43 protein-coding genes (2 of these 43 cut by a window edge) are annotated in these 57,671 nt (G+C 71.1%); 21 read left to right on the top strand and 22 right to left on the bottom strand.

From position 1 onward, the window contains the following. From ABZ855_RS28980 to rpmF, 4 genes are all read left to right on the top strand, one after another. Positions 1-7,432, top strand: the 3' portion of a protein-coding gene (locus ABZ855_RS28980) for an actin cross-linking domain-containing toxin (RefSeq protein ID WP_360811747.1). Its footprint begins 4,226 nt before the window's first position; 7,432 of the gene's 11,658 nt are visible here — the last part of the coding sequence; the start codon falls outside the window, past its left edge; the stop codon is at positions 7,430-7,432. Continuing rightward, positions 7,429-10,119 carry a right-handed parallel beta-helix repeat-containing protein gene (locus ABZ855_RS28975; protein ID WP_360811745.1) on the top strand — a complete coding sequence of 897 codons (2,691 nt, stop codon included), beginning with the start codon at positions 7,429-7,431 and terminating at the stop codon, positions 10,117-10,119. Before ABZ855_RS28980 ends, ABZ855_RS28975 begins: the two co-directional genes overlap by 4 nt. Before the next feature lie 49 nt (positions 10,120-10,168). Beyond that, complete coding sequence (locus ABZ855_RS28970; protein ID WP_360811743.1) at positions 10,169-11,059, top strand: hypothetical protein; 891 nt, start codon at positions 10,169-10,171, stop codon at positions 11,057-11,059. Between the two features lie 92 nt (positions 11,060-11,151). Further along, on the top strand, positions 11,152-11,316 hold the full coding sequence (rpmF, locus tag ABZ855_RS28965) for a 50S ribosomal protein L32 (protein WP_360811741.1): 165 nt from the start codon (positions 11,152-11,154) through the stop codon (positions 11,314-11,316). Positions 11,317-11,349: 33 nt separating this feature from the next. Here the strand turns inward: rpmF and ABZ855_RS28960 are convergent, their stop codons facing one another. After that, positions 11,350-12,129, bottom strand: a complete 780-nt coding sequence (locus ABZ855_RS28960) for a TIGR03943 family protein (protein WP_360811739.1) — start codon at positions 12,127-12,129, stop codon at positions 11,350-11,352. Further along, positions 12,126-13,208, bottom strand: a complete 1,083-nt coding sequence (locus ABZ855_RS28955) for a permease (protein WP_360811737.1) — start codon at positions 13,206-13,208, stop codon at positions 12,126-12,128. The genes ABZ855_RS28960 and ABZ855_RS28955 overlap by 4 nt, the downstream gene beginning before the upstream one ends. A 119-nt stretch (positions 13,209-13,327) precedes the next feature. On the opposite strand from ABZ855_RS28955, the gene ABZ855_RS28950 reads away from it, so the two are divergent. The 3 genes from ABZ855_RS28950 (at position 13,328) to ABZ855_RS28940 (ending at position 15,609) form a co-directional block, all read left to right on the top strand. Beyond that, positions 13,328-13,735: a helix-turn-helix transcriptional regulator gene (locus ABZ855_RS28950; RefSeq protein ID WP_360811842.1), complete on the top strand. Its 408-nt coding sequence runs from the start codon at positions 13,328-13,330 to the stop codon at positions 13,733-13,735. An 82-nt stretch (positions 13,736-13,817) separates the two neighbouring features. After that, complete coding sequence (locus tag ABZ855_RS28945) at positions 13,818-14,936, top strand: serine hydrolase domain-containing protein (protein ID WP_360811735.1); 1,119 nt, start codon at positions 13,818-13,820, stop codon at positions 14,934-14,936. A gap of 13 nt (positions 14,937-14,949) precedes the next feature. Further along, the gene (locus tag ABZ855_RS28940; protein WP_360811733.1) at positions 14,950-15,609 is read left to right on the top strand and encodes a nucleoside/nucleotide kinase family protein; all 660 of its coding nucleotides are present in this window, start codon (positions 14,950-14,952) and stop codon (positions 15,607-15,609) included. Between the two features lie 119 nt (positions 15,610-15,728). On the opposite strand, the gene ABZ855_RS28935 is transcribed toward ABZ855_RS28940, so the two are convergent. The 6 genes from ABZ855_RS28935 to ABZ855_RS28910 all read right to left on the bottom strand — a co-directional run bounded on the left by ABZ855_RS28935 (position 15,729) and on the right by ABZ855_RS28910 (position 23,964). Next, the gene (locus ABZ855_RS28935) at positions 15,729-17,567 is read right to left on the bottom strand and encodes a hypothetical protein (protein WP_360811731.1); all 1,839 of its coding nucleotides are present in this window, start codon (positions 17,565-17,567) and stop codon (positions 15,729-15,731) included. A 13-nt stretch (positions 17,568-17,580) separates the two neighbouring features. After that, complete coding sequence (locus ABZ855_RS28930; protein WP_360811729.1) at positions 17,581-19,290, bottom strand: hypothetical protein; 1,710 nt, start codon at positions 19,288-19,290, stop codon at positions 17,581-17,583. A 2-nt stretch (positions 19,291-19,292) separates the two neighbouring features. Then, positions 19,293-20,195, bottom strand: coding sequence for a carbohydrate ABC transporter permease (locus tag ABZ855_RS28925; RefSeq protein ID WP_360811727.1), 903 nt, complete (start codon positions 20,193-20,195; stop codon positions 19,293-19,295). Further along, the gene (locus ABZ855_RS28920) at positions 20,192-21,112 is read right to left on the bottom strand and encodes a sugar ABC transporter permease (protein WP_319210424.1); all 921 of its coding nucleotides are present in this window, start codon (positions 21,110-21,112) and stop codon (positions 20,192-20,194) included. Before ABZ855_RS28920 ends, ABZ855_RS28925 begins: the two co-directional genes overlap by 4 nt. 120 nt (positions 21,113-21,232) lie before the next feature. Then, the gene (locus tag ABZ855_RS28915; RefSeq protein WP_360811725.1) at positions 21,233-22,555 is read right to left on the bottom strand and encodes an extracellular solute-binding protein; all 1,323 of its coding nucleotides are present in this window, start codon (positions 22,553-22,555) and stop codon (positions 21,233-21,235) included. Between the two features lie 278 nt (positions 22,556-22,833). Continuing rightward, positions 22,834-23,964 carry an ROK family transcriptional regulator gene (locus tag ABZ855_RS28910; RefSeq protein WP_360811723.1) on the bottom strand — a complete coding sequence of 377 codons (1,131 nt, stop codon included), beginning with the start codon at positions 23,962-23,964 and terminating at the stop codon, positions 22,834-22,836. Positions 23,965-24,304: 340 nt separating this feature from the next. Between ABZ855_RS28910 and ABZ855_RS28905 the strand changes: the two genes are divergently transcribed. From ABZ855_RS28905 to ABZ855_RS28885, 5 genes are all read left to right on the top strand, one after another. Further along, on the top strand, positions 24,305-25,213 hold the full coding sequence (locus tag ABZ855_RS28905; protein ID WP_360811721.1) for a BadF/BadG/BcrA/BcrD ATPase family protein: 909 nt from the start codon (positions 24,305-24,307) through the stop codon (positions 25,211-25,213). A 169-nt stretch (positions 25,214-25,382) separates the two neighbouring features. Then, positions 25,383-27,350, top strand: coding sequence for a phosphatase PAP2 family protein (locus ABZ855_RS28900; protein ID WP_360811719.1), 1,968 nt, complete (start codon positions 25,383-25,385; stop codon positions 27,348-27,350). Positions 27,351-27,448: 98 nt separating this feature from the next. Beyond that, positions 27,449-29,224, top strand: coding sequence for a phospholipid carrier-dependent glycosyltransferase (locus ABZ855_RS28895; RefSeq protein ID WP_360811717.1), 1,776 nt, complete (start codon positions 27,449-27,451; stop codon positions 29,222-29,224). A gap of 47 nt (positions 29,225-29,271) precedes the next feature. Next, positions 29,272-30,195 (top strand): MurR/RpiR family transcriptional regulator, encoded by a 924-nt coding sequence (locus ABZ855_RS28890; RefSeq protein WP_360811715.1) that lies wholly within the window; start codon positions 29,272-29,274, stop codon positions 30,193-30,195. 283 nt (positions 30,196-30,478) lie between these two features. Next, a complete protein-coding gene (locus ABZ855_RS28885) occupies positions 30,479-30,853 on the top strand; it encodes a hypothetical protein (protein ID WP_319210645.1) in 375 nt (124 codons plus the stop codon). Positions 30,854-30,953: 100 nt separating this feature from the next. Here ABZ855_RS28885 and ABZ855_RS28880 read toward each other — a convergent pair whose 3' ends face one another. Together ABZ855_RS28880 and ABZ855_RS28875 are read right to left on the bottom strand one after the other, a co-directional pair. Next, the gene (locus tag ABZ855_RS28880) at positions 30,954-31,679 is read right to left on the bottom strand and encodes a peptidoglycan-binding domain-containing protein (RefSeq protein WP_360811713.1); all 726 of its coding nucleotides are present in this window, start codon (positions 31,677-31,679) and stop codon (positions 30,954-30,956) included. A gap of 108 nt (positions 31,680-31,787) precedes the next feature. Beyond that, positions 31,788-32,870 (bottom strand): LuxR C-terminal-related transcriptional regulator, encoded by a 1,083-nt coding sequence (locus tag ABZ855_RS28875; RefSeq protein ID WP_360811711.1) that lies wholly within the window; start codon positions 32,868-32,870, stop codon positions 31,788-31,790. Between the two features lie 407 nt (positions 32,871-33,277). On the opposite strand from ABZ855_RS28875, the gene ABZ855_RS28870 reads away from it, so the two are divergent. The 4 genes from ABZ855_RS28870 to ABZ855_RS28855 all read left to right on the top strand — a co-directional run bounded on the left by ABZ855_RS28870 (position 33,278) and on the right by ABZ855_RS28855 (position 39,332). Further along, positions 33,278-34,312, top strand: a complete 1,035-nt coding sequence (locus ABZ855_RS28870; protein ID WP_360811709.1) for a sugar ABC transporter substrate-binding protein — start codon at positions 33,278-33,280, stop codon at positions 34,310-34,312. A gap of 10 nt (positions 34,313-34,322) precedes the next feature. After that, entirely contained in the window at positions 34,323-36,293 is a 1,971-nt protein-coding gene (locus ABZ855_RS28865) for a sugar ABC transporter ATP-binding protein (protein ID WP_360811707.1), read from the top strand. Next, complete coding sequence (locus ABZ855_RS28860) at positions 36,290-37,279, top strand: ABC transporter permease (RefSeq protein ID WP_360811705.1); 990 nt, start codon at positions 36,290-36,292, stop codon at positions 37,277-37,279. Before ABZ855_RS28865 ends, ABZ855_RS28860 begins: the two co-directional genes overlap by 4 nt. 352 nt (positions 37,280-37,631) lie before the next feature. Further along, positions 37,632-39,332, top strand: a complete 1,701-nt coding sequence (locus ABZ855_RS28855) for an amidohydrolase (RefSeq protein ID WP_360811703.1) — start codon at positions 37,632-37,634, stop codon at positions 39,330-39,332. Between the two features lie 114 nt (positions 39,333-39,446). Here ABZ855_RS28855 and ABZ855_RS28850 read toward each other — a convergent pair whose 3' ends face one another. The 12 genes from ABZ855_RS28850 to ABZ855_RS28795 form a co-directional block, all read right to left on the bottom strand. Further along, positions 39,447-40,139, bottom strand: coding sequence for a hypothetical protein (locus ABZ855_RS28850; protein ID WP_360811701.1), 693 nt, complete (start codon positions 40,137-40,139; stop codon positions 39,447-39,449). Between the two features lie 33 nt (positions 40,140-40,172). Next, positions 40,173-41,330, bottom strand: a complete 1,158-nt coding sequence (locus ABZ855_RS28845; RefSeq protein ID WP_360811699.1) for a hypothetical protein — start codon at positions 41,328-41,330, stop codon at positions 40,173-40,175. 430 nt (positions 41,331-41,760) lie between these two features. Then, positions 41,761-42,480, bottom strand: coding sequence for a gamma-glutamyl-gamma-aminobutyrate hydrolase family protein (locus ABZ855_RS28840; RefSeq protein WP_360811697.1), 720 nt, complete (start codon positions 42,478-42,480; stop codon positions 41,761-41,763). Then, positions 42,477-43,967: an aldehyde dehydrogenase gene (locus ABZ855_RS28835; RefSeq protein ID WP_360811695.1), complete on the bottom strand. Its 1,491-nt coding sequence runs from the start codon at positions 43,965-43,967 to the stop codon at positions 42,477-42,479. Before ABZ855_RS28835 ends, ABZ855_RS28840 begins: the two co-directional genes overlap by 4 nt. A 244-nt stretch (positions 43,968-44,211) precedes the next feature. Next, a complete protein-coding gene (locus ABZ855_RS28830; protein ID WP_360811693.1) occupies positions 44,212-45,672 on the bottom strand; it encodes an APC family permease in 1,461 nt (486 codons plus the stop codon). A 180-nt stretch (positions 45,673-45,852) separates the two neighbouring features. Further along, complete coding sequence (locus ABZ855_RS28825) at positions 45,853-46,461, bottom strand: TetR family transcriptional regulator (protein WP_360811691.1); 609 nt, start codon at positions 46,459-46,461, stop codon at positions 45,853-45,855. A gap of 26 nt (positions 46,462-46,487) precedes the next feature. Then, positions 46,488-47,333, bottom strand: coding sequence for a fumarylacetoacetate hydrolase family protein (locus ABZ855_RS28820; protein ID WP_360811689.1), 846 nt, complete (start codon positions 47,331-47,333; stop codon positions 46,488-46,490). A 1-nt stretch (position 47,334) separates the two neighbouring features. Further along, entirely contained in the window at positions 47,335-48,255 is a 921-nt protein-coding gene (locus tag ABZ855_RS28815; RefSeq protein WP_360811687.1) for a 3,4-dihydroxyphenylacetate 2,3-dioxygenase, read from the bottom strand. Continuing rightward, a complete protein-coding gene (locus ABZ855_RS28810) occupies positions 48,248-49,714 on the bottom strand; it encodes an aldehyde dehydrogenase (RefSeq protein ID WP_360811685.1) in 1,467 nt (488 codons plus the stop codon). The genes ABZ855_RS28815 and ABZ855_RS28810 overlap by 8 nt, the downstream gene beginning before the upstream one ends. A 103-nt stretch (positions 49,715-49,817) precedes the next feature. Continuing rightward, positions 49,818-50,630 carry an acetoacetate decarboxylase family protein gene (locus ABZ855_RS28805; protein ID WP_360811683.1) on the bottom strand — a complete coding sequence of 271 codons (813 nt, stop codon included), beginning with the start codon at positions 50,628-50,630 and terminating at the stop codon, positions 49,818-49,820. Beyond that, positions 50,627-51,871, bottom strand: coding sequence for an FAD-dependent oxidoreductase (locus tag ABZ855_RS28800; protein ID WP_360811681.1), 1,245 nt, complete (start codon positions 51,869-51,871; stop codon positions 50,627-50,629). The genes ABZ855_RS28805 and ABZ855_RS28800 overlap by 4 nt, the downstream gene beginning before the upstream one ends. 1 nt (position 51,872) lies before the next feature. Beyond that, positions 51,873-52,061 carry a ferredoxin gene (locus ABZ855_RS28795; protein ID WP_360811679.1) on the bottom strand — a complete coding sequence of 63 codons (189 nt, stop codon included), beginning with the start codon at positions 52,059-52,061 and terminating at the stop codon, positions 51,873-51,875. A 277-nt stretch (positions 52,062-52,338) separates the two neighbouring features. On the opposite strand from ABZ855_RS28795, the gene ABZ855_RS28790 reads away from it, so the two are divergent. The 5 genes from ABZ855_RS28790 to ABZ855_RS28770 form a co-directional block, all read left to right on the top strand. Continuing rightward, positions 52,339-53,709: a glutamine synthetase family protein gene (locus tag ABZ855_RS28790; protein WP_360811677.1), complete on the top strand. Its 1,371-nt coding sequence runs from the start codon at positions 52,339-52,341 to the stop codon at positions 53,707-53,709. A 74-nt stretch (positions 53,710-53,783) separates the two neighbouring features. Then, complete coding sequence (locus ABZ855_RS28785; RefSeq protein ID WP_360811675.1) at positions 53,784-55,070, top strand: cytochrome P450; 1,287 nt, start codon at positions 53,784-53,786, stop codon at positions 55,068-55,070. Between the two features lie 103 nt (positions 55,071-55,173). Then, complete coding sequence (locus ABZ855_RS28780) at positions 55,174-55,881, top strand: TetR family transcriptional regulator (RefSeq protein ID WP_360811840.1); 708 nt, start codon at positions 55,174-55,176, stop codon at positions 55,879-55,881. A gap of 140 nt (positions 55,882-56,021) precedes the next feature. After that, the gene (locus ABZ855_RS28775) at positions 56,022-56,402 is read left to right on the top strand and encodes a zinc ribbon domain-containing protein (protein ID WP_360811838.1); all 381 of its coding nucleotides are present in this window, start codon (positions 56,022-56,024) and stop codon (positions 56,400-56,402) included. 156 nt (positions 56,403-56,558) lie between these two features. Beyond that, a protein-coding gene (locus ABZ855_RS28770; RefSeq protein WP_360811673.1) for a hypothetical protein crosses the window boundary here: on the top strand, positions 56,559-57,671 show its 5' end (the start). It continues 1,680 nt past the right edge of the window; the window shows 1,113 of its 2,793 coding nt (coding positions 1-1,113); the start codon lies at positions 56,559-56,561; its stop codon lies off the right edge, out of view.

Genomic DNA, 57,671 nt, shown 5'->3' with positions numbered 1-57,671 from the left:
CGTCCCCGACGTCCGGGTCGACCTGGCCGACGGCGTCTTCACCCTCACCACGCCCGACGGGATCGGGGCCAGGTTCGGCGGGGACGGCCGGCCGACGGGCCTCGGCGACCAGGGACCGGTCTCCGTCCCGGGCGTCGACGCCAACTCCCTCCGGCTGGACCGCTTCGACACTCCCGCGCCCCGCGTCGAGACCGTGCTGCTGGATCCTCAGCAGGTCACGGGCCTACCGAGCCTACGGATGGAATGGCAGCGGACCCCGCTGGACGACGGCGCGTTCGCGTTCACCGACCGGGCCGGGGGCATGCGCCTGGTCTTCGACGCGGACGAGGTCCTTCAGTTCCGTGACATCCGGTTCCCCGGTGCGGACGGCTTCCTCCGCTTCGAGGCCGAACCAGGGCCGGGCGCGCTTCCCCGGGTGGTCGGCACGGACGGACTGCCGGTGCCCGACGGCGTGGTGATCGAGCCGGTCAGGGGCGCGCTGAACGTGGTCACCGGTGTGCGGGTCCAGTCACTGGAGGGGGCCTGGACCGGCCGCTTCGACCTGGACGGTACGCGGCTGTCCGAACAGTTGACGCTGTCCGGCCCCGTCGGCGGCCCGCTGACCGGGGCCCGGCTGACCACGACCTTCACCCGGCTGCCGGGCGGCGGAACGACACCGGCGTACCGGCTGGCAGTGCCGGGGCCGGGCGAGGGCGCCTTCTCCGTCGTACGGCTGGACGGGGAGTTGGCGCAGCGGCTGCCGGGCGGGTTCGCGATGACCGACCCGACCGGCGCTCGGCTCGTCTTCGACCGGGACGGCCATTTCGTGGACCTTCCGGCGGACGAGGCCGCGTCCACCCGGCTGGATGTGTCCGGGTCGGTGGTGCCGGAGACGAGCGTGGGCCCGGTGACAGCCCTCGACGGTCTCGGCGGCCCTGTGCCGGAGCGGCTCCCGCTCACCGACGTCCCCGGGAACAGCGTTCTGGACGACGTCGCCGGCGATCTCACCGGAACGGTTCCGGCCGGCGAGCACATGCCCCTGGAAGGCCCGGCGGTCCCGGCTCCGCCGCCGGTCGCTCCCCCGCCGGCTCCTGCCCCGCCCCGCGTACCCCCGCCCCCGGTTTCCACCGCCGCTCCCACCGTGAACCTGCCCCGGACGCCCGTGCCCGCGCGGCCCGCGCGGGCCGTGGCGCCGGGATTCGAGTCGTCCTTCCCGGCCCCTTCCATCGGCACCGAGAGCGAACTCGGCGGGTTCGTCGTCGCCCTCCCGGGGAGCGCGGACAGAACCTTCGCCTTCGTGTCGAAGGTCGACACCGACGAACCCCTGCTCATGGTCACGAAGGACATGGGTACGGGCGGATACACCAACCCCGCGCGCCTCCCGATGGCCCAGCACGGGAACTGGCAGACGCACACCGTGGAGCTGATCACCTATCCCTCACGGCTGGGCGACCAGGTGGCGATCGGTGCCCGCAACGACGCCACCCAATGGCTGCTCGACGTCTTCAAGGACCGGCTCGGCGTCCACAACCACCAGCCGCTCGAGTCGATGATCAGCCCCGACGGCCTCTACAGGTTGCAGGTGACGAGCGACCGGCACGTCATCGCGGCCGGGAACGGACTGGAACTCGAGGGACTGCCCTCGGTCTCCATGCCGACGACCCAGCAGCAGGCGACGATCGGTATCAGGGCCGTGGACTTCGGCACCCGTGCCACGCCCGAGCTGAGACTGCTGGCGGACCACGCCCACTGGTACAAGCCCGCTTTCCGCGATGACGACGCCCTGCGGACGGCGCTCGTGCGGGAGACGCTCGACGCGCCCGAGCGGGTGGAGCACGCGTACACGTACACGAAGTCCGTCATCGAGTTCACCTCCGGCCTGGTGAACAGACACGGCATCCCCATCGAGGACTGGGCCGGCGCGCCGCCGTACCACGGGCTGACCCATCCGGCGGTGAAGAACGAGTGGAAGGTGCTGCCCCGGACCAGGCCGAGCCTCGTCCTCGACTCCCTGTCCCCCGGTGACCGCGCCGTGACGCTGAGGCTCCTCCGTGAGACCCCCGCCATCGGTGACGAGTCCATCTGGACGGCCGCCAGACAGTACATCCTGAACGGCAACGAGGTGGCCGGACGTGGTATCAACAACGCCACTGTCGGCGGGGAGCGAGCCCTGCTGTTCGAGTTCCGGACCCTCCCGGACGAGCTGAAGGGCTTCGTACCGCAGGAGAAGGCCCCTGTCTCCCTGGTGACCGACCCCTTGGCGGAGCTGGGCGGGAACCGGGCGATCGCGGTCAGGAAGATCAACGCTTTCGTCTCCGGGCCGGAGAACAGGGATGCCTTCGCCGACTGGTACCGCGCGGAGTTCCCCCGGGACCCCGACGCCGGGCGGACCTACCGGAACAGGACCACCGACGAGATCCTCAGGATGGCGGCGGCCCGCCACAAGGCCGAGTGGATCGCCGCCCGGCATCCGCAGACGTGGGAGGACATCACCGCGAGGACCCCCCTCGCCGTCAGGCCACCCGCTTCAGCCGTCCCCGCCGCCCCACCGGTGGCGCCGCATGTCGCAGCAGGACCGCTGCCCGGGGAACTGGGGCGGCCGGTGGCCGGCGCGCTGGTCGGCGGCCCGGACGTGCCCGTCGTCGACCTGCCGCGGATCACACAGGGGCCGGTCTCGGACCTGAGTGGCCCCGGCGTCCCGGGGCAGTTCCTCGACTCCCCGGTCCCGCCGGTCTCCTCGGTGCGGGAGATACCCCTGTCCGGGCCGGCCGATGTGACGGGGCTGCGGCTGCGCGTCACGGAGGTCGCGGCGACCGACACCGTCCCGGCTTCGGTCCGGATCGAGATGGTGGACCTCACCGCACAGGGGGGCCCGGTGCGCCTGCCGGACGTCCCGGTCACCGTGCGCGAGGGCGGCGGCTTCACCGCGACCGGTCCGCAGGGCGGTGTGCGCTGGCAGTTCGACTCCCTGGGCCGGCTGGAGCACCGGGAAGTACCGCTGTCCGGCACCGACTTCGCCCTGCGGTTCACCGACGAAGCGCTCAACCCGATGACGGTGGTCGGCCGGGACGGGGTGCCCGTACCGGGTGCGGCGGCCACGCCGGTCCGGAACACGACCGGTGCGCTGAGCGAACTGACCGTGCGGGTGCCCCTGCCGGGCACAGACGGTCTCACGGCGGTGTGGCGGTTCGAACCCGGTGGTCTGCTGCGTCAGCAGGAGCTGCCGATCGCACTGCCCGGCCTCGACGGGCCGGGCGGCCTGGGGATCAAGGTGACGGTCACACCGGGCGCGGGCGGCGCCACGACCAGGGTGGTCGAACTGACCGGCCCGCAGCATCTCACCGGCGCCCTCCGGCTCACCCCGGTGGACAGCGCGCTCGCCGGACGCCTGCCGAACGGCTTCACGGTGACCGACACGATCACCCACAGCCGCTTCCACTTCGACGCGGACCACCGCCTCGTCCTCCGTGACCTTCCGGACCCGGACGGCCCCGGATTCCTGCGCTTCACCGAGGACGCCGCACCCGGCACCGCACCGGTCCGCCTCGACGACCTCGGCGACCTCGGCGACCTCCCCGAGGGCAGCGCCCTGGACAACGCGGCCCAGATCGTCATCCGTACGCTCGACGACGCGACCGCGCCGCCGAACAGGTTCAGCCTGCGCCCGGAGTCGCTGGACGACCAGGTGCGGCAGCTGACCGGACAGACCTGGCACACGCTGCGGCAGCACGCCGTCACCGTACTCGGCGACTATCTCGACCGGCCGCCGGCAACCCGCCTCGACGACCTCCGGTCCCTGACCGTGGCCCGGGGCGTCGACGCCCGGCCGATCGGCGACCTCACCGTCACGCCGACGCCGCACGGCGGGCCCGGCGGCAGCCGCTTCACCGTGCACCACACCCCGTCGGACGTGACGCTGGGCTTCGACGCGAACCGCCGACTGGTCTACCAGGAGGTGTTCCTGCGAGGTGGACCGAGCGATCTGGACGGGCTGAAGCTGGGGGTCACCGGCCGGTCGGCGGACGGCGGTCCGTGGACGCCCGCCTCGGTCGACTTCGTCGGCACCCGTCCGGCCGACGACCTCTTCACGGTCGCCCCGAGCACCGACCTGCCCGGCGGCCTCACCCTCACCGACGCGGCCGGCACCACGCACTGGCACTACGGCCCCGACGGCGTGCACGCGCTCCGGGACGTCCAACTCCCCGGGGGCCGGGGCATTCTCCGCGTCGACGCCGACGGCGTACCCCAACTGCGGGACCCGGCGGGCGGTCGACGTCCGGATTTCCGTGCCGAGTTCCTCGACGACGGCCGGACCGCCCTGGTCCCCACCGGCAAGGGCGCCCAGCCGCTGGAGCGGATGGTGTTCGACCGGGCGGGCAGCCTGGTGGAGGAGAACATCGCCGTACGGGTCAAGGGCGGCAAGGTCAACGGGCAGTACTGGAAGATCGACCACGCCGCCGGCAAGGCCGTACGGCTCGACTCCTCGGGCAATCCACTCACCGGACGCTTCGACACGGCCAAGGTGGAGAAGTCGGCCACCGGTCAGTTCAAGCTGACCGGCGAGGGCAAGGTGAACCTGTTCGAGCGGGAGGTCCTCGGCAACGGCCATGTCCTCCACCTCGACCTCGACCGGTTCGGCCGGGCCCGCTGGACCGAGTTCGACAAGGCCGGGAACAGGCTGCGGGCCGGGGAGCGGATCTTCGACAGCGACCGCAGAACCTTCCACGACACTCTCCCGTACCGCTGGGCGCCGGTGGACATCCTCGACGTCCGCACGTACACCAAAGCCCTCGACGGCGGGATGATCCGCGCCGAGAAGAACGTGAAGGGCGACTGGGTCTGGACGCGTTTCGACAAGGACGGCACCGAGGCGCTGCACGGCACCCGCGACTGGACCTGGACCCGCATCGGCTACAAGGACAGGTATCTCGATCCGGCCACCGGGCAGCGGGTTGTCGCCCAACGGCGTGGTGACGTATGGCCGTTGAACGGCTATCACGGATCCCGTCAGTACCTGGAGCACCCGATGCTGTCCGGGCCCGCCCCCGCCGGGATGCGGACCAACCCCGTGGTGCACACCGCGGTCGGCCCGAACAACAAGCCGATCGACTTCGTCGACGAACTCACCGACGAGGTCGCCCAGCTCGCCGACGGCGGCAGCCTGCACGTCGTCCGGATCTCCGACCAGCGCATCCCGGCGGCGTTCTGGCACCCGCGCGCGGGTCAGGGCCGGTTCGACGGGTTCTTCCGGAACTTCATCACCGGCGACTCCATGTTCCAGGTGTCCAAGTGGACGGAGACCGCCGCCGACGGCACCACACTGCGCGGTGTGCGCCTGGTCTCGCACGCCGGCCGCAACTGGCAGGACATCGACCGGTACGGCCGTGTCGTCCGCGAGGTGCGCACGCTGGAGAACGGCAACGTCATCGAGGTGGGCCGCAGCGCCGTCGACCCCAAGCAGTGGGCCCCGGCCCCGAAGTGGAACGGCACGGCTGACTCGTACGAACTGCCCTGGCGGGACACCAGGACCGGTACGACCGGCATCCGGCATGTCTCCCCCGACGGCGATTTCGTGGACGTGTTCAAGAACGCGGACGGCGACGAGCTGCTGTCCATGCGCTCCCAGGGCACCGGTGTACGCGAGTACCTCGCCGAGAACCCGGCGCGCGGTATCGGCGCCGACGACATGTCCGGGGTGTGGGTGGACAAGAACACCCAGCTCCAGATCACCGGCCGGCGCGACCACTGGGGCGAGCTGTACGTCGAGGCGCACGGCGACCCCCGCAAGGACCACTGGACCTGGAAGGCCACCGGCCCCGACGGCGAGGCCACCGAGGGCATCCGTGTCCAGAACCGCGGCTCGCTGGTGCACACCCGTACCTGGGACGACTCGTTCATCGACTTCGAGAGGTCGGCCGGCGGCAAGCGGGGCGACGCGATCCGGGAGCGCAACGCCACCGGCGACGGCTCCGTCTGGGTCGACGCCACCCGCAGGTCAGACGGCACCTGGTCCTGGCAGAAGATCCACGCCGACGGCACGGTCGAGTCCAAGGGCGTGCGCACCTACCAGGACCTGGCCAAGGGCCGCTGGTCCGACCACATCGGTACCGACGTCGTACGGTTCCGCGACGGCGGCCGGGTCCGCGAGTACGCGTACACCGTGAACGAGCCGGCCGTCGCACCGCCCGTGGACACCGGCCGCGTCACCCTGTCCGATCTCCTCGCCCGGTCCGCGCGCCACTTCGAGCCTGATGTGTCGGCCACCGTGAACCGTGAGGTCTGGCAGGAGTTCGACATGGGCAAGGTGGTCCACCGCCGGGATCCGGTGGAGGGTGTCGAGGGCCGCTTCCGGGAGTCGGAGTCGCTGTGGAACCAGTGGCGCGAGTACCAGGACGGCCGGCTGGTGGCCCAGCGCACCATCACCGGTCGGGTCTGGGGCACCGACGCCTTCGGCCGCTGGTCGAACTTCGACATCGCCAAGCTGCCCGAGATCAGCAGCCTGCCCAGGATCGGCGGCGAGGTGGGCCTGGACGGGCACCGCACCTGGCGGCTCCTCGGACGCGAGGTCGACTTCCGCGGCTACACCACCGAACTGCGTGGCTACAACCGTGAGTTCCGCGATGTGTTCCAGGAGATCTGGACCGGCGTCGAGGACGGCTCCTCGGCGGCCATGCCCATGTGGCGGCACCAGATCCGCAAGGCCGTCACCGACTTCACCATGGGCTATCTGATCGAGTTCGGCACCAGTTTCGCCGTGTCCGCCATCACCGCGGACATCGGCAACACCAAGTTCGACCTGACGACGGCCCTGCAACGGGCCGCTCTCAACGGCGCCATCGGCGGCGGCATCCGCGTCGGCGTCAACGTCGCCTACGACACCACACGCCTCGGCTACCTCAAGTACGGGCTGACCAACCTCGACCAGGGCCAGGACTGGCACCGCCACCCGCTCGCCTCGAACGACGACTGGGACGGCGAGTGGACCGTGTTCGAGAATCCCACCCGCTGGCGCTCCGGCTCGTACGACTTCTTCAGCAACCTGGGCGTCGGTGTGCTCACCGGTTTCGTCAACGGCGCGGTCAACGCGGCCGTGTTCGGGGTGAACGGGCAGAAACTCACCGGCGCCGATGCCCTCGAGGCCGGTGCCTGGGGCGCGGCGAGCTCGGCCTTCGCGGGCATCACCAGCGGACTGCTGCGCTACACCGTGCACGCCACCGCGGGCTCGCGGCTCTTCCACCGAGGCGGCCCCGGCGAGCTGATCTGGCAGGCCGCCGAGGCACTGGGCGCCGGCACCCTCAACTACAAGCTCAACAACCAGGGTGCCGACATCCAGCCGACCCGTGCCTTCCCGCCCCCGGACAGCAAGCCCGCCACGCCGGCCTCGGCGTCCTCGCCACCGCAGCGGTTGACCATCGACCCGGTCTCCCTCCCCGACGGAACGGAACTCCTGTGACCCCCACTTCCACCGTGCACCGGGTCGCTCCCAAGGGACGCGGCGCCCACCGCAGCATCACATCGGCCGTGCGCGCCGCCCGCGACGGCGACGAGATCCGTATCGCCCCCGGCGAGTACGTCGAGCAACTGGTCCTCGACCGTACGGTGCGCCTGCTGCCGGAGGGGGGCCCGGAGCACTCCGTACGGGTGCTGGCCGCGTCCCCCGGGCGGCCCGTGCTGGAGATCGCCGCCCGGGACGTTCGGGTCGAGGGCCTCGCCCTGATCGGGCAGGACCCTGGGATGCCCGCCGTGCTGGTGGACTCCGGGGGTCTGGAGCTGGACGCCTGTGACGTCTCCCGAGGGCGCGTCGAGGTGGGCGGGGACGCGTCGCTGACGCTGACGCACTGCCGGGTCTTCGACGCGCGGCTGGCCGGGGTGCACGTCAACACCACGGGCTCGGCGCGGCTGACGCGGGTCGTGGTCGAGGACGTCGACGGGACCGGTGTCGTCGTCGGCTCCCGAGGGGAGGCCGAGGCGACCGAGCTGACGATACGGCGGGTCACCGGGTCGGGGCTCCGCGTCCGGGGAGGCGCCAGGGCGCTCCTGCGCGAGTGCCGGATCTCCGCTCCCGGCCGCAGCGGGCTGCTGGTGGAGGACGCGGCGACTCTCACCGCGCTGGACTGCCGGGTGGAGGAGACGGCCGGCGAGGGCATACGGGTACTCGGCAGTTCACGGCGTCCGGAGAACCGGGCGAGTGAGGACCGGGAGAACGCGTACGGCGGAGTCCTGCTCACCCGCTGCGAGGTCCTGCGCACCGGCACGGACGGGGTCGCCGTCTCCGGCACCGGGGACGTTCTGCTGGTCAACTGCCGTCTGCGGGACGGCTCGGGGCCCGGGGTGAGCGCGGACGGCGAGAGCCGCGTGGAGCTGGTGGACTGCCAGGTCGACCGGGCGCACGGTTCGGGTCTGGTGGCCCGGGGCACCGCCCGGCTCACCGCCGAGGGCACGTCGGTGACCGGCAGCCGGGCCAACGGTCTGCTGGCGGGCGACCGTTCCGAGGTCCGCATGGCCGCCGGCGACGTGACGGAGTGCTCGTTCAGCGCGGTGCACGCCTGCGACGACTCCCGGGTGACGCTCACGTCGTGCCGTATCGCGTCCACGGCGGAGCACGGCATCCGGGCCACCGACCGCGCCGGCCTCACGGTCGAGGGCGGCCGCATCACGGACTGCGGACTGACCGGGGTGCGGATCGACAACGCGGCCGACGCCCGGATGCGCGGGCTTTCCGTGCTGCGCGGCCTGGCCGGCATCACCACCGAGTCGACCGGGACGGTAATCCTGGAGGAGTGCGACGTCACGGGCGCCGAGCGGGCCGGGATCTCCTGCGGCACCGGGACGGCCCCGGTGCTGCGGGACTGCCGGATCAGCGGTACGGGCACCGCCGGTCTGGTGATCGGGGAGCGCGCCACACCCAGCGTCGACGGCTGCACGGTGCGGGACGCCGCGGGCTCCGGCCTGGTGGTGGGCCCGGGGGCCGAACCCCGGGTCAGGTCCGTCACGGTGGCCCGGACCGGCAAGAACAGCCTGTTCGTGGGTGAGAAGGCCCGCGGCACCTTCGAGGACTGTGTCTTCGCCGGGGCGGGCAGCGACGGCGCGGCCTTCCCCGCGCTGCATGTGTCGGCCGGCGGCGCACCCGCCCTGCGCGGGTGTCTGGTCCGGGACTCCGAGGAGGACGTGGCCCTGGAGAGGGGCGCCCGGCCGGTGTTCGACGACTGCGTCTCACGGGACGTGAAGAACCCGTACCTGCCCACCGGCGCGGAGCAGTCCCTGGGGGCCGCGGGCAGCCCGGGACCGGACCCGCAGACCACCGCGCGGGAGACCGAGGCGCCCCCCGAGGACACCCTCGAGGACCTGCTCGCCGAACTCGACGGCCTCGCCGGACTGGACCGCGTCAAGCAGGACGTCTCGTCCCTGGTGAAGCTGATGCGGATGGTGCGCCGCCGCGAGGAGATGGGCCTGGCCCCGCCCCCGCTCAGCCGCCACCTCGTCTTCACCGGCAACCCGGGCACCGGAAAGACCACCGTCGCCCGGCTGTACGGCCGCATCCTGGCCGCCGTCGGCCTGCTGGAGCGCGGCCATCTGGTCGAGGCCGACCGCTCCGCCCTGGTCGGCGAGTACGTCGGCCACACCGGCCCGAAGACCGCACGGGTCTTCCAGCAGGCCCGGGGCGGGGTGCTGTTCATCGACGAGGCGTACTCCCTCACCCAGTACGCCGGTTCGAACGACTTCGGCCAGGAGGCGATCGCCACCCTGCTGAAGCTGATGGAGGACCATCGCGACGACGTGGTGGTGATCGTCGCCGGATACCTCAAGGAGATGGAGGCGTTCGTCCGCTCCAACCCCGGTCTGGCCTCGCGCTTCAACCGCACCCTGCTCTTCGAGGACTACGGCAGCGCCGAGCTGGTCAGCATCGTGGAGCACCAGGCCGCACAGCACCAGTACGAACTCGGCCCCGAGGCCCGTGAGGTGCTGACCGCGCGCTTCGACGCGATGCCCCGGGACCGCGGGTTCGGCAACGGCCGTACCGCGCGCCAGCTGTTCCAGGCCATGACGGAACGTCAGGCGTACCGCGTCGCCGAGCTGCCGGACGTCTCGGAGTCCGACGTGATGACGCTGATGCCACAGGACATCCCGCAGACGCCGTGAGCGCGACCCCCAGCACCCACAGCACCCGACCCTTTAAGGACCGACGTTCATGCCGCACACGCCCGACCTTCAGCAAGGTGACCGCCAGGAAGGCGAGTTCGCCGATCTGTTCGCCCGCAGGGCCCGCACGCCGATCCGCGGCTTCCTGCCCGGCCGCCGGGTCTGGAAGACGGTCGGCGGCTCCGCGGCCGCGGTCCTGGTGATCGCCGCGTCCGCCTGGGGCGTCTCAGCCGTCGACTGGAGCGCCGGCGACTCCGACCAGGTGACCGCTGCGGCCGACAAGAAGGCGCCACGGGAGAAGGAGCGCGCCGACACCGCCAGGAAGCCGACGAGCACCCCGTCCAAGAAGAACGAGAAGGAGGAGGACAGCGGCGGGAAGAACCCCGAGGTGGTCTATGTGCCCGTGTCGGGCGGCGCGGGTGGGGGTGCCGGTCCGGGTGGGCACACGCCGGCGTCGAAGCCCTCCCCGAACCGCAGCACCGAAGGCTCCTCCGGCTCGACCGGCGGCACCGGGGAACAGAGCTCCTCGCCGACGGATCCGAAGAGCACGTCGAGCACGACGACCAGCTATCTGTGGTCGGACGGAAGCGTGGACACCACCGAGGCCAACGCCTACTGGGACCAGAGCATCGTCACCGTGAAGTCCACCAAGCCCCTCAGCAGCCTCAAGGTGGTCGTCAAGATCATTCAGACCGGAGGGGTCTCCAGCACCGGGACCTGGAGCGACCTCGGGGACAAGGTGGCGGTGGCCACGGGAGGGAGCAGCAGCGAACTGGACTACGTGGTGACGCTGAAGCCGGGGAACACGCTGGACGCCGGTACCTACGTCTTCAAGTTCCAGTACAACCACGACCAGGGCAACCGTGGCGCGGGCGGCGACCGCTACAACGTCACCGCCGTGGCCGGCTCCGACGACGAGTTCCGCTCCGGCGGCTTCTGACCCAGCCAGGGCACGGCCCGCACACCTCAACTGTTAATGGGATCCATTTTCATGTAGCGTCCTGTCTCGCTTGCCAACCGAGGAGGATTCCCATGGCCGTTCCCAAGCGGAAGATGTCCCGCAGCAACACCCGTCACCGCCGCGCCCAGTGGAAGGCGACCACGACTCAGCTGGTGCCCGTCACCGTCGACGGGGTCGCGCACATGGTTCCGCAGCGGCTGGTCAAGGCGTACGAGCGCGGGCTGATCCGGCCCTGAGACGGCGCCCCGAGCCGAGGCCCGACCCGGGCCTCAGTTGTTCCAGCTCTCGTCGTAGGGGTCGCGCGGAGTCGCCACCGGCTTGGCCTCGGTGATGTCGAGGAACGGGATGATGCCGTTGTTCACCGGGTCCTTGGTCCGCCGCGCGGTGTAGGTGCCGGTGAGTTCGAGCCAGGTGTCCGGCTGGAGCACCGGGGGGATCCGGCCGGTCAGGCCGACCTTGACGGGCTGGGCGTCCGCCGCACAGCAGTTGAGGGCCATCCGGACGAGATACGGGGTGCCCTTGCCGTCGAGCGCGAGGAACCCGGTGATGGTGATCCGCCGGTCGCCCAGTGAACGTCCGTGGTCGTAGGCCGCCCGGCCGGCGTAGTCGACCAGGCTGAGGCGTACGGGGTCGCCGGAGGGCAGGGGCGCGTACGCCAGCGGCGCCTGGAGGGCCGTGCCCGTGCGCAGGGCGCTGTAGGAGCCCAGGGCTGGCGGGGCGACCAGGATCAGCGCGAACAGGGGCAGGACCAGGAGCCAGGAGACGCGCGGTTCACGGTGGACGTGGACGTCTTTGCCGTGAACGTCGGGGTCGTCGTGAACGCCGGGGTCCCTGTCATGGGTGTGAACTCGGTTGTCAGGACCGGTCTTGGTGAGTTTCCGCTCGTACCAGACCGTCGCCAGCGCGGCCACGATCAGGATCACGCCCGCGCCGATGACCATCGGCTGGAGCCCCGCCTTGACGTACCGCAGATACAGGTCGGTGGACCCGGCGTGCACCATCGCTCCGCCGACCAGGAACAGGACGACCGCCTGTGCCTGCCGGTTCACAGGAGCACCGCCCCGACGAGGACCGCAGACGCCACGCCCATGACGAAGGTGGCCGGTGCGAAGCGGAGGGCGAACCCGCGGCCGAAGGTCGCCGTCTGCATGGCGAACAGTTTCAGGTCGATCATCGGCCCGACCACGAGGAACGCCAGCCTGGCCGTGAGCGAGAACTGGGTCAGCGAGGCGGCGACGAACGCGTCCGCCTCCGAGCAGATCGACAGCAGCACCGCGAGGACGGCGAGCGCGAGGACCGACACCACGGGGTTGTCCGCCGCGAGTCCCAGCCAGCTCGCCGGCACCACGGCCTTCAGCGTGGCGGCGGCCATCGCGCCGACGACCAGGAAACCGCCCGCGTGCACCACGTCGTGCCGTACGGAGTTCCAGAACGCGGCGCCCCTGCCGAGGCCCTCGTCGGAGGGATGGGCCGGCGGGCGCAGCCAGTCGGTGCGGCCGAGGCGCTGCCAGAGCCAGCCCATCGCGCAGGCCACGAGCAGGCTCGCGACGAACCGCGCGACGACCATCTCGGGCCTGCCGGGGAACGCGATGGCGGTCGCGGTCAGCACGATCGGGTTGATCGCCGGGGCGGAGAGCAGGAACGCCAGTGCCGCCGCCGGGGCGACCCCCCGCCGCACCAGCGCGCCGGCCACCGGCACCGAAGCGCACTCGCAGCCGGGCAGGATCGCTCCGGCCATCCCCGCGACCGGCACCGCGAGGGCGGGCCGGCCGGGCAGGGCGCGGACGAAGAACGACGGCGGTACGAACACCGCGAGCATCGCCGACAGCAGCACCCCGAGGACGAGGAAGGGCAGGGCCTGGACGACGACGGCGACGAACACCGTCATCCAGCTCTGCATCACCGGCGCGGCCACCGCCCGCCGGATCGGCCCCTGCAGGGCCACCACCAGGATCAGCACCATGGTCAGGACCAGCGGCGAACTGAACTGCCAGCCCTGCGGCTCACCCTGCGCCTGGCCCGGCGCATTGTCCGGCACCTTGTCCAGCGCCTTGTCCAGCGCCTTGTCCGGCGGAGCCTCCGTGTCGCGGTGGCCGGCCCCGGGCGGGGCCGCTCTGGTGATGCTCACGGGTGAGGTACCTCCGGGCGTGGCGGTGCTGCGTGCGTGCGTTCCCTGCCACTTCAGTACGCCAAGACGGGCGCGGTTGCTCATTTTGCGAGATCAAGGAAGGAGCTAGGTTGGCGCGTATGCAGTCCTACACCATTGGTCAGGCCGCCCGTCTGCTGGGCGTGAGCCCCGACACCGCGAGGCGGTGGGCGGACGCGGGCCGGGTGAAGACCCACCGCGACGAGGGGGGACGCCGTCTGATCGACGGGCGGGATCTGGCCGCCTTCTCGATCGAGCTGGCCAACTCCGGCGCGGGCACCGGCACCGGCGAGGAGGAGCCGTCGTACACCTCCGCCCGTAACGCCTTCGCCGGCATCGTCACGGCGGTGAAGCTCGGCGATGTCGCCGCCCAGGTGGAGATCCAGGCGGGACCGCACCGGCTGGTGTCGCTGCTCACCCGGGAGGCCGTGGAGGAGCTGGGCCTCGAGGTGGGTATGGAGGCGACGGCCCGGGTGAAGTCGACGAACGTGCACATCGACCGGACCTGAACCGGGCGCGGCGCGGGGGCGAACGGGGTGGCCGGAATTAATCGGTGGCCGTCCTCGCGGGGCCCTGGCTACGGTCGCCCGCATGGTGGAGACCTTCGGCACGTGCACGGACCAGTTCGCCCCGGTACGCGAGGCGTTGACGGCCTCGCTCGACGACAAGGACGTGGGCGCGTCCGTGGCCGTGTTCCTCGACGGCGAGCCGGTGGTCGACCTGTGGGGCGGCCACCTCGACGAGGCGCGTACCACCGCGTGGGAGCGCGACACGATCACCAACACGTGGTCCACGACGAAGACGATGACGGCGCTGTGCGCGCTGGTCCTCGCCGACCGGGGTGAACTCGACCTGGACGCGCCGGTGGCCCGTTACTGGCCGGAGTTCGCCGCGAACGGCAAGGACGACGTCCTGGTGCGGCAGCTGCTGGGTCACACGGCGGGCCTGCCCACCTGGGACGAGCCGATGACGCTCGAGAACCTCTACGACTGGCCCACCGCCACCGCCCGCCTCGCCGCCCAGGCCCCGGCCTGGAAGCCCGGCACGGAGGGCGGCTATCACTCGGTGACCTTCGGGCATCTCGTGGGCGAGGTGATCCATCGGGTCACCGGCCGCACCCCGGGTGTCTTCTTCGCCGAGGAGATCGCCGGGCCGCTGGACGCCGACTTCCACATCGGGCTGCCCGCCGAGCACGACCACCGGGTGGCGCCGGTGATCCCCCCGGCGGAGCGGGTGCTCGACCCGGACGCCGCCCTGCCGCGCGACCGTCCCGGCAACCCGCACATCCCGCCCGTCACCGCCAACACCGAGGCCTGGCGACGCGCCGAGATCCCCGCGGGGAACGGCCACGGCAACGCCCGCTCGGTCGCCGCCGTCCAGTCGCTCCTGGCTTGCGGGGGCACCGCACGGGGCGTACGGCTGCTGTCGGAGGCGGGCTGCGAACGCGCCTTGGAGGAACAGTTCCGCGGCATGGACTCGGAACTGGGCGTGCCCATGCGCTGGGGCATGGGGTACGGCCTGCACAGCGGTCAGATGCCCAACCCGCGCACGTGCTTCTGGGGTGGCTGGGGCGGTTCGATGGTCCTGGTCGACATGGACGCGCGGATGACGATGGCGTACGTCATGAACCGCATGATCGACGCGGGCGGGCTCGGCGACGACCGGGGCTTTTTGATGCTGGCGGCGGCCTACGAGGGGCTGTCCGGGTGAGAGACTCGGCCGCGTGGCACACCCCCTCTCCTCCCCCGCACCCACCTTCGACGACCTTCTCGGCCGGGCCAGGGCGCTGGTCCGGGGCGACCGGCGTGCCGTGCTCGGTATCGCCGGGAGCCCCGGTTCGGGCAAGACGACGCTCGCCGAACGGCTCGTCCGGGCGCTGAACGGCGACGGCTCGCCCTGGGTCGCCCATGTGCCGATGGACGGCTTCCATCTCGCCGACGTCGAGTTGGAGCGGCTGGGCCTGCGGGACCGCAAGGGCGCGCCGGACACGTTCGACGCGGCGGGGTACGCGGCGCTGCTGAGGCGACTGCGTGAGAGCGGCGACGCGGAGATCGTCTACGCGCCGGGGTTCGAGCGGGTGCTGGAGCAGCCGGTCGCGGGTGCCATCCCGGTGTTCCCCTCGGCACGGCTTGTCGTCACCGAGGGCAACTACCTTCTGCTGACGGAGGGGTCGTGGGCGCGGGTGCGGGCCCAGCTCGACGAGGTGTGGTTCTGCGCGCTGGACGAGGACGAGCGGGTGCGTCGGCTGGTCGCCCGGCACGAGGAGTTCGGCAAGGACCCCGACACGGCTCTCGCGTGGGTGCGGGGGACGGACCAGCGCAACGCCGATCTGGTCGCCGCGACCCGGGACCGGGCGGACCTGGTCGTGGACGGGCAGAGCTGAACGACGCGGCAGGGCGCAACGTGATGCGACGAGGCCGAGCAGCGCGCGGGTGAGCTGCTCGGCCTCGTACGTCTTGTCGGTCCGCCTCGGTCTGTCTCGGTCCGCCTCGTTCCGCCTTCTCAGTCGAGAAGCGTCAGCTCCGGTTCGCCGTGGGCGTCCCCCGCGACATCGCCGATCACGGCGGTGAACACCTCGGTGCGCACGAGCAGGCCTTCCGCCGTCGCCTCGAACACCGGCGCGAATTCGGCGTCGCCGTCGCCGCCGTACCGTACGGCGAACACGCTCAGGCCCTCTGGCGCCCCGGGGGCCGGGTCGGCCTCCAGTGCCGTGGAGCTGACCAGGTGACGCCAGCCCTCGTCGGGGTTGCCGTAGCCGCGCGGGTCCGCCGCGAGAGCGAAGGCCGCCTGCTCCTGGGTCGTGTCCGAGCGGGCGTCGAAGTGGTCCGCGCCCTCTGCCTGCGGGTGCGTCAGACGCAGGGGGCCCGCGGAGGTCACGGCGCCGGCTTCGGCGGTCCGGCGGACCCGGTCGCCGTCGTCGGTGGCGTAGGGCAGGCCGGCGAGCAGGTACGGGGTGCCGTCGAGGTGTTCGACGGCGACCGTGACCCACAGGGTGGTGCCGTCGGTGACGTACAGGGATCGGAGGTGACGCAGGACGTGGTCGCGGCCGACGACCGGCGTGCTGACCAGCTTGGCCGTGAGAGCGGCGGTGCGCAGGTCACGTACGCGGACCTCGCCCATCGGGCGGCAGAGCAGGAAGCCGTCCGTCACCGGGCCGAAGCCGTGCTGGCGGTTCACCGCCGCCGGGAGGTAGTAGGTGCCCGCCGCCTCGACCAGCGACGGCGTCATCTTGTCGTCGAAGGCCACCGAGACCGTGCCGGCACGGAGTTGGTGGCGCAGCGGCCGGGTCGAGGGCGTGCGGTGCCAGGGGGTGGTGTCCTGGATCTGCCAGACCAGCATCCACGCGAAGTGGCCGTCGATGCCGCCGTCCGGCTTGACCGCGCCGCGGGCCCAGCGGCTGTCGCCCCGGTAGCGGCCGAGGTCGGAGCCGATGCGTTGGCCGAAGTAGCGCAGGCCGAGGACCGATTCGAAGGCGGAGTGCTGTTCGCTGTAGCGGGGGCCGCCGTTGTCGTAGCCCCCGTTGGTCAGGCGGGCGTCGAGGTAGTGGGCCAGCGCCTCGCCGTCCTCGGCGAAGATCTCCTCGCCGCTGATCCGGTGGGCCTGGGCGAGGAAGGAGAGGGAGATCGGGCCGTAGTTGTTGTCGTAGGCGCCGCCGTGCTCGGGCGGCAGGGCCGCGCCCCGGTCGCTCACCCGGTGTGCGCGGATCTTGTCGACGTACAACGAGATCGCACGGGAACGGATCAAGTTCCCCTCGTCCGGAGGGAGATGGGGGGCGAGCATCAGGCCGCCGACGACGCAGCCGATGGCTTGGTTGCCGGCTTCCTGCGGGTTGAAGAAGGTGGCCTCGGTCAGCCAGCGCCAGTAACCGCGCGCCAACTCGACGAGTTCCGCGCGCTGTTCGTCGGCGACGAGCCCCTCGGCCGCGTCCAGGACGTTGACCGCGTGGAGCAGCGCCCAGACCGTGCTGGGCCAGTCGCCGATCGGGTGGGCGCCGGACTCCAGTACGTAACGGGCGTACGGCAGACCGGAGTTGCGTACCTTCAGGTTGGGGTAGCCGGGGTTGTCGTCGACGTAGACACGCTCGCGCAGGTGGAAGGCGAGGCTGCGGTGCACCGCCTCCGGCAGCCGGGGGTCCTTGCCGCGCTGCCAGGCGAGCGCGAGGAGCGAGGTGATGCCGAGTGAGGTGTCGCCGATGTCGTCGACGCAGTCGGGGTGTTCGAGGTTGCCCTCGGGCGTCAGCCGGGCGAGGGCCTGCTCGGTGACGTCGGCGAGGACGGCGTCGTACGCCTCCGGAGTGTCCGGCAGGTCGTGCAGCGGCCCGAGCTGGCGTGGGAGGTGCAAGGAGATCAGCCCTTCATGCCTGAGAGGTGGCGCGCAGTGTGAGGGTCAGTGTCTGCGGTCCGTGCCCACCGAGGTAGACGCGGTTGCCGGTCGTCGCGTCGGTGCCGCCGACGACGGTGTAGTCCTGTCCCGGGTCGTAGCGCAGTACGTCGCTCCGGTCGGGTCCGGCGAGCGGTTCGCCCGTCTCGACGGTGGCCTCGACCCGGATCTCGTCGTCGCCGACGCGGTAGGTCAACGGCTCGGTCGTCAGACACCAGCTTCCGTCGCCGAGCGGTACGGCGCCCCGCACCTCGCCGCCCGGCCGGAAGGTCAGTTCGAGGGCCCAGGGCACCGAGGGGCCGCTGATGTCGATCCGCAGGTCGGCCCCGTCCTCCCGCAGGTCGACCTCGACCCGGGTCGTGTGGGAGACCTCGTCCTGAGGGCGGTCGGGGAAGGCCATCGACGCGGAGAAGCGGCCCTCGTCCACCAGGCGGTAGGCGCCGTCGTCGTGCCTGCGGTCCTTCGGGAGCGGCTGGTAGTAGGCGGTGGTGAGGGTCTGGGTGAGCCGGTAGCGGTTGTCCGCGAGCTGTTCCATGTCGGCGGCGCGGAACGGGCCCAGGTCGAAGAACGCCCGCGAGAGGCGGACCGCGTCGAGGACGGCGGCACCGGCGAACACGCGCAGGAAGGTGGGGTTGCAGGCTAGGCCCGAGCGGATGCGCCGGTGCTCGGGCACGTCGGAGCCGCCGTACACCACGGTGTGCGCGGTGGTCGAGACGCGGGTGGCGAGGCGTGCCGTCGTGAGGTACCGGTGGCGCGGGAGCTTCTCCGTGTCCGGGGCCGGCAGGGCGCGGCACAGCTCCGGGGTGAGGAGGGTCTGGGCGAGCAGGTCGGCGTCGTCGATGCCGTCGGCGGCCGCCAGGCGGGCCGCGCGGGCGAAGTCGCCCCGGCCGGTGCGGATCGCGAGCAGCCGGTAGTGCGGCAGGTAGGGCCACAGCGGGAACGACAGCTTCTGGTCCTGGCGGCGCGAGTGGAGGGTCTCCACCGTGCCGTCCGGCCTGATCAGGTCCAGGGTCGTGGCGAGGTTGCGTTCGACGGCGTCCAGCAGGTCGGTACGCCCGAGCACCTCGGCCAGCAGCAGCAGGGAGGGGTTGGTCACGAGGGCCGCGTAGACGGCGCTGCGTTCCGAGTACAGGCCCTCCGTGTCGATGTCGACGCCCTCGGCGAGCCACTCCTCGGCGCGGGCGAGGAGCCGGTCGTCGGGGAACGACCGGTGCAGACGGGCGAGCGCCGCGCTCAGCTCCCAGCGGTGGTTCGGGGTGTGCACGCCACCGGTCAGGAGACCCGCGGTGGCGGCGCCGGCGATCTCGGCCAGCGCCGCCGTGATGTCCTGCAGTTGTGGCCCGCCGCCCGCCGCCAGGACGTACGCGTCGCACACGTCGTTGACGGTGAAGGCGGAGTCCGGCGGTGACTGCACGTTGTCGCCACCGGCGAACAGGCCGGAGGCGGTCTGCGCGGCCCGCAGGGCGCGGAGCTGTGTCGCCGCGGCGGCGACGGCCGGCTCACCGCCGTGCAGTTCCGAGTCAGGGCAACGGTATGCAGCGACCAGGGTCTTCACCCGCCGCGCCAGACCACGGTGCGGCACACCGGCGGGTTCCTCGTCGGGGCCGGCCGCCAGGGGGACGGCCGTCCGGTCGGCGGCACGGGCCACCGACCGGACGAACTCGTGGTCGAGCGGGGAGAGCAAGATCAGTCCTTCAGTCCGGCGTTGATGTCGGCGCCCATGACGTAACGCTGGAAGACCAGGAAGATGACGATCAGCGGGATCATCGAGATGACCGACGCGCCCAGCAGGACCGACCAGTTGATGTTCTGTGCGCCGACGATGCTCTGGATGCCGATCTGCACGGTGAACTTGTCGGGGTCGTTGAGCATCAGCAGCGGCCAGATGTAGTCGTTCCACCGCCACTGGAAGGACAGGATGGCGAGGGTCAGCATGATGGGCCGGGAGAGCGGCACCATGATGCGCGCGAAGATCGCCAGCTCACGGGCGCCGTCGATGCGTGCGGCCTCCACGAGCTCGTCGGGAACCGTCAGGAAGAACTGGCGGAACATGAAGCAGCCGGTCGCGGTGAGCACGGCCGGGAGGATGATGCCGGCGAACGAGTTGTAGAGGCCGAGGTTGCGGACCACCAGGAACTCGGGGGCGAGCATGACCTCGGACGGCAGCATCGTGGTGGCCAGGATGCAGATGAAGAACGCCTTGAGCCATTTGTTGTCGTACTTGGCCAGCGCGTACCCGGTGCAGCAGCTGATTCCCACCGTGAGGATCGTCGTGATCACACACACGATGGCCGTGTTGATGAAGTACTGCGAGAAGTTCGCGCTGTCCCACGCCGCCTCGAAGCCCGACAGGGTGGGGTTGTGCGGAACCAGTGTCAGCGGGTAGGAGAACAGGTCGCTGGACGGCTTGAGAGAGCTGAGGACGAACCACAGCACCGGAAAGCCGTACAGGCACGCCATGATCCACAGCAGTGTCGTCGCGGACACCGCCTGCCTGAGTCCACCGGTGGCCGTCTTGCGGGGCCGCTTCTTGGCGACTCTCCGTCCGGAGCCGGCGTCGGTCGGGCGCGGGATGTCTGTGGTTGTCATCGGTTCTCCACCCGCCGGTTGACGATCAGCTGGATGACCGCCACGGCCATCAGGATGAGCATGAGCACGAACGACGCGGCGCTCGCGTAGCCGATCTGTCCCCGCTTGAAGCCGGTCTCGTAGATGTACTGGACGAGCAGGTTGTTCGACGTTCCGGGCCCTCCGTTGTTGAGGGCGACGAACACCGGGTACTCCTTCATCGCGTTGATCGTGTTGAGCAGGATGACGATGAACGAGGTGGGCGCGATGCTCGGCAGCGTGATGCTGAAGAACTGGCGCCAGGGGCCGGCACCGTCGAGCGAGGCCGCCTCGTAGTAGGACACCGGTACGTTCTTGATCGCCGCGATGAACAGCAGCATCGTGAAACCGGTCCAGGCCCAGGATGCCGCCATCACCACCACGAGCAACGAGAGGTCCGCGTTCGACTGCCACGGAACGGCGTCCGCGCCGAACTTCTCGATGACGTAGTTGACCAGTCCGAAGTTCTCACCGAACATCCACCGCCACAGGACACCCACGACGATGGGCGACAGCAGCCACGGGATGAAGAAGACGACGCGGGCGACCGACCCGCCCTTCGCGTGCTTGCTCACCACCAGGTTGGCGGCGAGCAGCGAGACCACGAAGTTCAGCGGTACGAAGAGGACGGCGTACAGCAGCGTCCGGGTCAGCGCGTCGTAGAAGGTGGAGTCCCCGAACAGGTTGTGGTAGTTGTCCAGTCCGATGTACTGGAACGCCCCCACTCCCGTGTAGTTCGTGAAGGAGTAGACGAGCCCGATCACCGCCGGCCAGACGAAGAACAGCGCGAAGAGCACGACGTTGGCCGAGATGAGGACGAGCGGCGCAAGGGTGTACTTGCTGCGTCTCCTGGGCGAGCTCGGCGGGCTCGCGGTCACGGCCGAGGCGCGTTTTGTCATCTTCCTGACTCCGTGCTGGTGGTTTCGATTGCTGCGGGCTCCGGTCATGAGCCCGCCATCACGCGGGCGTCCGGGGACGGGCGGCGGTGTCTCGGCGCCGCCCGTCCCCCGGGCCCACGATCAGCCGCCGACCTGCTGGTTGTAGCCGGCCACGATGTTCTCCAGGGCCTTGTCGGCCGTCTGCTGGCCGTTGATCGCCTTGCCGAGCTCCGTCTTGGTCGGGTCCTCGGTGAGGCTCTTGCCCTTCAGCACCCAGTTCGTCTGCGCGCTGCTGAAGTAGCCGGAGATCGGGGCGTAGAGCGGGATCGACTCGTTGTAGAGCTTGAACGCCGCCTGCGCCGCCTCGGAGGTGAAGGGGTACTTCGGGGTCAGACCGCTCTCGACCGGCAGGAAGCCGGACGCCTCGCACAGCGCCTGGTAGTGGGCCGGCTCGTACAGCCAGGACAGGAACTTCGTCGCGGCCTTGGCGGCGTCACCGTTGTTGTTGAAGCCCACCGTCATGCCACCGCTGTTGACGTCGCTGGCCTGCACCGGCTGGGCGGGGGTCGGGACGCTCGCCCACTCGAACTTCTTGATGCTCTCCGCGAAGGCGGGCACCTGCCACACACCGGACCAGTAGGCGACGACGTCACCGCTCTGGAACATGGCGGACGGGTCGGCGCCGCTGGTCCACACCGACTTCGGCATGGTCTTGTCGTCGTTCCAGCCGACGAAGGTGTTCACGGCCTTCTTGGTCGCCTCGTCCACCGAGAACTTGCCGGAGTCGTCCGCGTGGACGTACTGCCCGCCCATCTCGTACACCATGGCGCGCAGCCGCGACGGCGACTGGTCGAAGGTCAGGGAGTACTTGGCCTTGGTCTTCTCGCGGACCTCGTCCGCCGCCTTGATGAAGTCGGTCCAGGTCCAGGTCTTCGACGGCTCGGTCGGGAAGGAGACGCCGGCCTTCTCGAAGAGCGACTTGTTGATGAACAGACCCGACGCGGTGACGTCCGAGGGGATGGACAGCACCTTCCCGGACGAGTCCTTCGCCAGGAAGTTGGCGTTGATGTTGTTGCTCTTGTTGTTGGCGATGGAGCTGAGGTCGATCAGCTTGTTCGACCAGATCGGGTCCAGCGCCGGCACGGCGGCCACGTCGGGCAGGGAGTTCGCCTGCGCGGCGTTGTGCAGCTTCGTCGTGTAGCCGTCGTAGGGAATGTTGACGAGCTTGACGTCGACGCCGGCTTCCTTCTTGTACTGCGCCACCATCTTCTTCCAGCCCGCGTCCTGCCCCGGAACCGTCGAGATCCAGAACGTCAGCGACTTCGAGGTACCGCCCGAGTCGCCTCCCCCTCCGCAGGCGGTGAGCAGCAGGGCTCCTGCCGAGGCAACGGCAGCGAGGGGAACCAGGCGGCGCATACCGCCGCGGCCGAGTCGGCTTGAGCGCCGCACACCCACAGTGGTCATCTTCGATCCCTTTTTTTCGTCGTAGGGGACAGAGCACGGCGCCGATCCAGGCGGCACGGGTGCATTTTGCAGGAAGGGCTGCTTTCGGGGGGCGCAGCCTCGCCCGGCCGCGTCGTCCACGCGGGGCGGGATCCCCGGCCGTCCTGGCCGTCACCGCACGGGCACGCCCTCGTGCGGTTGCCGTACGTCGTGTACGGGCGGGAGGCTCGCCCCAAGCCGGCGTCCCGGCCGACTTAGAAAGCGCTTGTCCGGACATTGGCAGACCGAGTCCGAACCCGTCAATCCTTGGACCGCCCGGGCTGGGTCACGGTTTGGACTCCTCTGGCGACGGCGAGCCGTGCCGCACCCACGACGGTGCCGAGATCACCGACCTGGCTGCTGACCACCTCGGTGGGCCAGCTCAGCCGCTCCAGCTCGGCCCGCACACCGGGCAGGAGCTGCGGAAACGCTCCGGTGCTGCCGCCCAGGACGAGCAGCCCCGGGTCCAGCACGGCGGTCACCGCGGCGGCCAGCCGGCCCACGTCCACCGCGTGCCGGTCGACGATCGCACGGGCCGTGGCGCCGCCGTCTCCGGCCAGCGAGAAGAGCTGGTCGGCGGTACGGGGGCACGCGCCCTCGGATTCCGGCCACGCCTCGGCGGCCCTGCGCAGCAGCGAGCGGGCGCCGATGTACTCCTCCAGGGCCTCCTGGCGGGGCTCCAGGCCGTCGTCCCAGGGGTAGGGCAGCCGGGCGAGCTCTCCGGCCGCCCCGTTGGCGCCGGCCAGCACATGGCCCCCCACGACGATGCCGAGACCGATACCGACACCGATCCGCAGATAGCCGAAGGTGTGCCGGCCGCGCGCCGCGCCCTCGTGCAGCTCGGCGAGCGCGGCGCAGTTGACGTTGTTCTCGAGGTGGACGGGCACGCCGGGCGGCAGTGCCACGGCGACCGCGTCGAAGACGGGTCCCGCCTTGGCGGTCGCCGGCCGCACGGTGCCCTCCTCGGCGCGCGCGGTGACATCACCGACGGCCACGACGATGGTGCGCAGCGGAGCGCCGGCGGGCAGCGCGGACAGCGCTTCGCGCACCACGTCGGCGCCCTCCTCGCGGGGGCCGGTGGCCTCGGCGAGCAGGGTGCCGTCCAGGGCGCAGCCGCGCACCCGGGTCAGGGCGGGGCCGAGATCGACGGCGAGTACGGCGCCGGCCGCGGGGCCGAGTCCGTATACGGCGGCGGAACGGCCCGTACCGCCGGAGGCGATGCCCGAGTGGGCGGCGAGCCGGGCGTTCTCCAGTTCCGCCACGGCGGAGGAGACGGTCGGCTTCGACAGGCCCGCGAGACTCGCGAGCTGCGGCCGGGTGGCCGTACCCGCCCCGGCCAGCACGGCGAACACGGCGCTCGCGCTCTCGGTCAGACGGGGGGCCTTCGCCACGTCGTGTTCCACAGTCTCCCCAAGGTCGAGGGCCGCGCTCCCCGGAAGCTCGAAGTCGTGGGATGCGGCGACGGGATGCCCTGGTATCGCGGGTTTCCCGCCGCGTCTCCGGCCCGGTCGGGGCGCCGTCGCGGTCGGGTGCGCGATACCTCTTGACACGCACTGTACTTCGTTAGTTAACTTCCTAACGAATGTCACGGTACTCGCCTGCCGTGCCCGCTCAGAGGCCCGTCCCGGGGCTTCCCTAGCTCTTCCGTACATCAGCTCTTCCCCAGGTTTTCCCTGCTCCAGGCACGGTTCGCCCACCGTCGCAGCCAAGCGCAACGACGAAAGAGGATCCGTGCAGGACTCCCCCTTCCCGCGCCCGCTCGTCGTGGGCATCGACGTGGGCGGCACCAAGACGCACCTGCGCGCCCGCGCCGGGGACGAGTCGATCGCCGATCACGTCCGCCCGAGCAGCGGCTGGCGGCCGCACGACCCCGTGGCCGCCGCCGGCTGGCTGGCCGCGCTGGTCACCGACACCCTGCCCGCGGGCTCGCGCCCGGCCGCCGTCGCCATGGGCGGACACGGCTGTGAGACACCCCGTCAGTGCGAGGAGATCCGCTCCGCGCTCGAGGCGTGTCTCGGTGTTCCGTGCCGGATCGTCGGCGACGCCGAACTGCTCGTACCCGCCGTCGGTCTGGACCGGGGCGCCGGCCTTGTCGCCGGCACCGGTTCCGTCGCGGTCGGCCGCCTCGAGGACGGCAGTCCCGTCCAGGTCGGCGGCTGGGGCGCGCTCCTCGGCGACGAGGGCGGCTCCGCCGGTCTCGTCCGCGAGGCCGTCCGCGCGGTGTGGGCCGCACACGACCGGGGAGAAGAACCCGACGAACTCACCAAGGAACTTCTCGTCGCGTTCCAGGTTCCCGAAGTGCCCGCGCTGGGCGGGGCGTTGGAGAGCGCCACTGCTCCGTCCGCCGACTGGGGCCGGCACGCGCCGGCCGTGTTCGCCGCCGCCGAGGCGGGCTCGTCGCTCGCCGGCACGGTGATCGCCGAAGGCGGCCGGTCGCTCGCCGCGCTCGTCGCCCGGCTCGCCGCGCGCGGTGTCCCGGTCGACGACGTCGTGGTGGCGGGCAGTACCGTTCTCGCCCAACCCGTCCTGTACGACGCCTTCGTGGCGTCCCTGGCCGAACGCGTGCCCCACGCCCGGCCGAGGCACCTCGACGTCGCGCCGGTCGAAGGGGCACTGGCGATGGCCCGTTCACTCGTCTGACATGTGCCGGTCGCCGGACCAACTCCGACCGGACACAACTCGCCCGTAGATCTTCGCTCGTATGCTCGGGAAAGCGCGTTCACCGCTCGCGTCACGAGCGCACCACGAGCCGCAGTCACTCGCATCCCTCCTTGGCCGTACGGCCGTAGAACTCCAGAGAGGCAGCCACATGCCGTCATCAGCCGGGCAGCACTCCCCCGCGTCGGTCCGTGAACACGCCCCGAACCGCCGTGGGTTCCTCAGGATGTCCCTGGGGGCGTCGGCCGGAGTGCTGGGCGCGCCGACCTTTGTGTCATGGCTGGCCGCGGCGGACGCGAAGGCGGCCACGAGCCCCGCCGCGGACGCGACGACGGCCACGGCCCCCCTCGCGTTCGTCGACGACTACAAGACCAACGTCGTGGCGAACCAGACGGCCGAGACCAACGCGGTGCTCCGGGTCCTCGACGGCTTCGCCAAGGTGTGGAAGACCGGCGACGCCTGGAACACCGGCATAGCGCTGCAGCCCGAGGTGCTGCGCGCCAACGTGCGTTACTGCGCCCGCGTCACCGGCGCCCGCACCGAGGCCCAGGCCAAGGAGGCGTTCGTCTACGACCGTCAGCACCAGAGCTACGCGATGATCGCCGCGCTGGGTCCGCTGGCCGACCTGTACAAGGCGGGTGCCAAGGCGGTCACGTCGATCACGACGGCGCCGGACACCACGCCCCCGACCACGATCAGCGACTCCGTCCCGGCGGGCGCCCCGGCCGGCTCCGCCCTCGGCGCGGGGTCGTACACCTCGGACCTCGGTCAGGTGGCGAAGCTGGTCGACACCGTGCGCGGCCCGTTCGCCTCCGGCAACCCCGCCAAGTTCGCCTTCCAGTACCCGCGTCCGTGGCGCCTGAACCCGGACAGCGAGGTCGTCCCCACGGGCGCGACCGACTCCCTCGGCTTCCCGGTGTACGAGTCGGACGTCGTCGTCGTGACGCAGCTGCTGCGTCAGCGCGGTACGAACGCGGCCGAGGACGGCGGCTTCCCCAGCGGCCACACCAACGCCTTCCACCTGGCGGCACTGGCGTTCGCGTACGCGGTACCGGAGCGCTTCCAGGAGATCGTGACGCGCGCCTTCGAGCTGAGCCACACCCGGATCATGTCGGGCATGCACTCCCCCACGGACGTGCTGGGCGGGCGCATCATGGCCACCGCCCTGGCCGCCGCCGCCCTCTCCGACCCGGCCAACGCCGACCTCAAGGCGGCGGCGCGCGCCCAGGCCCTCGCCTACTTCCAGGCGCAGACGGGCACGACGGCGGACACCCTCTACGACTACGCGCACTCGGCCCCCGCCGGCACCGACCCGTACGCCGACCGGGCCGCGAACGCGTGCGCGGTCGAGCCGCGTCTCACCTACATCCTCAACCGCCGTGGCCGCGACCAGGCGCTGACCGTGCCCAAGGGCGCGGAGGTGCTGCTGGAGACGCGTCAGCCCTACCTCGACGCGGCACAGCGGCGCGCGGTGCTGCGCACGACCGCGCTGCCCGCCGGGTACGTCCTGCTCGACGGCTTCGAGCAGTGGGGCCGGCTCAACCTGTTCGCCGCGGCGGACGGTTACGGCTCCTTCGAGTCCGACGTGACCGTCTCGCTCGACGCCGCGGCCGGGGGCTTCGGCGCTGCCGACAGCTGGCGCAACGACATCGACGGCCGGGGCGGACTGACCAAGACCGGCACCGGCACGCTCACCCTGACCGGGCACAACAGCTACACGGGCGGCACGGACCTCGAGGCGGGCACGCTGGTCTCCGCCTCCGCCCACGCGCTGGGCCACGGCGACGTCCGGGTGCTGGGCGGGACGCTGCGGGTGACCGAGCCGGTCCAGCTGCACGGCACGTACGCGCAGCAGTCCGGAACGCTGGCGGTCACGCTGCGCAGGGGCCGCCGCAAGGAGGTCGTGACGGTGACCCGGCGCGCGCTCCTGGCGAAGGGCAGCGTACTGTCGCTGACCCTCGACGCCGACAACCCGCCGGCCGTGGGCAGCGTCGTCGAGGTCATCGGGGCCGCGTCGCTGCGCGGCCGGTTCGACCGTGTCGAGGTGAACTCGGACACGATCCGCGCCGTGCCCGTGTACTCGGCGAACGGTCTGTCGGTGCGACTCGTGAAGCGGTAATGCACGGGGCGGGGCGGGAGCCGATGCGAGAGTAGGGCCATGGCCCGGCTCCGGATCACTCCCGCCACCGCGCGGTCGACGTCGCCCCGGGGCGGACGATGACACGCGACCGGCACACGCTTGTCGAACCCGCGCCTTCCCCCGACGCGGGGAGCCCGCCCGGCGCCGAGGCTCCGGAGCAGGTGCTCACTCAGGCGCGCACGACCGTACGTGCGCGGCAGTTCGCCCGTCTCGGACACCACCGACGCCTGCTGGTCCCGCTCGCGGTGGCCGTGCTGCTCCTCCAGATGGCCGTCGCGATGATCACGACGGCGGTGGAGCAGACGCCCACCATCGACGAGCCCGTGTACGTCGGCACGGCGGCCGTCTATCTCCACGAGCACAGCCTGCGGCTCAACCCCGAGCACCCTCCGCTGGGCAAGCTGATCATCGCCGCCGGAGTGGCCGTGGCCGGCCCGCACTTCGACCGGGGCTACGACGGCGACCAGAGCCATGTGGGCCGGCATCTGCTCTACGAGTCCGGCAACGACCCCTGGCGTCTGATGCTGTGGGCGCGTCTGCCGGTGATCGCGCTGACCTTGCTGTTCGGGCTGGTGGTGTTCGTCTTCGGCCGCGAACTCGCGGGTGTGGTGGGCGGGTTGGGGGCGCTGGCCCTGTACGCGTTCTCGCCCGACGTCGTCGCGCACGGATCGCTGGCCACGCTCGACGTACCGGCGGCCGGGTTCGTGCTGACGTCGGTGTGGCTGCTGTGGCGGGCCCGGTGGCGGCCCCGGCTCTGCCTTCCGCTCGCCGGAGCGGCCCTCGGGGCGGCCCTGGCCACGAAGATGAACACCCTCGCCGCCGTTCCGGTACTGCTCCTGTTGGCGGGCCTTTCGGTGTGGCGCCCTGGGCGCGCGGCGGCTTCGGGTACCCACCACGCGGCTGCTTCGGGTACCCGCCCCAGGTTGCTCGCGCGGGCCGTCGCCGGCTCGGCGTTGGTGGCGGTGGTCGCGGTGGCCGTCGTATGGGCCACCTATCTTGCCGTCGATCCCCAACTGCGCTGGACACCGTCTCCCGGCGAGGTACCGGCCGTGCACGGGCCACGGGGGTTGCTGGCCGGTCTGCTGCCCTTCCCGGAGGCCTACCGGGACGGTGTACGGCTGCAGTTCGGCCTGGAGAACGCGCACTGGGAGGGCTTCCTCTTCGGGCGGCGCTACGAGGGTTCCCTCTGGTACTACCTGCCCGCCGCCCTCCTGGTGAAGACCCCGCTCGGCATGCTGGTGCTGTGGATGGCGGGTACGGCAGCGTTTTTGACGATTCGTCAACTCAGGTCCGCCGCGCCTTACTTGCTGCTTCCGACGGCCGTGCTGCTGGCGGCGGCGATGGACGGGCAGCGGGACCTGGGAGTGCGGTACGCCATCTTCGTGCCGATGTTCGGGGCGGTGGCCGCGGTCGGTGTGCTCGCGCTGCGGCGACGGTGGGTGCCGGTCGTGGCGGCGGGGCTGTTGGCGTTCGTGGCCGTCAGTTCACTGCGGGCCTTCCCCTTCTATCTCCCTTACTCCAACGAGGCGTTCGGCGGACCGACGAAGACGCACGAGTGGCTGCACGACTCCAACGTGGACTGGGGCCAGGACCTGGGGCGGCTCGCGGACCGGCTGCACGACCGGTACGCGGGGCAGCGGGTCTGGCTGGTCTACAAGGGCAGCGGAGTGCCGTCGTACTACGGGATCCACGCGTCCGATCCGCGCCACCGGCCCGAACGGAAGGTGCACGGACTACTGGTGGTGTCGGACTCGTCGATCGTCAAGGCACGGGGGGGGCGGCTGGCGCGGCTGATCCACAGCAGCCGGGAGGTCGACGAGGTCGGCCACTCGATCACGATCTTCCGCCGGTGAAGGGTGAGCTATGTTGAGTCGCTGTGGGAGACGAACGAGGCACATCGGTGCCATCGCCGCAGCAGGCTCGCGCCCAGGCGTCCGCGATCACTTCGGGGAAGACCGCCCCTGAGGTCGAAGCCGCGCCGGCCTCCCGGCTGCGGGAACTGTTCGACGGGCCCCGGCTCTCCCCCGGGCAGCGGCGCATCGCGCAGTATCTGATCGAACACATCACCGAGGCCGCGTTCCTGTCGATCACCGATCTGGCCGACCGGGTGGGAGTGAGCCAGCCGTCCGTGACCCGGTTCGCGGCGGCCGTCGGTTTCAGCGGCTACCCGGCCCTGCGTGAGCGGCTCCAGGCCATCGCGCTCAGCACCCTCGCGAGCGCCCCGGGCGCGGCGGAGGAGAACCGGAGCAACGAACTCCAGGCGGCGGTGGACGCCGAGATCGCGAACCTGGAGAACCTGCGGCGGGACTTCGCCGACCCCGACCGGGTGATCGAGGTCGGCCGGAGCCTGTCGCGCTCGACCCCGCTGACCGTGCTCGGCCTGCGGATCTCCGGGTCGCTGGCCGAGTACTTCGCCTACGCCGCCCGCCGCATCCACCCCGACGTCCGGCTGGTGACCCGGGGCGGCAGTGTCGCCTACGACGCGCTCCTCCAGTCGCGGGAGGCCGGGGGCACCTGGGTACTGGCGTTCTCGATGCCCCGGCACGCGCAGGAGACGCTCACGGCGGTGCGGGTCGCCCGGCGGGCCGGACTGCGGGTGGCCCTGATCACCGACCTGGCCCTCGGTCCCCTGGCCGACGAGGCCGACATCATCTTCGCCGTCGGTACCGGTTCCCGCCTGGTGTTCGACTCGTACGCCGGGCCCGCCGTGCTGTCGGCGGCGCTGCTCCAGGCCATGACGGACGCGGATCCGGAGCGTACGCAGGGGCGTCTGGAGGAGTACGAGCAGAGCGCCGACCTGCATCAGTTCTTCCTAAGGGACTGAATATCCCGTTTTGTGCATGAATTTTTTCATACTTCTTGCAAACCGGACGGCATATATAAATACTGCTCACGGATCGCGTCCCGACGGGACTCCGGGACTCGTTCCACACGCCCCGCGCATCCGCTGCCGCCGTCTCCTACCCGCGTCGGCGCTCGGGTGTCCGGACGGGTGTCGCCTGCGCGAACGCCCGTTGCGGCCCCGGCCATCCCCTAGGCCGGGGCCGCTGAATCCTGTCGCACCACCCTGTCGACGCCGCACTCCCGGAGCGATGACCATGAGCACGATGACCACGACGACCACCCGGACCGGCCCGGACTGGCCCTGTCAGGTCAAGATCCCCGGCAGCTACGACTGGGAGCGCTCGGCGGTCAAGTGGCTGCGCGAGCTGGTGCCGACGCGCTACGCGGGCTACCCGACGCTGATCCGCCACCCCGTCCTGCTGGCCCGACACGCGCACATCCAGGTCCAGCACGAGATCCGGGTCGCCCGCACCGCCCTCCAGACGGCCCGCGCCGACCTGCCCGGTCTCGGTCTGAGCGAGTCGGTCATCGAACACACGATCAAGATGTACGCCGCCGAGGTGCTCCAGCTCCAGCACATCGCCCGCAGCATCCGCGCGGTCACCCAGGCCCTGGTCGACACCCACGCCGCTCGCTGAGCGGCCCTGCCGGTCCCTTCCGTCCTCCCCGGTCCTCCCCGGTCCTTCCGATCCTCCCCGGTCCTTCCGATCCTCTCCGGTCCGCCTGTCGCGAGGGCGTTCAGGACCCCGTACGGGACTCCAGGTCCCTGCGTGTGTCGTCGCCGTAGACGCCGGTCTCGTCGCCGCGGATGCCGTACCAGAGCTGGAAGCGGGCCACCGCCTCGGTGAGGCTCGTGTCGTAACTGCCGGTCGTGGCGCCGTGGGCGTAGACGTCGGGGATGCGCAGCAGACGTTGCTGCAGCTCGGTCACCTCGGGGCCGCTGTCCCCCTCCCGCAGCGTGCCGGCACCGTCCGGGTCGACCGAGGCCGGTGCCGACGCCGACGGGGTGGGCACCACGGCCGGGGCGGTCGGGGGTGACGGCCGGACCTCCTCGCCCTCGGCGCTGCCCGGGAGCAGCAGGGCCGAACCGAAGCCCACCAGGGCGGCCGCACCGACGGCGACCACCACGGCGACGCGGCGGAGGTTGGGGCCGAACCCGAAGCCACCGTCGGCCCGCCGCGTCCGTTCGCCCTGTCGGCGGCGGGAGACGGGCGGCAACTCCTGCGTCGAGTCATCGGCGCCGGGAGCCGGCCGAGGCTCGGGCCTGGACTTGGGCCTGGGCCTGGGCCTGGGCTCGGGCCGGGGCAGGGGCACGGACTCGTAGCCCTCCGGGATTTCGGCCATCGCCTCCTCGTGCTCCCGCATGAGCTGTGCCAGTGCCTCGGTGCGGCGACGGCGCACCACGCGCGTCGGCTCCAGGGGTCGGCGGCCTTCCGGCCGGCCCGGGGTGGGCGGTGTCGACACTCTGCTCCCCTTCCCTATCCCTGCGTACGAATGCGCGGGGCCGCACACGGCCCGCGTACGGCGACGCGGCGGCTCCGTGAAGTGATACGCGGTCAGGGGTAGTTGGGTTCAGTACGAAGGGCGCGGCTTGCGCGGAGCGCGGTGTCCGTCGACGGCCCCGGCGTCGCCGCCGCGCTCGACGAAGCGGCCCAGATGGTCCGGCGTCGGACGCAGCAGCCCGTCCCGGACGGCGAGCGCGGTGGCCTCGGCGCGGGAGGCGGCGCCGGTCTTGCGGAGCAGATGCTCGATGTGGCTGTGCACGGTTCGCGGGGACAGGAACAGCGCCTGGGCGATGGCCTGGTTGGTCTGCCCGATGGCGGCGCGGGTGAGTACCTCCAGCTCACGCGGGCTGAGCCCGTACGGCAGTTCGGTGGGCGTCTCGTGGACGAGCACCGCCGATGCCGGGCCGGTCAGCCCCGGTGCTGTCGTGTGCCGGTGCAGGGAGACGCGGTACCAGGTGCCGTCGAGCGGCCACAGCAGCCGCAGTCGTCGGCCGCCCGTCTCGGCGAAGGCGCGCAGCAGCGGGCGGAACTCCTCGTCCGCCGCCACCCGGGCGCGCTCCCGTCCCGGCAGGCCGACGGTGCCGCCCTCGGCGACGAGGCTCGCCGCGCCCTCGGAGGGCAGTCCGTGCAGATCGCCGGTGTGCGCGGTGGGGTCGACGAGTGCTCCGAGGGCGGGGATGACGGAGGCGAGGAGGTGGCGGGCCTCGGTGTCATAGGCGTCCGGGGTGCGGGTGGAGAGGTTGATCAGACCGACGAGGCGTCCGTCGTGCCGCAGCGCTCCCGTCATGGCGTCGCGCAGGCCGGCCGGGCGGACCCGCTCGGCGTAGAACCAGCCGTGCCTGAAGCGCTGGCCGGGGTCGTCGGCGTCCTCGGAGATCGAGGGCGGCACATCCTGCCGGACGACGTTGCGGTACCAGGGCGTGTCGACGAACTCGGCGGCCATCGCCTGCGAGTTCTCGGCGGTGTAGCCGATCCCGGCGACCTGGACGTGCTCACCGGTCAGCGGGTCGATGGACAGCAGGGTCGCCATGTCTAGGGGCAGGGCGTGACAGAGCTCGGCAAGGGCCTGGGCGCAGGCCGACACGGTGTCGCGCTCGCGCGTGAGCATGCCGATGCGGGTGGCCGCCGCGATCTGGTGGTGGCTGAGCATGCGCGCCTCCGGGAGGGCCCGGGAGTCATCCAGGAGCCAATTCGTTTGGCCCCTAACGCTAGGGCCGCACCCCGTGCCGGGCAAGACATCCGCCCCGATGTAACGGACCCGGTGCCCCGTCCGGCCACCGGAGCCGGGCGGGTGCGGACGCGGCCGGCATTCGGCGGCCGGCCTTCGGTTTTCGGCGGTCGGCATTCGGCGGTCGGCTTCGGCGGTCGGCGGCCGGCATTCGGCCTTCGGCGGTCGGCTTCGGCGGTCGGCCTTCGGCGGTCGGTATTTGTACGGATGGTGCGGCGGGGCGCGGGGGTCTTTCCTGTTCGACACGGCCGGTCCTTGTGGAACCCGCCCGTTGTCGTCCCCCTCGCAGCCCACCCCGTGCTGGGCACATCCCCTGGGAGAGCACCGCCATGACCACATCCCCGTTCGCCGGTTCCGCGGCCTCGCGCAGACAGTTCCTCGCCTGGTCCGGTACGGCTCTCGCCCTTGCCGCCGCCGGCTGTGCGGCGCCCGGCGACGACACGGCGTCGTCGGGGCAGAAGGCCACCGCCGACAAGGGGCCGCGCGAGCCCTTGACGAAGATCGGGCTGGACTACCCGTTCACCCAACTCCCGCTCTACGCAACGCTGGTGAAGCTCTCCACGGCCGCCGCCAAGAAGCACGGGGCCTCGCTGCTGACGACCAGCGACGGCAGCAGCGCCGACACCCAGGCGACCAACCTCAACACCTGGGTCGCCCGCAAGACGCCCGCGATCGTGTCGTTCCCGATGGTCTTCGAGGCCGCCGAGCCGATCGCCAAGGCCGCGCTGGACGCCGGCCTGATCTGGGTGACGTACGGCGGCACACTGGAGCACCAGAGCGCCGACATCCGGTTCAGCTTCCGGGAGGGCGGGACCCTGCTCGGTGAGGCGGCGGCCAAGTGGGCGCTGGAGAACCTGGGCGGCAGGGGCAAGATCGCCTTCCTCACCGACAGCACGATCGAACTCGGCCGCGAGCGAACCAAGGGCATGGTCGACGCCTTCACCAAAATGGCGCCGGGCGTCGACGTGGTCGCCCAGGAGCAGGCCATCGACCCGGACACGGGCCTGACGAAGACCAAGGCGATCCTGGCCAAGCATCCCGACCTCAATCTGCTGCTCGGGGTCACGGACGCGTCGGCGTACGGCGGGTACAAGGCGCTGGAGCAGACGGGCCGGGCGAAGGACGACGCGAAGACGTTCGTCGGCGGCCAGGACGGCGCGGCGCCCTCGCTCCTCGCGATCAAGCAGGGCACCTTCTACCGCGCCTCGGCCGCCCTCGCCCCGCAGGACATCGCCAACGCCATCGTGGACGTGCCCCTCGCGGTCGCCGCGGGCAAGGCCAACCCGGGCGTGGACGTACCGATCGCGCTCGTCGGCCCCCGCGACACCGCGAAGATCGACGCGCTGCTCGCCCAGAACGGCTAGGAGAGCGGTCATGACCGAGGTGAGCCTCCGGATCCGTGGACTGACCAAGTCCTTCGGCGGAGTCCGGGCCCTGGACGGCGTGGACCTGACCGTGCCGATGGGACAGGTCCACGCCCTGCTCGGGCACAACGGCGCCGGCAAGTCCACGCTCATCAAGTGCCTCGGCGGCGCGTTCCCGCCGGACGCGGGCACGATCGAGGTCGGCGGGCGGGCGTACGAGCGGCTGAGTCCCCGTGAGTCGATCACGGCGGGCGTGGCGATCATCTTCCAGACGCTGAGCGTGGTCGACGCGCTCACCGTCTCCGAGAACATTTTCCTCGGCCAGGAGTGGACCCGGTACGGCCGGATCGACCGCCGCGCCCAGGAGGAGGTGGCCGCCGGCCTCCTGGAACGGGTGGCGGCGACCTGCTCACCCCGCGACCGGGTGGGTGAACTCCCCATGGGACAGCGGCAGTTGGTGGAGATCGCCAAGGCGCTGAGCCGCAGCGCCTCGGTCCTGGTCCTCGACGAGCCGACCGCCGCCCTGTCCACCGCCGAGAGCGACGCCCTGGCCGAACGGGTCGAGGACCTGCGCACCCAGGGACTGGCCGTCGTGTACGTCACCCATCTGCTCGCGGAGGTGGAACGACTCGCGGACGCGGTCACCGTTCTGCGGGACGGCCGGGTCGCCCACCACGCGGTGGGCGCGGGCCAGAGCCGACGCGACCTGGTCACCGCAATCGCCGGACGCCCGGCCGAGCCGGCCGAGCCGGCTGTCGGGAGCCGGACGGCCGACGGGCCGGTCGGGGACCGGACGACCAGCGTGCCCGGCGCGAACCCGACGGGCAGCAGGCCCGGCGGGAACCGCACGACCGGCGCATCCGCCGGGAACCGGACAACCTCCGTGCCCGGCGCGAACCCGACGGCCAGCAGGCCCGTTGGCGATCGGTCGGTCGAGGTGTCCGCCGGGGACCGGGCGGTCGACGTAGCCGCCGGGCACCAGCCGGTCGACGCGCCCGCCGAGGAGCCGCCGATCGGCGTATCCGAGGGACACAGGCTGAGCGGCGCCGAGGCGCCGGCCCGTGGTTCCGGCACCGACACCACACCCCGTGCCACGGTCTCCCCCGCTGCTCCAGTGGCGCGGGGTGTGGGCTCACCCGACGGTGGACTGATCCTGGACGGCCTGCGCGGTCCGGGCTTCGGCCCGGTCACCCTCACCGTGGGCAGCGGTGAACGCGTCGGGCTGTACGGGCTCATCGGCTCCGGCCGAACCCGCATCCTGGAGACCCTGTACGGCAGGCGCCGCGCGTCCGGCGGAACCGTGCGGGTCGGTGACCGTACCGTCAGGGCCACCCGGCCCGGCGACGCGCTGGCCGCCGGGATCGCCCTCGTACCGGCGGACCGGCGCAGACAGGGGCTGTTCCCGACGCTGAGCGCCCGGGACAACGCGCTGCTTCCGGCAGTGCGCCCGCTGTCCCGGTACGGCGTACGGGCACTCGGCAGCGAGCGGCGGGTGTTCGACACGCTGGCCGGCGCGGTCGGCCTGCGGCCGGCAAGCCCCCGGCTGCCGGCAGCCTCGTTCTCCGGCGGCAACCAGCAGAAGCTGGTCCTCGGCCGGTGGATCAACGACACCAGGGACATCCGCGCGCTGCTCCTGGACGAGCCGACCCAGGGCGTCGACGTAGGCGCCCGGCAGGAGATCTACCGGGTCGTACGCTCCCTCGCCGACGACCGCGGCACCGCCGTCCTGTTCGCGTCCAGTGACCCGGAGGAGATCGTCGAGCTCGCCGACCGGTGCCTGGTCGTAGCCGGGGGCCGGGTCGTCGGTGAGCTGTCCGGGGCGGAACTCACGGAGGAGGCCCTGCTGTCGGCCGTCCACGACCCCTCGGCATCCCCCGAGACCTCCGAGACCTCCGAGACCTCTGCGGCCTCCGAGAACTCGGAGACCTGCGACGCCCCACCCGCACACCAGCAGTCCGTCACCGCCGAAGGAGCAGTATGACCACCGCCGACTCCGTCCTCGTGCGCCCGCGCGCCCTCGCCGCGGGCGGTCTCGGTACCGTGCGGCGGCATCCGCTGATCCTGGTGCTGGCCGTGATGGTGCTGGTCTTCCAGCTGTCGACGGGCAGCTTCCTCGACCCGGCCAATCTGCGCGGGATCGCCACCGACGCGGCAACCCTCGCCATCGTGGCCGTGCCTCTGGCGCTCCTGGTGATCAGCGGGTATCTCGATCTGTCGGTCGGTTCGACACTCGCCCTCGGCGGGTTGGTCGCCGGCTGGCTCGCCGGGCAGGGGCAGTCACCGGTGGTCGCCGTGCTGGGCGGGCTGGCCGCCGGGGCGGCGATCGGGGCGGTGAACGGGGTGCTGTGCTGCTACTTCGGGCTGTCAGCGTTCATCGTGACGCTGGGCATGCTGACCGCCGTACGCGGGCTCGCACAGCAGCTCTTCCCGTTGCCGCTCAGCGGGTTCGGCTCGGGGTTCGCATGGCTGGGCGGGTCGCGGATCGCCGGGATCGCGGCGCCGGTCGTCATCGCGGCGGTCGTACTGGTCGCGGGCGCCCTGTTCCTGGCGTTCACACCGGCCGGGCGGCATGTCTTCGCGATCGGGGTCAACCGGGAGGCCGCGTATCTGTCGGGGATCAGCATCCGGCGTACACCCTTCGCCCTCTTCGTCGTCACCGGCGTCGCCGCCGCGCTCGCCGGGGCCATCAAGGCGTCCGTGCTGGACAGCGCGGTCGGGGGGACCTCTGGGGCCGGCTTCGAACTGACCGTGCTCACCGCCGTGCTGCTGGGCGGGGTCGCGCTCAGCGGTGGATCGGGGTCGGTCCTCGGAGTGCTGCTCGGCGTGCTGTTCCTCGGCAGCCTGCAGAACGGGCTGACCCTGCTCGACGTGCCCACCTTCTGGCAGCAGATGGCACAGGGGACCGCGCTGGTGGCGGGAGCGGCGCTCGCGCACTTCGCGCCCGGGTCGGGGAGGGTGGGTCGGTGAACCCGGCTGACGGCCTGCCGGCCGGTCGGCTGTGAACCCGGTCAACACCGCTAAACCGTCGTCACCGTCAACACCGTTATGGCCGGCACCACGGTCAACAGGTCAGGCCGACACCCCGGTTAACACGGTTGCGGCCGACACCCCGGTCAACACCACTGCGCTCTGCGGAGGACAACACGGTCAACACCATTGCGGTCGGCACCACCACCCACACCCCTACTACGACCGTGAACGCGGTTAACACCCCTGCAGCCGACGCCAGCGTTCACACCCCTCCTGCCGTGACGCCCGTCAACACCCCTACGCCTGTGAACACCATCAACACCGTGAACTGCACGAAAGAGGTCTCCGCGTGAGCGACAGCTCTCCCACTCTCATCCTGACCGGCGGTCAAATCCTCACCGTCGACCGCGACTTCACCGTGGCGGAAGGCGTCGCCGTGCGCGGCCGGGACATCGTCGCCGTCGGGACCGACGCCGAGGTGCGCGCCCTCGCCGGCCCGGACACCCACGTCGTCGAACTCGACGGCCGTACCGTGCTACCCGGCATCAACGACTCGCACTTGCACGGAGCCGCGTACGGGATGACGAAGCCGCCCTTCGCCATCGACGTCGGCCACCCCACCGTCGGGTCGATCTCCGACATCGCCGACGCCGTGGAGCGGGCGGTTCACAATGCGCGGCCCGGGGAATGGGTGGTCGGGCTGGGGTGGGACCCCGGGTATCTGGCGGAGTGTCTCGCCGAGCCGCAGCGGTTTCCGCACCGACGGGATCTGGACGAGGTCGCACCGGACCACCCCGTCTGTCTGACCGACTTCTCCGCGCACATGGCGTGGCTGAACAGCGCGGCCCTGCGCGCCTGCGGGATCGACGCGGAGAGTGCGGCGCCGGGCGGCGGTGTCATCGACCTCGGTTCGGACGGGCAGCCCACCGGCATCCTGCGCGAGGCCGCGCAGGGGCTCGTGCAGTCCGGGCTGCCCTCCCCCGGCGTCGCCGAGCGGCGCCGGGCCATCCAGGGGGTGATCGAAGAGCTGCACTCCCGGGGGATCACCAGTTACACCGAGCCCGGGCTCGGGCCGGGCGGTGCCGGCACCTTCTCCGGCGGGCTGAGCACCGAGAACTGGACCGCGTACGCCGAACTGGCCGTGGAAGGTGAACTGGACGCCAGGATCAGCGTGTTGCTGCTGCCCGCCCCGATGGGCGGCTCCGCCGACGACGTACGCAAGGGGCTGGCCGAGCTGCGTCGGCCGGAGTCCGCCGACCCCCGGCGGCTCAACGCGATCGGCGTCAAGATCTTCGCCGACGGGGTGCCGCCGAACCGTACGGCCTGGATGACCGACCCGTATCCCGAGGGCGGCCACGGCGCGCTGTGCGTGCACGGGTCCACGCCCGACCTCCAGGTGGACGAGTTGCGGGAGATGATCCAGGTCGCGCACGAGGCCGGTTTCCAGCTCGGCGTGCACGTCACCGGGGACCGGGCGATCGACACCGTCGTGGACGCGTTCGTCGACGCCGAGGCTGCCGCGCCCCGCGCCGACGCCCGGCACTACGTCATCCACGGTGACTTCATCGGGCGGGAGAGCCTGGCGAAACTGGCGGCGCACGGGTACGGGGTCAATATGAACCCCGCCATCAAGTGGACCATCTCCGATCTGATGGACGAGGTCGTGGGACCCGTGCGGTCGGCGTACCAGTGGCCGGTGCGGTCGGCGATCGAGGCCGGGGTGCGGGTGTGCGCGAGTTCCGACGCGCCGGTCACCAAGCCGGACTGGCGGCAGGGCGTGGCCGCGATGCTGCTGCGCGAGTCGAAGGCGAGCGGGCGGGCCAGCGGGCCCGAGCAGTGCGTGACCCTCGCCGAGGCGCTGCGCGCCTACACGGCGACGCCGGCCTGGCAGGACTTCGCGGAGGACTGGAAGGGCACGATCGAGGCGGGCAAGGTGGCGGATCTGTGCGTGCTGGACCGGCCGCTGCTGGGTCTTGACCCGCACGACATCACCGACGTCGAGGTGGATCTCACGGTGTTCGACGGGCGGGTGGTCTTCGAGCGGGCGTGAGCGATCTGCCGGAGGGACCCTTCTTCGGCGGCCCGACCGGTTGCAGGGAACCTGACCGAGCCCCGCGGCGCGCCCACCCGTTTCCGATCTGTCCCTGATGCGGCGGCCGGCGGCTCAGGGCCCCGGATGGGGGCCGTGGATGCGCTGGGGCCGTTGGAGAACCTGGGTCGGCTGCACGGATGACGACGGGGCTGGCGGAGGTGGTGGCGGAGGCTGGTCCCGTAGCAGGGGCAGCGGGGTGTGCAGGTGCCAGATGCAGGGGAGGTCCAGTCGGCCCTGCCGCTCCGCCAGCAGGATCTGCTGGACGGTGAGACGGGCCTCCAGCACACACTGCCCGCTGCGTACGGCGACTATGTGGGCGTCGCGTACGACGGTGACGAACCCGTTGATCCGGAAGAGAAGGTCGAGCCAGACGTCGAGGGCGCCGACCTTGACGCCGTCCAGGAAGACGTCGATGTAGGGGCGGTGGTTGGACGTGATCTCGTGGCTCGCCAGCGCGACCACCTCCTCGCTGCCCGGAGTGGCCCGGGTGCGGTGCGCGGCGTCGGTGAGGGCGGCGTGTCTGCGCCAGCCGCCCGCCGCCACGTCGAAGATGTCGAGGGAGAGGAAGGAGTCGATGGAGCCCGCCAGTTCGTGTTCGACGGCTTGGTCGGCCGCGGGTGTCAGGGGACGCGTACCGTGGAGCAGCCCCCTGACCGCGCCGCCGCCGTGGAGCGGGCCGGCGAGGGCGTCGGCAGTGTCGGGGCACTCCGGGCCGAGCAGGAAGGCGCGGACCGTGAACGGTTCCGCCGGAGCGGTCGTGGTCATGGCTTCACCTCGACAGAGGTTTTCAGTAGGTCTTCAGTGGAAACGCTGGTCGCCCGGGTCCGGGTGGGGTTCGAGTCGTACGGTGCGGTTCACCGAACCGCCGTCACGCCGCTCGCGCAGTTCGACCGTTCCGGACCCGAAGCGCAGCGCCGTGCCGATGTGGTCGCGAACCCAGCGCGGTCCGCGTTGGCGGTGGTTCACCAGGGAGAACAGAAGGGCCAGGAGCAGTACGGCCGCGAAGACGGAAGGCCCGACCACCCATCCGATGGGGATCGCTGTGCCCCCGCCACCGTCCCCGATCCCGCCGACGGTCCCCGAGTCGGTCTCGCCGGTCGTGCCGCTGCCGGTCCCGTTCGTCTCTCCGTCCGTTCCGCCATTCTCTGTCCCGCCATTCTCTGTCCCGCCGTTGTCCGTTCCACCGTTGTCCGTTCCACCGTTGTCCGCTCCGCCGTTGTCCGTTCCACCGTTGTCCGTTCCACCGTTGTCCGTTCCACCGTTCTCTGCTCCGCCGTTGTTCGGGTCACCGTTGTTGGTGGTGCCGTTCGTTTCCCTGTCCGTCACCGTGAAATCGGCGTCGGCGTAGTACCTGTCGGGGTTGTCCGTGCACGCGGCCCGTACGGCGTGCGTCGTCTCGGATGCATCCTTCGGTACGTCGAATTTCTCTGCGATGTCTCCCTCGCTGGAGGGCGTTGCCCCGGCTATGAGCGTGCTGCCGTCGTCCCACGACACACTCACCGCTGAGCAGTTGAAGCCGATACCTTCGACCGTGACAGTCGTTCCCGAAGGGCCACTGGCGGGATCCAGCGTGATGTCCTGACGCGCTTCATGGGTCGGTGTGACCGTGAACGTCGCGTAGCCGTAGCGATCGTTGCTGCACCTCACGTACACCTCGTGATCGCCCGGAGTGGCCTTGTCCGGCACATCGAACGTGGCGCCGGAGCCGATACGGCGCTCGTCCCAGGTGATCAGGGTGATAACGGCGGTCAGAATGGCCGGGGCCGTCCGAGCCGTCGGCGGGTGGAACATGTTCACCGAAGGAGGCGCGTCCGAGTCGTCGGTGCAGCTCTTGAAACCGACCTGAACGGTGGTCCCCGGCGCCCCCTCGGACGGGCTGAGTGTGATCAGCTCCTGCTTCGCCACCGCGGCCGGCACCCAGAACGTCGTCGGGGCCCACCCAATCGCGATGCTCACCAGCACGGCGGTCAGGCATTGCCAGAAAAATCGCGCAGCGGATGTCATGAGCCGAAGCAAGCCGGGGCGAGGAAGGAGAAGAACGGACGGGGGCGACACGGCGCCTGGGAAAACCGGTCCTCAGGCATCGCCTCTTTGTCCCTTTCAGTCTCCGCCATCTCGCCGCTTTTCGCGCGTCTTGAGGTACGCGGCACACTCCGCTGAGCGGGCAGGAGGCCTCGATGTCTGTGGCCTCCTACTGGTGGGTGATGGTCATGGGCGACCTGCGGGTCAACCGGCGCCACCTGGCGGGGGGTGTCCAGCACGGTCACGGCGCCTGCGAGCAGCACGGCCAGCAGACCGGAACCCTGCGTACATGGGCCGCCTCGCCGTGGAAGCGCAGCCAGGTACGGACGCCGGTCCCGCCCCCTACGGGGCCGCGGGGCTCTGTTCAGCTCACCCGGGCCGCCGCCACCAGCGCGTCGAACAAGGCCTGTTGGGCGGGACCCTCGTGTGCCGTGTCCTCGGGGTGCCACTGCACAGCCGCGAACCAGCCCTTCGTATGCGGGAGTTCGAGTGCCTCGATCGTGCCGTCCACCGCTGTCGCGGTGACCACCAGGCCGGTGCCCGGGCGGTCGACGCGCTGGTGGTGGTAGCAGGACACCTCGCTCTTCTCCGCGCCGACCACCCGAGACAGTAGCGAGTCCTGACGGATCGTCACCGGGTGTACGACGTGCCGGTGTTCGCGCTCCGGTCCGCCCATGTCCTGCTGCAGTGTGCCGCCCAGGGCGACATTGACGACCTGCAGGCCTCGGCAGATCGCGAGCAGCGGGACGCCCGACTGCAGGGCGGCGCGGGCGACTTGGAGGTCGAAGGAGTCCTGGAGGTCGTCGACGTCGTACACCGAGTCGTGAGTGTGGGCGGCGCCGTAGCGGTGCGGGGCGAGGTCGCCGCCGCCGGGGAGCAGGATGCCGTCGAAACGGGCGAGGCGGGCGGCCGTCTCGGTGTCGGTGCAGTCCGCGGGGTGGATGGTCGCCGGTTCGCCGCCCGCCCGCCAGACGGCCTCGATCAGGGCGCGGGCGTTCACCTCGGCGGCGTACCGCAGCGCGGACGTGGACGCGGCGAAGCGCGCCGGGACGGCGATGAGAGGGCGGGCGGAGGCGGCGGTCACAGCTGGATCCAGGTGGTCTTGAGGTCGGTGTACTTCTCGAGGGCGTGTGCGGACTTGTCGCGGCCGTTGCCGGACTGCTTCACTCCGCCGAAGGGGACGGTCAGGTCGCCCTCCTCGTAGCAGTTGACCCAGACCGTGCCGGCCTTCAGCGCCCGTGAGACCCGGTGGGCCGTGGTCAGGTCGGAGGTCCACAGACCGGCGGCGAGGCCGTACTCGGTGGCGTTGGCCAGCCGTATCGCCTCGTCGACGTCATCGAAGGTGAGGACGGACAGGACCGGGCCGAAGATCTCCTCGCGGGCGAGGCGCGAGTCCGGGCCGACCTGGTCGAAGACCGTGGGGGCCAGGTAGGTGCCGCCGGTGCTCTCCAGGACACGTGTGCCCCCGGTGCGCAGTTGGGCGCCTTCCTCCCGGCCCGTTTTGATGTGGTCGAGTACGCGGCCCAGGTGGGCCTCCCCGACCAGTGCGCCCATCTCGGTGGCCGGGTCGAGGGGGTCACCGACGCGCAGTTCACGCGCGCGGCGGACGATCGACTCGGTGACCTGCTCGGCGACGGAGGAGTGGACCAGGAGCCGCGAGGGAGCGGTGCACATCTCGCCCTGGTTGAAGAAGATGCCCCAGGCGGCGGTGGTGGCGGCCTTCTCCAGATCGGGGGCGTCGGGAAGGACGATGTTGGGCGACTTGCCGCCCAGCTCCAGCCAGACGCGCTTGAGGTTGGAGTCGGCGGAGTAGTGAAGGAAGTGCCGGCCGACCGCCGTGGAGCCGGTGAACGCCAGTACGTCGACATCGGGATGGAGTCCGAGCGCGCGTCCGGCGCCCGGTCCGTCCCCGGCGACGACGTTGAGGACTCCCGGGGGCAGCCCGGCCTCGGTGCCGAGCCTGCCGAGGAGGAGAGCCGACAGCGGGGAGTTCTCCGACGGCTTCAGTACGACGGTGCAGCCTGCGGCGAGAGCCGGGGCGATCTTCCAACTCGCCAGTGTGAGGGGGAAGTTCCAGGGGACGACCGCGCCGACGACGCCGGCCGGTTCGCGGGTGACGAGGGCGAGCGCGTCGGGGGCGGTGTGCGGGGACTCGTCGGTGAGTTTGTCCGCCAACTGCCCGTACCAGCGGAAGGTGTTGATGGCGGCGCGAAGCTCGATGTCGTGCGCGTCCGTGATCGGCTTGCCCATCTCCAGGGTCACTGTCAGGGCGAGCGACTCGCGTTGCTCTTCGAGGAGTTCGGCCAGACGCAGCAGTACCCGGCCCCGGTCGGCGGGTGCCAGGTGCGGCCAGGGCCCGGTGTCAAAGGCCCGGCGGGCGGCGGCCACGGCGGCGTCGACCTCGGCGGGTCCGCCGTCGGCCACCTCGGTCAGCACCTGGCCGTCGCGTGGCGAGACGACGGCGAAGGTGGCGCCGCCGCCGGGTTCGTCCCGGCCGTCGATGTGGTGTGCGCCGTGCACCGTCGGCGCCTTGGCTCGGCGGAGCCACTCGTCGTGGGTGACAGGCGACATGCGGGCCTCCAGAACAGATGGATGGGTGGTGAGCGGCCGGGCCGGTTGGCCGGACCGGGGGGCCGGACCGGTTGGCCGGACCGGTTGGCCGGACCGGTTGGCCGGACCGGGGGGCCGGACCGGGGGCCGGGACGGCCGGGACGGTTGGCCGGGCCGGGTGTGCCGGGACGGGGGGCACGGACCGGAACGCGGGTCAATGCCTCCGGAGGGGCAGTGCCGCTCCGGAGGCGTGCGCGTGGCCCGGTCAGGCGTCGGCGGTCGGTACGCGCGGGCGGGTCAGCCGGGCGGTGATGAGCCCGAGGGCCATGACGGCCGGGACAGTCAGCTCCAGCCACAGGGCCGTGTCGCTGTCACCGCCTATGAGAGTGGTGAAGTTGTCGAGGATCAGCCAGACGGCACCCGCGACGGCGACCGTGGCCAGGGCGGGGGCGATCAGGGTGTTCCACAAGCGCGTGTCGAGGCGTTCGCGGCGGAAGAAGACGACCACAGACACCGAGGTCAGCAGGTACAGGAGCATCATCCCGAGGACGGCGACCCCGCTGAACCAGGAGAACAGCGTCAGGACGGGGTCCTTGCCGACGAAGGCGAACGGAGTCACCAGGGCCACCGCGACGGCCGTCTGCACGCAGCCCGCCACCCAGGGCGAGCGGCGGCTGTTGAGCGTACAGAGGCGGGCGGGGAGCAGCCCGTCACGGCCGAGCGAGAACAGATAGCGGTTCGCAGAGTTGTGGAAGGTGAGGAGGCCGGCGAAGAGGGAGGTGGCCAGCAGGACCGGCAGGACGTCGTTGACCCAGTTCCCGAACTCGGCGGCGATCGGGGCGAAGACGAACGCGGTCGAGTCGCCGCTCTCCAGTGCCTTGCCCGCCGCCTCCACGGCCGTCGAGGGGCCGTGCGCGGAGACCAGCATCCAGGAGGTCAGGGCGAAGAAGCCGACGACCACGACGATCGCCAGATAGGTGGCCCGCGGGACGGTCTTCTTCGGTTCGCGTGCCTCCTCGCCATAGATCGCCGTGGCCTCGAAGCCGAACATGGACGCGAGGGCGAACATCACGGCCACGCCGGGCGCGCCCTGGGTCACCGCGCTCGGCGAGAAGGTCTCCGAGATCCCGAGACCCTCCGGCCCGCCGCCCTTGACGAGGGTGACCAGGCTGAAGACGAGCAGGATGCTGAACTCGGCCAGGACGAAGACCGCGAGGAGTCTGGCGCCCATGTCGATGCCGGTGGCGCCGAGCAGCTGCACGACGGCCATCGTGGCCAGCGACCACACCCACCACGGCAGGTCGAGCCCCGTATGGGCGCTGACCAGGCCGTTGACGATGGCGCCGTACAGCCCGTACATGGCGGCCTGGATGGCGCAGTACGCGAAGAGGGCGACGCCCGCGCTGCCTGCGCCGGCGGTCCGCCCGAGCCCTTTGCCGATGTACGTGTAGAAGGCGCCCGCGTCGACGACATGGCGGCCCATGGTGACGAAGCCGACGGCGAAGAGCAGGGTCACCACGCCGACCAGCACATACGCGCCGGCCGTGCCGGGGCCGTTGCCGATCGCGACGGAGATGGGGACCGATCCGGCGATGCCGGTGAGCGGCGCCTGGGCGGACAGGACGAGGAAGAGGATGCCCAGGACGCCGAGGGCGTTGGGCTTGAGCTTGCCTGCGGTGGATGCGTCCCGCGCGGTCTGTTCTGGGGAGACCGTTCGACTGTCCACTCGGATCACCTGCCAAGGGAAGAGGGGTAATCGTTTCAGGCCAAACGAATTGCCTCATGGTGGGGTGGAACTATCCGTTTGGCAAGGGGTTCGGCGCTGTTTTGCAGTGCGGTGTTCTCGGCGCGGTGATTCCGGCACCGTCGGGTGTTGCCGGGGGTGCTTGGTCCGGCCGGAGAAGCCTCAGGCCTCGCCGTCGCGGTCGGCGGCCAGGAGCCGCAGGACGCCCCGCAGTTCGTCGAGGGCGTCCTCGATGATCTCGCGCTCGCCGAACACGAGCTGGTGCAGGACCAGGCCCTCCAGCGTGGCGAAGACCATGCGGGTCAGGCCCTCGCTGACCGTCCCCGGCAGCAGTTGGGCGAGCTCGCGCCGGGTGGCCTCGAAGTACTCGTCCTCGTACAGGGCGCGCAGGTGCGGGAGCAGTTCGGGCGTGCGGCGGGACTCCAGCAGCAGTTCGTACTGGAATGCCTGGAGGTCGGGGCCGCTCTCCACCATCTCGGTCAGGCCGGCCGAGAAGTCCGCCGGGCTGCCCGTGCCGGTCTCGAGGTCGCTGCTGGTCAAGGAGGAGCGGATGGCGTGGGTGAGCGCCTCCTCGATCAGCGCGTCGCGCGAGCCGAAGTGGTGCACGACGAGCCCGTGGGTGACGCCCGCCTCCTCGGCGACCGCCCGGTAGGTGAGCTTGCGGAGCCCGCCGCGGGCCACCACACGTACGGCGGCGTTCAGCAGGGCCTCGCGGCCGGCGCCGTAGGTCACGCGCTTGCGGGGGCGGCGCGGGGCGGCGGGCTCGGTCATGCCCGTGACACTACCCGTGACCACGGTCAACGCCGTGGCGCCCGGATGCCGCGGAACTCCCAGTCGCCGCCGAGCGCGGTGGACAGCACCTCCTCGGACTCGGTGGGCTGCGCGCCGACGTCGGTCCTGATCGGGGTCGGCCCGGTGACGATGTGGTTGGTCAGCCGTCCGAGCCCCTCGACCTCGACCTCGACGACGTCACCGGGCTGGACGGGCCGGGAGTTGGCAGGCGTACCGGAGAGGAGTACGTCGCCGGGGTGGAGGGTGATGGTGCGGGCGATGTCGGCGACGAGGTAGTGCATGTCCCACTCCATCTCGTCCGTCGAACCGTCCTGCACGACCTCGCCGTTGACGTACGTGCGCAGGTACTTGCCGTGGAAGTCCCAGTCGGTGACCAGGCCGGGGCCGAGCGGGCAGAGTGTGTCGGAGCCCTTGACCCGGAGCATCGAACCGGCGTCGGTGTCACGGAAGTCGTGCAGGCCGTAGTCGTTGGCGACGGTGTACCCGGCGATGTACTCCCCCGCCTCCGCCGGCGAGATGTTGCGCGCGGTCCTCCCGATGACGATGGCGACCTCACCCTCGTAGTTGAGCCACTTGCAGCCCTCGGGACGCACGACGGCGCCCTGGTGGGAGTTGAGGGCGGAGGTCGGCTTGTGGAAGTAGGTGGGGGTGGGAGTCAGCCGGATCTGGAACTCGTCCACCCTGCTGCGGTGGTTGAGATGCACGGCGACGATCTTGGAGGGCACGACGGGAGGCAGATGCCGGGCCTCCTCCACCTTCACCCGGCGGCCGTCACCGGCGACGAGTTCGTCCCCGTCGACGGTGACCTGGACGGCGGCGCCGTCGAGGAGGATGCGGCGGTACTCGGGCATGTCAGGGCTCCTGTACGGGGGTTCGGGGGGCGGTCCAGCCGGCGGCGGGCCGGTCGAACCACAGGTGGACCTGGCCGGTGCCGACGGAGTTCTCGTACTCGCCGTACTGGCGGGCGGGCGCGGTGCAGGCCTGTTCACCGAGGGCGCCGGCCAGCATCAGGTAGTGGAAGAACTTCGCCTCGGGCCTGTACTTCCAGAACTCGGGCATCGTGTCGAGGACCCGGTCGTGACGGCCCTCCTTGAACCAGGCGATGCGTTCCTCGTCGGCGGCGCGGGCCTCCGGCGTGAAGATGTGGGACGGGTCGCTGGATTCGTGGTCGCGGATCTGGCGCAGCGGCCAGAACGTGTGCGAGAGGGCTCCGGAGGCGATGACGAGGACCCGGCGTCCCGGTGTGGCGGCGATGCCGTCGGCGAGCGCCCGCCCGAGCCGCAGATGGTCCTCCATGTCGCCGGTCTGGCAGACCCCGATGGTCACCCAGCGCTTGTCGGGCAGTCCCTCGCCGAGGTACTTCCAGAGGTTGATCGTGGCGTAGTACACCGGCAGGTGGTCGTCGTCGATCGGAGTGATCCAGGTGCCGTGCTTGTCGGCGAACTGGGCGATATTGTGGGCGAGTTCGGGGTCCCCGGGGTAGTCGTACGGCATCCGGCACATACCGCGCGGCAGTTCCTCGGAGGTGAAGAGACCGGCCCGGCGCGACTGCGCGGTGACCACGAACTCGACGGTCGTGGCCCAGTGCGAGTCGAGGACGACCACGGTGTCGTACTCGTCGGCGGTGCCGTTCTCGAAAACGTCCCTCCTGAGCTGCTGGAGGCCGGTGACGAGGGTGATCTCCCTGCCCTCGTTCAGCTCCAGCCGGTCGGCCTTCGGCAGCACGATGGTGGGCACGTGGGCGAGCAGACCCGCCCCGACGATCTCACCCATGGTTGTTCCATCCGTTCGGCGCGGTGACGGTGTTCTTGACGTCGCAGTAGAAGTCGAAGCTCCAGGTACCGCCCTCGCGGCCCACCCCGGAGAGGCGGGAGCCTCCGAAGGGCGCCTGGAGGTCGCGTACGAAGAAGCAGTTGACCCAGATCGTGCCCGCGACGAGCCGCGCGGTGACGCGTTCGGCGCGGTCGGGGTCACCGGTGGCGAGGGTCGCGGCGAGCCCGAACCGGGTGTCGTTGGCCAGGTGGACGGCCTCGTCCTCGTCGGTGAAGGTCTGGAGGGTGAGGACGGGCCCGAAGACCTCCTCCTGGACGATCTCCGAGTCCTGGGCGACATCGGTGAGCAGGGTCGGCGCGTAGTACTGCCCGCCGCCCTCCGCAGGATGCCCGCCGATCACCGCCCGCGCCCCGGCGGCGAGGGCCCGCTGCACGAACCCGTCGATCTTCTCCAGCTGACGGGGGTGGATGTTGGGGCCCAGATCGGTGGCCTCGTCGCGCGGATCGCCCTGCGTCAGCCGTGTCGTCTTGTCGATGAATCGTCGGGTGAACTCGTCGGCGATCGACTCCTCGACGAGGATGCGGGTCGCGGCCAGACACACCTGGCCGGCGTTGTCGTACTGCTCCACGGCGAGGTCGACGGCCAGTTCCAGATCGGCGTCGGCGAACACCAACAGCGGGGACTTTCCACCGAGTTCGAGGCTGAGCGGGGTGAGGTTGGCGGCGGCGGAGGCGGCGATGCGCCGGGCGGTCGGTACAGACCCGGTGAAGCTGATCCGGCGTACGTCCGGGTGCGAGGTGAGGGCGTCGCCGATCTCGGAACCGTAGCCCTGGACGACGTTCAGCACCCCGGCGGGCAGTCCCGCCTCGGCGGCGATGTCGGCCAGCAGGGACGCGGTGAGCGGGGACCACTCGGCGGGCTTGAGGACCACCGTGTTGCCGGCGGCGAGCGCCGGGGCGACCTTCCAGGTGGCCAGCATCAGGGGCGCGTTCCACGGGGTGATCAGGACGCTCGGGCCCGCCGGGTCCCAGGAGACATGGTTCTTGTGGCCGCGTGTCTCGAAGTCCTCGTGGTCCAGCTTCAGCAACCAGTCGGCGAAGAACCGGAAGTTGTGCGCGACCCGGGGCATCACACCCCGACGGTGCGAGCGGAGCAACGCACCGTTGTCGTTGGTCTCGACGACCGCCAACTCCTCGATCCGCTTCTCGACACCGTCGGCGACGGCATGCAGAAGCCGGGCCCGCTGAACACGCGAGGTCGCGGCCCAGCCGGGAAAGGCCGCCTTGGCAGCGGCAACAGCCGCGTCCGCCTCGGCGGGCCCACCACGAGCAATCTCCCCGAGAACACGTCCATCGATGGGCGAGATATCGGTGAAGGTGGCGGCGGATGCGACGCGCTCACCACCGATCCAGTGCCGAGTATCGACACCAACTCCGGCGACAACAATCTTGTCCGACATGAGAACGGCTCCTATTGAACGAAGTTGGGGCAATCCGACCTGCTTCTAGGGGCGCGGGGAACTGCGCGACCAGCCACGCACCACCCGCACAGACCCACGAACATCAAGAGGCACCCACCCCCGACGTCCCCGACTCCAGAAGTCGCCCACCATCCCAAACCACGCCAACCTGCCGAAAATACGCGGCAATAGGCTCACGAACCTCCAGCCGAGCCAGCTCCTCCGTAGGCGCGTCGAACAACTCCAGCGACGCGTCCCCCACCCACGCCTGCCCACCCTCGAACGACGCCGCCCCCGACTCGATCAGCTCGTCCAGAGCCAACCCCTTGCCGCTCTCGATGGACGGCAGCCAGCGATGATGAGCCATCGGATACCCGTTCACGAACCCGTTCGTCGCCGAAGGCTCCCGCAAAGTCACCACGGCCTGCGCCAACCGCCGGTCCGCCGCCGCCAAGGTCGCCCCGAACCGAGCCCCCGCCTCGATCCGCGGAGCGGGCCCGTACGGATGGGGCCGCGTCTGGTGAATCGACCCCAGCTTCTTCGGATACCCCTGGTGCAGCCCGCGAGCGATCGCGAAGTCCTTGTCGACCCAGATGTAGACGCACCGCGAGTACGTCTCGCCCCGGTATGTGCAGCGGACGACCGCGAACGCCTCCTTGTACTGGCCCCGCACGGGATCCAGCAGCTCGTCCCCCGTACCCGAGCAGGACTGCCAGTCGGCCCAGATGAGGGCCACGGCGCCGGGATCCTCGTCGGCCAACTCCAGTGGCTGGGGCAGGAGTTCACGCACCCGCGAGGGGTCCGTGCGGTACTCGATCGTCAGCAGGTCGCCCGAGTAGCGCCAGGGCGGCGCGGGGATGAGCGACGAGGTACCGCTCGCCGTCTTGGGGTGGAAGAACCCACGGGGACTGGTCACTTGGCGGCTCCTTGGACGAAGAGGGCGGGCTGCTCGAGCAGTTCGGCGCGATACCGGGCGGCCTTGGTCGCCATGGCGTGTCCCCCGAGGGCGACGACACCGACGAGCCGGTCATCGGCGTAGTAGCCGACGAGGAGGTCTCCCTCCGGTTCGCCGTCCAGGACGCGTACGTCGTCGAGGCCGAGGACGGGCGACCCGAAGGACTGGAGCCGGAAGTCGTGCTGGTCGCTCCAGAAGGTGGGCAGCGGCGCGAAGGGCGCCAACTCCCCCTCCCTGCCCGTCAGATGAGCGGCCAGCGACCTCGCCGCGTGTTTCGCGGTGTCCGTCGGGATCGACCAGTGCTCGACCCGGCGGGGTACGCCGTCGTAGCGGGCGTTGGGGAAGCGGGCCACGTCTCCGACCGCGACGATCTCCGGGCGCCCGCCCACCCTGAGCCACTCGTCGGTGAGCACGCCGTCGCCGAGGTCGACCCCGTTGCCATTCAGCCACTCGACGTTGGCGACGGAACCGACCGACTCCACGACGACATCGGCCGCCAGGACCGTACCGTCGCCGAGGACGACGCCGGTGACCCGGTCGTCGCCCTCGAACCCGGCGACCGCCGTACCGAGCGCGAAGCGCACCCCGCGTTCCTGGTGCCGCATGAGCAGCGCGCGGGCGAGGAACTCACCGAGGGGTCCCACCATGGGCAGGGGCAGCGGGTCGACGACGGTGACCTCGGCGACGCCGAGCCCGAGGGCCGTGGCGGCCACCTCGCAGCCGATGAATCCGGCGCCGACCACGACGACCCTGACGCCGGGCCGGGTCAGCTCGTCGCGCAGGGCATGGGCGTCGGCGAGGGTGCGTACGGTGTGGCGGCCGGCCTGCGGGCCGGGGCAGCGCAGGCGCCGGGGGCGCGTTCCGGTGGCGACGATCAGACCGTCGTACGAGAGGGTCGAGCCGTCGTCGAGGTCGACGGCCCGCTCGTCGAAGCGGGCCGCGACGGCCTTCGTGCCGAGGCGCCACTCGACGTCGGCGGTCGAGGCCTTCGGGGTGAAGTGGAGGGAGTCGAAGGGCGCCTTGCCGGCCAGCACCTCCTTGGACAGCGGGGGGCGGTTGTAGGGCATGTGCGGCTCGTCGCCGACGACCGTGACAGCCCCTGTCCAGCCGGCCGCTCTCAGCTGCTCGGCGGCGCGCAGTCCGGCCATGGACGCGCCCACGACGAGCACGCGCCCGGCGGGCGCGTCCGCCTCGTCGGTCATGTCAGTCCTCGATCCGGATGGCCTGGAGCGGGCAGACGTCCGCGGCCTCCTCGACCTCGTCGCGCAGCGCGTCGCCGGGGTCGGAGACGTGGATCAGATGGCCGTCGTCGTCCATCGAGAAGACGTCGGGTGCCGCGAAGACGCACTGGCCGTGGTCCTGGCACTTGTTCATGTCGACGACGACCTTCATGGCCGGTCCTCCTGGTGGTGAGGGCGTCGGAACGGGGTCCTAATTCGTTTGGCTTCAAACAAGATAGGAAGCGGCCGGAGTCTGGTCAATAGCTATCCGGATGGATAAATTCTTTCCCGATCCCCTTGCGGGGCGGACCACTCCTCCATACCGTTTGGCATCAAACAACGAGCCCGGGATGTCCGCCCGCACCGAGCGCCCCGGCCGTACTCCCCACGCCACCCGCCTGCCGGTCCCCCGTTCCGGGGGTGCCCGACGTCCGCCCGAGGAGACAACGGTGAGCGCAACCGACCTTCCAGAAGTCCGCCGGCACATCGAGCGGCTCACCGCCGAGGGGATCGACGTGGTCCGGGTGGTGTATCCGGACCTCATCGGCACCGACCGCGCCCGTGACGTGCTCGTCGACGAGCTGCCGCGGGCCTGCGAACACGGGCTCGCCTTCTGCCGGGCCGTCTACCACACCAGCCCGCAGGGCGACGTCGTCCCGGTCGGCGGCGGCCTGGACGCGGGCCTGCCCGACATCTGCGTACGGCCCGATCTGTCCACCCTGGTCGCCCTGCCCTGGGAGCCCGGCGTCGCGGTCTGTCTCGGGGACGTCGTCGACCCGGCGACGGGCTCACCGGCGCCCGAATCGCCCCGCGATCTGCTCCGCGCGGTCCTCGACCGCTGCGCCGAGCACGGGCTGCGGCCCGTCGTCGGGCCCGAACTGGAGTACTTCCTGTGCGACCCCGCGCCGGAGGGCGCGAGCGGCTGGCGGCGGTACAACCAGGAGCCGGGTGCCGTCTACACGGCCGGCCTGCGCGCCGACCCCGACAACCATCTCCTGCGGACCCTGCGCCACGTACGCGATCTGAACCTCGGCGTGCTCAGCGGCAATCACGAGTTCGACGGCGGACAGTTCGAGATCAACCTGCTGCACTCGGAGGCCATGTCGGCGGCCGACCGCGCCTTCCGTTTCAAGGCGGCGATCAAGGAGCTGGCCCGCAGGGAGGGCCGCCTCGCGACCTTCATGGCGAAGCCCTTCAACGACGCGGGCGGCTCCGGCTTCCACCTCCATCTGTCCTGCGACTCACCGACCGAGGGTGACGACGGCGGGCGCAACCTCTTCGACGACCCGTCGGGCCCGTACGGGCTCTCCGCCACGGCACGGCACGCGGCGGCCGGTCTCCTCGCCCACGCGCCCGCCCTGGCCGCGCTGCTCAACCCGACCGTCAACTCGTACAAGCGCTTCGGTCCTGACACCCTCGCGCCCTGGCTGATCGACTGGGGGCTCGACAACCGCAGCGCCATGGTCCGGGTCCCCCCGGAGCGCGGGTCCGGTGCCCGGCTCGAACTGCGGCTCGGCGACGCCGGCGCCAACCCGTATCTCGCGATCGCCGGTGCCGTGGCCGCCGTGCTGCTAGGTGTGCTGGCCGGTGCGGAGCCGTCTGCGCCGCTGGAGGGCTACGGCTACGACACGGACAGGTCCGCCGTGCTGCCGATGAGCCTGCCGGCCGCCCTCGACGCCCTGGAGGCGGACACCGCGCTCACCGAGGTGCTCGGCAAGGACTTCGTCACCTCGTTCCTCGCGTACAAGCGCAACGAGGTCGAGCGCTTCGGACGGCATGTCACGGACTGGGAGTTCACCGAGTACGCGTACCACCTCTGATCCCCCCTCCGATCGACCCAGCCTCCGACCGCCCCTGCCCCCGATCTCCTCCGCACGACCTCCCGGAGCCTTCGATGACCGAGACCCTCCCCTCCCCGGCCGCCCATGAGCCGCTCCCGCTCGACGCCGTCGACCTCGCCGACCTGGACAACTTCACCGACGGGGTGACGCCCTGGCGGATGTTCCACACCCTCCGCCACGAGGACCCCGTGCACTGGCAGCCGGAGGAGGCGCCCAACTCCGGGTTCTGGGCGGTGACCCGGCACGCGGACATCGCGCGCGTCGACCGTGACGCGGAGACGTTCACCTCCACCAGGTTCGTCAACCTCGAGGAGGTCGACGAGGACCAGATCAAGAAGCGGGCATCCATCCTGGAGCTCGACGGGGTGCGGCACCGGGCTCTGCGCAGCGTGATCCAGCGGCAGTTCGGCGCCGGTGTCATCAACAGCTACACGGACTTCCTGCGCGGGCTCACCGCGCAGACCCTGGACGCGGCGCTGGCGAAAGGGAGTTTCGACTTCGTCAAGGAGGTCTCCGCCGACTTCCCCATCAACGTCCTGGCCCGGCTGCTCGACGTCCCGCCGGAGGACAACCAGCAGCTCATCGACTGGGGCAACCGGATCATCGGCAACACCGACCCCGACTACGCCGACGTCCTGCTGAACAGCGCGGAGAGCGAGAAGTACCGGGATCTGCCCTTCCGTTCCCCCGCGTCCCTCGAAGTCTTCGAGTACGGACGGGAGTTGGCCCGGCAGCGACGCGGCGGTGAGGGTACGGACCTCGTCTCCCAGCTCGTCAACACCGTCCCGCGCGACGGAGTGCCGCTGTCCGCGCAGGACTTCGACAACTACTTCCTGCTCCTGGTCGTCGCCGGCAACGAGACGACCCGGCACACCATCACCCACTCCATGCTGGCCCTCCTCGAGCACCCCGAGCAGCTCGCCCGGCTGAAGGACGACCCGTCCCTGATCCCGGCGGCGGTCGAGGAATTCCTGCGGTGGGCCTCCCCCGTCTACCACTTCCGGCGCACCGCGACCCGGGACGTCGAACTGGGCGGCAAGCGGGTCAGGGAGGGCGACAAGGTCGTCATGTGGTACGCCTCCGGCAACCGCGACGAGACGGTCTTCGGCAATCCGTACGACTTCGACGTCACCCGCGCGGACAACGACCACGTCACCTTCGGCAAGGGCAGTCCGCATCTGTGCCTGGGCAATCTGCTGGCCCGCACCGAGATACGGATCATGTTCGAGGAGCTGATCCCGCGCCTCGCGGACATCCGGCTGGTCGGGGACGTCCCCCGGGTGCGCTCGAACTTCGTCAACGGGATCAAGCAGCTGCCGGTGGAGGTCACCCTCGCGTGAACCGTCGACCGGACAGGGAGTGCACTCCGTTCCCCATTCAGAGCGCACTGAGTGCCATCGGCCTCGTGCGGATGCTAGTTTCCCGTTCATGACCAAACCGCCCATGCGGGACGCCCTGGTCGCGGCGGCCTTCCAGTTGTTCCTGGAGCGGGGCTACGAGCAGACGACCGTGGACGACATCGTGGCGCTGGCCGGGGTCGGGCGGCGGTCCTTCTTCCGCTACTTCCCCTCGAAGGAGGACGTGGTCTTCCCCGACCACGAGCGGTGCCTGGCTGACATGACGGCCTACCTCGCCGACAGCGCCGAGGACGTGGAACCGGTCGGGCGGGTCTGCGCCGCGGCCCGCATGGTGCTGCTCATGTACGCGGAGAGCCCGGCCTTCTCCGTCCAGCGCTACCGCCTCACCAAGAAGGTCCCGGGGCTGCGCGCCTCCGAGCTCTCGGTGGTCTGGCGGTACGAGCGGGCCCTGGCCGCGTATCTGCGCGGGCGTTTCGCCGGCCGGGCCGACGGGACGCTGCAGGCCGACGTGATCGCGGCGGCCGTCGTCGCGGCCCACAACAACGCGCTGCGCTCGTGGCTGCGCTCGGACGGGGAGGGCGACGCGACCGCGGCCTTCGACCATGCCCTCGACTATGTGCGGGCCGCGTTCGGCACCCCGCCCGCGCCCCCCGGCCGGGACGAGCCCGAGGACGTGGTGGTCGTCGTCTCCCGGCGCGGGGCACCCATGTGGCGGGTCGTGCAGGAGATCGAGTCCGCGCTCACGACTCCGGCCGGCCGGTCCGGTCCGGTGATGGGCCCGTCCGAAAATTGAGGGTACGCAGTTCCTTTACGCATGACACTCAGTGCCATACGCTGAGGCTGTGCGCGGTGGCACAGCGAACCGCGCGCTTCGGAGCAGGCCGAGCGCAGGGAGACGACACCGTGTACCACTCACTAGGCGCCACTCGTCCGATGCCCGGCGGCTCCGCCACCGGCCTGCTCGACGCTCCGGACGACACGAACACCCTGGTCTTCCAGCGCTGCGGCTGGTGCGGCACCGCGATGTACCACCGGCTGCTCTGCCCGGTCTGCGCGGGCAGCGATCTGCGTACGGAGCGCAGCGAGGGCGTCGGCACCGTCCGGCACGCCACGGTCGTCAACCGGAACACCCCGGCCGCGCGCAATGTGTCCCTGGTCGAGATGGCCGAGGGCTTCGTCGTACGCGGCCGGGTGATGGGCCCCGCGGTCGGCATCCACAGCGGGGACCGGGTCCGGCTGTCCACCGCGAAGGACCCCGTACGCGGCGAGCCGGTGTTCCAGCTCCTCGACGAGCCGTACCGCGCCTGGCTCTGACCCTCGGTCCCGTCCCGGCTTCGCCAACCCCCTTGGCACGCACCCTCATTGATACTCCTCCACAGGCAACCCACAGGTCTCCGATCCCGTCCTCCGGGGCGAGTGGGGCCGTCGGGAGACCGGGGCTCCTGAGCAAGGGCCAGGAGGAGGAGACCATTGCTACGTGCCCGGCGAATATGGGTCACCGCTGCGGCGGTACTCGCGGTGGTGGCGGGATCACCATATGGGGCGCAGGCGCAGCAGCCGACCCGGTCCGCGGCGGCGGCCGACGAACAGCTCCCCTCGGGCTGGACGTTCACCGGTGCCGGTGAGCAGCGGCAGCTCGTGTGGCGTTCCGACAGTCCGGTACCCATGGGTGACGCGCGCGTCGAGTTCTACGCGGGCGACCGACTGCTCGGCCGGCCCCTGGCCGCCAAGGACGGCCGGACCTTCCGGCTCCCGGTGGAAGACGCGCTGAAGGCCGGCGGCCTCAGGGGGGCCAGGGCGTTCGGGGACCTCCAAGTGCACGCCGGCGGGCGCCGGTTGGACGCGGCCGCACCGGGGACGGCTGCGGGCGCACGACGCGCGCCGGTCACGCTGCCCGCCCTCGAACCGGCAGGCGCGGTCGACCCCGGCAAGCCGGGCTCGTACCGTACGGTCTCGGGCGAGTACACGCTCAACTCGGTGAAACTGCCCGAGATGCGCGTGCCGGTGGAGATGAAGGCCGTGGTGGTCGCGCCGACCGGGACCACCGGCCGCAGGCCTCTCGCGCTGTTCCTGCACGGACGACACTCCACCTGCTACAAGCCCGGCACCGACGAGATCAGCGGCGAGTGGCCGTGCCCGGCCGGCGAGAAGCAGATACCGAGCTACCGGGGTTATCTGCGCGACCAGAAACTCCTGGCGTCGCAGGGGTATGTGACGGTGTCGATCTCCGCCAACGGCATCAACGCCCAGGACGGGGCGCTCGAGGACGCCGGGGCCAAGGCCCGCTCCTCCCTCGTACGGCAGCATCTCGCCCACTGGGCGCAGTGGGCGGCGAACCGGACCTCGGCGCCCGCGATCGTGCGCGGCGCACCGCCGGCCGACCTCTCGCGGGTACTGCTGGTGGGTCACTCGCGGGGCGGCGAGGGCGTGAACCGCGCCGCGATGGACAGCCTGTACCGGCCGCCGGCCGACCAGGACGGGTACCACGGGCCGGTGCGCTGGAACATCCGGGGCACGGTCCTCATCGGCCCGACGATCTTCGGGCAGAACCCGGTGGCCGATGTGCCGTCGATGACGATTCTC

The sequence above is a fragment of the Streptomyces sp. NPDC047042 genome, assembly GCF_040644035.1.
Classification (GTDB): Bacteria; Actinomycetota; Actinomycetes; order Streptomycetales; family Streptomycetaceae; genus Streptomyces.
This window is presented reverse-complemented; position numbering and strand designations above follow the sequence as displayed.

Bases quoted from the DNA above. Each gene is read 5' to 3' on its own strand.
- ABZ855_RS28795 (WP_360811679.1), bottom strand. From the start codon at position 52,061: ATGAAGGTCGTCGTCGACATGAACAAGTGCCAGGACCACGGCCAGTGC.
- rpmF (WP_360811741.1), top strand. From the start codon at position 11,152: ATGGCCGTTCCCAAGCGGAAGATGTCCCGCAGCAACACCCGTCACCGC.
- ABZ855_RS28945 (WP_360811735.1), top strand. From the start codon at position 13,818: ATGGTGGAGACCTTCGGCACGTGCACGGACCAGTTCGCCCCGGTACGC.
- ABZ855_RS28950 (WP_360811842.1), top strand. From the start codon at position 13,328: ATGCAGTCCTACACCATTGGTCAGGCCGCCCGTCTGCTGGGCGTGAGC.
- ABZ855_RS28775 (WP_360811838.1), top strand. From the start codon at position 56,022: ATGCCCGGCGGCTCCGCCACCGGCCTGCTCGACGCTCCGGACGACACG.
- ABZ855_RS28835 (WP_360811695.1), bottom strand. From the start codon at position 43,967: ATGTCGCCTGTCACCCACGACGAGTGGCTCCGCCGAGCCAAGGCGCCG.
- ABZ855_RS28825 (WP_360811691.1), bottom strand. From the start codon at position 46,461: ATGACCGAGCCCGCCGCCCCGCGCCGCCCCCGCAAGCGCGTGACCTAC.
- ABZ855_RS28820 (WP_360811689.1), bottom strand. From the start codon at position 47,333: ATGCCCGAGTACCGCCGCATCCTCCTCGACGGCGCCGCCGTCCAGGTC.
- ABZ855_RS28865 (WP_360811707.1), top strand. From the start codon at position 34,323: ATGACCGAGGTGAGCCTCCGGATCCGTGGACTGACCAAGTCCTTCGGC.
- ABZ855_RS28860 (WP_360811705.1), top strand. From the start codon at position 36,290: ATGACCACCGCCGACTCCGTCCTCGTGCGCCCGCGCGCCCTCGCCGCG.
- ABZ855_RS28915 (WP_360811725.1), bottom strand. From the start codon at position 22,555: ATGACCACTGTGGGTGTGCGGCGCTCAAGCCGACTCGGCCGCGGCGGT.
- ABZ855_RS28780 (WP_360811840.1), top strand. From the start codon at position 55,174: ATGCGGGACGCCCTGGTCGCGGCGGCCTTCCAGTTGTTCCTGGAGCGG.
- ABZ855_RS28920 (WP_319210424.1), bottom strand. From the start codon at position 21,112: ATGACAAAACGCGCCTCGGCCGTGACCGCGAGCCCGCCGAGCTCGCCC.
- ABZ855_RS28900 (WP_360811719.1), top strand. From the start codon at position 25,383: ATGCCGTCATCAGCCGGGCAGCACTCCCCCGCGTCGGTCCGTGAACAC.
- ABZ855_RS28815 (WP_360811687.1), bottom strand. From the start codon at position 48,255: ATGGGTGAGATCGTCGGGGCGGGTCTGCTCGCCCACGTGCCCACCATC.
- ABZ855_RS28870 (WP_360811709.1), top strand. From the start codon at position 33,278: ATGACCACATCCCCGTTCGCCGGTTCCGCGGCCTCGCGCAGACAGTTC.
- ABZ855_RS28925 (WP_360811727.1), bottom strand. From the start codon at position 20,195: ATGACAACCACAGACATCCCGCGCCCGACCGACGCCGGCTCCGGACGG.
- ABZ855_RS28895 (WP_360811717.1), top strand. From the start codon at position 27,449: ATGACACGCGACCGGCACACGCTTGTCGAACCCGCGCCTTCCCCCGAC.
- ABZ855_RS28810 (WP_360811685.1), bottom strand. From the start codon at position 49,714: ATGTCGGACAAGATTGTTGTCGCCGGAGTTGGTGTCGATACTCGGCAC.
- ABZ855_RS28970 (WP_360811743.1), top strand. From the start codon at position 10,169: ATGCCGCACACGCCCGACCTTCAGCAAGGTGACCGCCAGGAAGGCGAG.
- ABZ855_RS28885 (WP_319210645.1), top strand. From the start codon at position 30,479: ATGACCACGACGACCACCCGGACCGGCCCGGACTGGCCCTGTCAGGTC.
- ABZ855_RS28785 (WP_360811675.1), top strand. From the start codon at position 53,784: ATGACCGAGACCCTCCCCTCCCCGGCCGCCCATGAGCCGCTCCCGCTC.
- ABZ855_RS28800 (WP_360811681.1), bottom strand. From the start codon at position 51,871: ATGACCGACGAGGCGGACGCGCCCGCCGGGCGCGTGCTCGTCGTGGGC.
- ABZ855_RS28850 (WP_360811701.1), bottom strand. From the start codon at position 40,139: ATGACCACGACCGCTCCGGCGGAACCGTTCACGGTCCGCGCCTTCCTG.
- ABZ855_RS28875 (WP_360811711.1), bottom strand. From the start codon at position 32,870: ATGCTCAGCCACCACCAGATCGCGGCGGCCACCCGCATCGGCATGCTC.